The following is a 55,214-nucleotide window of genomic DNA, read 5'->3' on the forward strand; positions in this document are numbered from 1 at the left end:
CCGAACCCGGCGCCCTTCACCGTCTTGGCGGCGCCTATAATGGTCAACAGCTCGGACTTTGCGCCGGCTTTAATGTCGGCCGCTTTCTTTTCCAGCTCACCGCCGCGCTTGTACTCTTTGCACAGCTCATAGACGCGCGAGTTACCGGTCAGGTCGAGCACACTCCCATCGTTTTCCAGATTCAGCTTGGCGATGGTCTTAGCATCCTTGACGTAGTTCGGCTCGGGCGACACGCCCGCCTCGATACGGTCCCAAAAGTGCTGTGTCCGTTGGCGGATCAACTCGCCCACTTCGAGATCGCGCTCACGAATGATCGGCTTGGGCGTGTTGCCGCCCACGAGCGGCGCAATGATGACCCACGGCATATCTACAACTTCAAGCTGCGTTTGCGCCTGAATCTCGATATGTGCGGGCGCCTCGATGGACTCACCATCCTCTAGCCACGTCCGGCGGAACGCGAGCCCATCAACGTTCTTCACTTCCATCAATCCCGGCCCGTGCTTCTCGAACATTTCGCGCGCATCGTTCGACGGCCGGCCCGGCACGAGTCCCACAATCTTGAAGTCGAACGAACAGCCCAAGCGGATATTGGCGATGCGCGCGTAGACCTTGAACGGCTCCACGATCAAACCGAAGTCTTCCGCAATGCCGTAGGCAATAGCGTTTTCCAGACGACGGCCCCATAGCATACGGTCGTTGTCTTCGAACTCTTTCGTTAGCTGGCCCGTTTTGATTTGGTGCAGCTCGAACTCTGTGTTGTAGGGCGATGCGTCGAACAGCGCGGCCGTTTCCGTCGAAGTAATGTCCTGTTCGCGCATGGCTAACCATTGCGCTTCTGTCTCGAACGTCAGAATTTCGCGTACCAGTTCCATGATTCTCTCCGATGACTAGGTTGGTGTACGGTCGAATGCCGTAATGATTACATTACACCGAAATCGGTTCGATTACAACACCATTTTTTGCGTCAAAACCTACAGAACAGTAAGGGTGTGGCCCAATCTAGCTCCACACTGCTGGCGGTATACGGTCCTGACAGGGCATATGTCCCATCCTGATAGCCACGTTTGACGGTTGCGACCACCACGCGGCCGCCGTCCAACTGGCATAGACTGAACCGGCCGATGCACTCAGGCGCTACGTTCTCCCGTGGGATATAGAAGGCTACCCACGCGTCCATCCACGACAGTGGCGTGTCGGCGGTTCTAAACTGGATCGCGGCCGCGTGGTCTGGGAGCGCGCATGGGACTTCTGTGCGTTCGCGCGTGTCTTTGGCGTGCATCGTCACGACACCACCGTTACCCACATACCCGAGAACGCTTACCCGCTTGCCCGTGGATGGTTTCGATTCGATACCGGCGGCAACGACAATGTCGTGGAGTGGTACGCCGAACATCTCGGATAGCGCGGCCGCTTCGTCGAGCTGCATACGCCTTTTGCCACTCAGACTCAAACTTAATTGAGAGTGATTCATTCCCATTTTGGTCGCTAGACCGCGCATCGACAGCTTGCGCGCGGCCATTAGATCAAGGAAATACTGTTTATCCACGCTTGCCATTGTCCAACCCCCTGATGATTGTTTGTTTGAATTCTATTGCATAGGCGCTCGGTAACGGTTGACATTGTGGTTCGATTCCAGCACCATATCAACACCGAAATTAACCGATATGAGGGGTAACGAACATGACTGTAAGGATCGAGGCTGATATCACGCCCGAAGTCGCGCGCCAGCTTCGTCACGATGCCAGCCTTACCCAACGCGAATTTTGGGGCAGCGTGGGCAGCAATCAGGCGTCCGGCCACTGGTTCGAAGTCGGCAAGCGCAAGCGCATCCCCAAGCCCATCCGTATTTTGATCTTTCTTCGCTACATTGCGAAATTCGAGATCGACGCGGGCGACCCGACCACCGCCGACGTGCTGACGCGCATCGGAACCGAAATCTCCGCGAAGCTCACTGCCGAGCGCGCCGAGGTAGCGGCGAAGGAAGCAACGCGAGTTGCACGGGAAGCGCAGAAGCGCGTCCGCACCCTCGCCGCATAACCGCAGTTCAATCAAAGGAGCTTCAATCATGGCTGGTCCGAAACCGTTTAACGATACCTTGGTCACGCTGCGCTTTGGCGAGCTGCACGACGACCTGACCGAAGCTCTCAACGAGCTGGTCAAGAAGGTTGATATCACGCAGAAGTCGGGAAAGATCGTTCTCACCCTGGGCATCAAGGCCGGCAAGGGCGGGCAGATCGAAATTTCCGATGACCTGAAGCTGACGTTGCCGAAGCTGGAAAAGGCCACGTCGATCCTGTTCGCCACGCCGGAAGGCAACTTGCAGCGCCAAGACCCGCGCCAAAAGACGTTCGAGGGTATCCGCAGCGTCGATCAAGAGGCAGAAGCGCAACGCACCGTTGTGCGCACTGGCACCGACGACGCCGCACCGGCACCGTTGGCCGTCCGCGCCGCGACGTAAGAAGCGCACCACCACCGCAGCGCCACGTAGCAACCTGTAACCATGACTTACACCTACACGGAAACGAACATGAGCGATAAGAACGAGATTCAAACCGCAATCGAAGCTGGCACCGCACTGGCGCGCACGCTGGAAATCAACGGTACGCCGATCATCCTCGTGCCGGAAGGCTACAGCGCGGAAGAACACGCGCACTTGCTGGCGGCCCCGACCCGCCACAAGGGCAAAGCCGAATTGCTCGATGCGGCAAGCTTCATTGCCTACGTGAACGCGTTCAAGAGCGGCCCGAACCTGCCGACTCGTCTCTACTACAAGATCGACCCGAAGCCGCAATTTGTCGCAGTGTTCAACGATCACACGGCGGACGGCCCGGCATTCCGCGACTTCACGGCCGAGTACAACGCGCCGCTGTCGAAGGAATGGCAAGAGTGGCTCTCGTTCAACGGCCGCAAGATGAAGCAGGAAGAGTTTGCGCTGTTCATCGAGCGCAACGTGCTGGACGTGACGGCTCCCCCGAGCGCGGACATTCTGGAAATCGTCTCGACGTTGCAATCGACGAAGGGCGTCAACTTCGCAAGCGGCATCCGCCTGGACAACGGCCAAACTCAATTGAAGTACGAGGAAACCGTGACGGCGAAGGCTGGCGAGAAGGGACAGTTCAGCGTGCCGGATCGTATCGAGATCACGATTCCCGTGTTCGACGGCTCGACGGTCGCCGACCGCCTTACCGCGAAGTTCCGTTATCGCATCGACGGCGGTTCGCTCATCATGTGGTACGACCTCGAACGCCCGCATAAGGTGTTGGAAGTCGCAGTTGCCGACCTGCACAAGCAGATCGCGGAAGGCACGAGCTTGCATGCGTTCAAGGGCGAACCCGCCTAAGTAGCTTTATCGACATTCGCACCATGCGATAGCGCATGGTGCAAAACCGGCCACACGATCGGGTGGACGCTGGACCCCGTAACCAGCACCTTTCTAAGAGCGCATCGAGTGCCTTCCTAGAAAGGTTGTGAAGCGAAATCAGTAGCGAGCCCGAGCGTGCGCACGCGGAGAGGAGCGAAACAAAGTAGTTGGCGCAGGCTGCGCAACGGCTTCGATGCACACGGATATCGCAGGGCGTCCGCTCTCTCGAATGACGATGCCGCCGGATCGTACCCGGCACTTTTCTCCCTTACCGCACCACACCATGCGATGCGATGCGGCACTCTAAATTCGACAAAGGAAACATCATGATTTTGACCGGATTCGCACGACTCGGGAAAGACGCCGAGCTTCGCTTTACCCAGGGCGACAACTCCACAGCAGTCGCCAGCCTCGCACTCGCATTCAACTACGGCCGCAAAGGCGAAGACAACAAGCGCCCTACGCAGTGGGTTGACGCGGCCCTTTGGGGACCGCGCGCCGAGTCGCTTATCGATTACCTGCTGAAGGGCCAAGGGCTCGACGTGGTTATCGAGGACGTGCATATCGAGACGTACCAGCGCAACGGCGGCGGCGAAGGCTCGAAGCTGGTTGGCCGGATTCTCGCGCTCGAATTCACGGGCGCACCGACACAGCAGCAAGGCCAGCAACAAGGGCAGCAACAACGCCAGCCGGCGCAAGGCCAGCAGCAACGCCAGCCGCAAAGCCAAGGGCAACAACAGCAGCGCCAGCCGCAGCAGGGAGCCAACGGCCGCAACGCGTACAACGACGCGAAGCAAGGCAGCGGGCAGGCCCGGCGCGCGCCGCAAGGTGGCGGGTTCGAAGAAATGGACGATGACATTCCGTTCGATTTGCCGTATCGCGGCATGCAGTGGATGGCGGCCCTTGGGTTCTGACTGTGAGCGACATCACTCCGACCTTTCATGGCGAGGTACAACTTGCATCGTGGAGCGAATCGCACAACGGGGGCGCGAAAGTCGTGCTCTGGTTGTCCGAGCCGTCCGACCTTGACGCATTCCGCGCGCTCACCTTGCGCAAAGGAAACACGGCCGGCCAGCGCTTCATGGTTGCAATGGTCGAGATCGGAGAGGACGAACAACCGGTTCAGTCCGAGCCCGCACCGGCCGCGCCGAAAGGCGGTGCTCTCTCTCGCCTTGCTGCACAACTGTGCGCGACTCAGCCGTTTCACCTGTTCCTGCGTGCGCATGGACTTCGCTGTGAGAACGAGCGCGACGCGGCCGAGTGCATCCGGCAGACGTGCGGCGTGAGTAGTCGCGCCGAGCTGGATCACGACCAGCAAGGCGCGCATATCTTCCACGAGAAAATCCGCAAGCCTTTCTTGGCATGGCAGGAAGCCGGGGGGCACCGTTGAAGCGTTCCGGTTTCAAGCCGCGCACCGCGCCGATGGCGCGCGGTAACACTCAACTCGCCCGGTCGAGCTTCAAACCGGGCGGGACGGCAAAGCCTCGCAAGACCTCCCCGCCCAAAGTAAAGGCCACACCACGCCCGCGCATCGTCACGTCGGCCGTTGAGGAATACCACCGCGACCGCGTAGCGCAGCTTGGGTGCGTCGTCTGTCGCAATCTGCGTCTCGGCAAAAGCCCGGCCGAGCTGCACCACGCGCGGACCTATGCCGGCGGCGGCCAGAAGTCGAGCGAGTTCCACGTATTGCCTATCTGCCCGAACCATCACCGTCTCGGTGGCGCGGGTGTAGCGCTCCACGCCGGCCGTCAGACGTGGGCGAAGCTCTACGGCACTGAAGAATCTTTGTTGCTTCAAGTCTTGCATGCGCTCGGTTTCGAGATCGAGCCCGACGACCTTTGGCGCCCTGACCTTGGCGCGATCCTCTATCCCACTGGAATACCCCTCAAATGAGCAAACGATACGGCCGGAATCAGAGGCGCGCGCACCGCGAGCAGATCGAACGGCTTGCATCCATGTACATGGAACAACAGAGCATCAACCGCCGCCAGCTCGAAACCATCGCCGACTTCCGCGAGCACCTTCAGTACGTTGCCGCGACGCTTGGGCATATGTCCATTTTGGCCGGCCGCGAGCTGCACCACATGGACGGGCATGAAGGTATGCAGCTCGTGGCAGAAAAGCCTATGACATTGCCGCTCGATGGGCTCACCCAGGACGAACGGCTGTGCGTCGAGATCATGCGCTTACTCGACATCAAGGCAGTGCGCGATATCGCCGGCCGTTCGATTCACGCGATCGTCCACCTTGCCGGTAACGACGCGGCCTATGCAATCAGCGAATACACGATACGCACGCTGAAGCCGGAACAACTGAAACACCTGATCGAGCGTCAGGTAGCCCCAATGCTGTGCGCGCTGATCGCAGAGCAAGCCACTCGCAAGATCGCATGAGGGTCCATAAGAACCACGTTGCGGTAAAGGGCCGGCCGGCGCCGCGCGGCGTGAAGGTGCGCCACGTCGAGCAACCGGAATTCCTTTCTCAGGCCGCGCTGTTCGATTGGGCGCGCATGCCGGCCGTCATCAAGAGCTTGCCGGGCATCGAGCTTTTGGAAGGGAGCATGAACGGCGTGCGCCTGTCGAAAGCGCAGGCAGGCAAAGCGAAGGCGGCCGGGATGCTGAAGGGCTCGCACGATGTCCGCCTGCCCGTGGCGCGCGGCCGCTGGATCGGGCTATCGATCGAGCTGAAGTACGGCGACAACATGCCGAGCGATGAACAGCTCGAAATAGGGACCATGCTCGAACGCGAAGGCTGGCGAGTTCACTACATATGGGAGTGGACGGACGCGGTAAAGGTAATCACTGAATTCCTGTCCCTCCCCCGCCCCGCGATCACGCCTTGCAGCTAACCACCATGTTGCGCTCGACCATCGGGCCGAGCCCGGTCGGCGTGCTCGATTGGTTCTTGTCGATCACTTCGTACTGACCGCCGCACGACTTTGTTGCGAGTTTGTAGCAGGTTCCCCACGAATCCGCCGATCCATTGCATGAGATCGAGAACCCTTTGCCACCGCTCCCGGTCGAGATCGGATCGGCCGAAGCGCACGCGCCAAGGGACAAAACAGCGATGGCAATAAGCAATTTGTTCACGGCGCGACTCCTCGAATTTTGGTGTTTCGCTAGGCTAACCGAATATCTTCAGACTAACAATCCGCTTTCGTCTACCTTCCAACATAATAAATGGGGACGGTTCTGTTTTCGCACCATTATTCGATGAATGGTGCGATACTGCACATGCCAACCGTAGTATGTGAAGTACGCGATGTTTCAAGGATTACTGTCAAGAGCCCTATTCGTGGGGAAGCTACCCGGTACGTCGCGGCCGGGACGGTTGGCGCCGAGCTTCCTCACGAATAGGGTTTTTTTACGTCCATCGAAAGGAGTATCAATTGACCGCACTTCTTGCCATTGCCGAGCGCGAGATCGGCCCCGACCGTATCCCCACGGTCAACGCGCGCGACCTTCACAAGTTTCTCGAAGTCGGGAAAGACTTCTCGACGTGGATTAAAGATCGCATCGACCAGTACGGTTTTTTCCTCGACCTGGACTATACGGTTTGCTCACCCGTTTCGGGGACCAGCGGGCGCGGCGGCCGCAACCGCAAGGATTACCACCTGTCGCTCGACACCGCGAAACAGTTGTCGATGGTCGAGCGCACCGAGAAAGGCCGGCAAGCCCGCCTCTATTTCCTCGAATGCGAGAAGCGCGCGAAGTCATTGCCGATCGCCGCACCTGTCGCGCCGTTGCACGAGCCGAACCCTGTAGCGAAAATCTCCGTCGATATCTGCCTATTTCAAGCGTATGCCAACACGTTCAAGATAGCCGACTCCTCGAAGATTGCATTGCTTCGCCAGATCGGAGAACGGCACGGCGCCGATACGTCCATCCTTCCGGCCTATGCCGTGGACGAGCCGCGCAGCTCGCATACAGGTTCGAGCTTCCGCACGGCCGCGCTGACTGTGTTGCTTGCGAATAGCGGCGCACGCATGAAGGCGCACGAGTTCAATGAATGGCTTGAGCGCGCCGGGTTCCTGCAAAAGAACGAGCGCAAGACGAATCAGGCTCGATACGCGGATCGTGGCGGGGTAAAGCCGTTCTGGACCATCATCGGCGCCGGCTTGGAATTTGGAAAGAACATGACGGACCCTTCGTGTCCGCGTGAAACGCAACCTCACTGGTACGCCGAAACGTTCAACGCACTGCTTGAGCGCGTGCGCGAGGTGTATCGCCAACAACGGGAGTTATTCGCATGAACCACTATGAAGAACAGGAAGCGCGCAAAGCCGCGCTTAAAGACTGGCTGATGTCCCTGAAGGAAGGCGACGAAGTAGCGATACCCGACCGCAGCAGGTACAACCGCGCGCCGCACATAACCACTGTGCTCCGCGTGACGGCAACGCAGATCGTCGTGAAAGAGTACGCGCAGGAGGTTCGCTACAACCGCTACGACGGCACGCGGCGCGGGACGGGCTTTGCGACGCTCAAGCCGGTAACGGACGAGGTTCGTGCGCAGGTAAAGCGCGCCAACGATTGCGACTGGTTGCGCACGCTCACGCTGCGCGACGCCGACATCGAGAAGATTCCGCCCTACGTGCTCGGACGGATGCGCGACGCGTACAACAACAGCATGGCACTGCACAACACCACACAGCACCACGAGGGACCGTAATGAGTGAGAGGAAGTTCAAGGGCGTATGGATACCGGCCGAAATGTGGCTTGATCGGTCGTTGTCGATCACGGAAAAGGTAATGCTGGTCGAGATAGATAGCCTGGACGCAGGGCCGCGCGGATGCTACGCGAGCAACGCTCATTTCGCCGAATTTTTCGGCTTGTCTATCTCGCGTGTGTCGGAAATTATCAATGGGCTTGCAAAGCGCGCGCTGATTGCAATAGAGCAAGTGAGTGATGGCAAACGTGTAATCGAGCGTCGTATAAAGATGGTGAACGTACCCCTTCGGAAAACCGAAGACCCCTTCGGAAAACACGAAGACCCCCTTCGGAAAACCGAAGACCCCCCTTCGGAAAAGGCGAAGGGAAGTAATACATCTTTGAGTAAACCAATGAGTAGTAAAAACCCTTCGGGCTATTCGCCTGAATTTGAAGAGATTTGGGCGGCCTATCCGAATCGTGCAGGCGGAAATTCAAAGGCCGATGCGTTCAAGGCAGTCGAGGCGCGGATCAAGGCGGGCGTGTTGCCGGCAGACATGCTCGAAGGCGCGAAGCGCTATGCGAAGTTCTGCGATGCGACGGACAAGACCGGAACGGAGTACGTGAAGCAAGCCGCAACGTTCTTTGGTCCCGGCCTGCACTTCGATGCGGATTGGACGGCGCCGGCCAAGGTAACGCCGAAAAGCGGCCGCCCCTCCATCAACAGCTTTGAAGACACCACCGACTACACCGACCTGTTCGACGGCACTCACACTCGGAAGAAACCCAATGAACATGAATGAACCGCTTGAGCCGCCCGCGAAGAAACCGATGATGACCGTGTTCGAGCGCGATATGGTTTGCGAGACGCACGGCGCGCGCATCGAGCGCGGCATTTCCCTGTTCGGCGGCGCAGACCGCGTTATCTGGCACGGTTGCGGGCAATGCAACACCGACCATCGGGACCGCGAGGAAGAAGCCGAGCGAGTTACCGAGGAGCAGCGCAAGCAAGAGCGTATCGAGTCGCGCATCAAGGCGTCAGGCATTCCGGCCGCGTTCCGCGATCGTTGCTTCACGAACTACTTGGCAGAGTCGGCCGACCAGCGCCGCGCGGCCGGCGTCGCTCACGAGTTTGCCAAGACGTTCTCGCGCTCCCACTTGCCCGAGGGAAGCATGCTTGTGTTCGGCGGCAATCCTGGCACTGGCAAGTCGCATCTTGCCCTGGCAATCCTGCAACACGTCATGAAGCGGCACACGGGCATGTACCTCGACGCTATGAGCTTGATTCGCCGCGTTCGCGCGACGTGGCGCCGCGACGCGGACGAGACTGAGGAGGAAGTGGTTCGCACGCTTGGCGAAACCATCGACCTCTTGGTTATCGACGAGATTGGTGTACAGCGCGGGACCGAGGACGAGCAAACCATCCTGTTCGACGTACTGAATCGCCGCTACCGCGAGAAGCGCCCCACGATCCTCCTGACCAACCTCGACGGTCCCGGTCTGAAGGAATTCCTTGGCCCTCGCATCATGGATCGCATATTCGAGCGCGCGGACATCGTGCCGTTCAAGTGGGAAAGCTACCGGAGAAAAAAACGCTAGAAAATTCGCTTGTACGTTCGTCCGTAGCGGTTCTATAATCTAACCATCGTAACGATGTAATCACCAAGGAGCTGAAAATGAAGAAATTTGGTTTTGTAGTCACGACCACCGCGCGCATGTCGGTCTTTGCTTTGGCAGGCTTGGTGTTCGTCGGAGCGGTATTCACGTTCGCGGGCGAAGTCATGGGTAAGCCGGCAACCGAGCAAACCACGAAAGAACTGCTGGCAGTGTGCGACGCAACGGCGGACTACGTTGAATACGTGGCAACCGAGCGCGACGCGGGCGTTCCCATCGCGGAACTGATCGATGCGATCGACGGCAGCAGCGGACCCGAGCGCGCAAAGAAGACCATGCGCAAGCTCGCCGCGACTACCTACGCAACCGCGCTCACCCCGAGCAAGGCCCGCCGCTACTACCACGCTGGTTGCATGGGCGAACCAAAGGCATCCGTCTGATGCGCGCTCACAACACCCTTTTGAATGTCGCGCTCGAACGCGACGGATTCCACGCCGGCCGCAAGATTCTGGCACTCGCAGGAGCAGTAACCACCATCGGCGTGCTTGTTGGCATCGCCATTTTCGGAAACTAGAGGAGATTCACCATGCTGTTCGAGATCATCAACCCGTCTGACCCGTACACCGTTGTCGCCGAGGACAAGGAAATCGCGGCCGTTGCTTGTGTCGTGCTCGGCGCCGGCAGCTACGCGTTCCGCCCGATCGACGGCGGCGAATTCGAAGTGCCCTTGTTCCTGTTCGGCCGGCACGCAGAATGGTTCAAGGCGACTTTCGACGCCACGACCACCGAAGTTATCGACCGCGTTATGGATGCGCGTCGCGCCGAGCTGGCGGATTGCCTGGACTCGGTTCTCTACGGCGACGCGGAAATGCGCGCCCGGTTCGAGTCGGACACCGCGAACGACACGCCGAAGCAGCGCTATGCCGCGAAGCTGGCGTTCCAGAAGCAAGCCAGCTCGCTTAACGACATCGGCATGAACGCGTATCGCACCGCCGTGCAGCTTCGGGGTTCGCCGACGGACGTTACCCCGCCGTTGCCGACCTCCGCGCCGGCCCACGTTCCGCCGGCACCGGAAACGCCGATCACCGAGGAAGAACGAGCCGCCATTCTGGCTAACTTGAAACCGCAGCAATCCGATTAAAACGCTTTAGCACTACACCATGCCGCACCACATAGCACCAATCCATACTAAACGGAGAATCACCATGAAAAAGCAAATCGCACTGGCAGCACTGGCACTGGCACTGATCGGCAACGCGAACGCCGGAATCTTCGACGGCCCGCAAGGCCCGAAGGGCGACACGGGCGCACAAGGCCCGAAGGGCGAGAAAGGCGATAAGGGCGCGACTGGCGCAGCGGGCCGCGATGGCATCGACGGCAAGAACGGTATCGACGGCGCCGCCGGCCGCGACGGCATCGACGGCACGCATGGCACCAACGGCACGAACGGTATCGACGGCCGCAACGGCGTGGATGGCACGAACGGCCGCGACGGTATCGACGGCACGCACGGCACCAATGGAACGAACGGTGTTGACGGTGTGGCCGGAAAGGATGGCGCAGCAGGTTCGAACGGTGTTGACGGGGCCAAGGGAACGGACGGAGTGAACGGGACCGCTGGCGAGGCTGGCACGGCCGGCAACGATGGCGCGAACGGCACGGATGGGAACCACGGCAAGGACGGCGCCGTGGGTAAGGACGGCGCGCAGGGCGAAACCGGCGCCGCCGGCCGCGACGCAGTAGTGCCAAAGTTCGACGGCGTATCCCGCGCCGACTTCGACTCGTTCAAGAAAGACACCTACGGCGGCATTGCGAACGTCCTGGCTATCGCCGGCTTGCCGCAGGCCACGGCGCCGGGCAAGAGCTTGGTTGGCGCCGCAGTCTCCACGTACCACGGACAGCAGGGTTTCGCTGTCGGCCTGTCGCACGTCACGAGCGACAACCGTTTCGTGCTGAAGGCAGGCGTTAGCACGAGCACGCGCAGCGACTTCGGCGCAGCGATCGGCGCCGGCTACCAGTTCTGAGCCCGTGCGGACCTTCAGCATCGTCGCCACGCATGAGCAGTTCGGCCGCGTGACGTTCGAAATGGAGGTTCGCATTTCCGTGGAGGCCCGCTCGTTGAGCGACGCCTACAAGGCAATACGAGCCCTACCCCAATTCAAGCACGCGCATTTGCGACCCGCGTAACCCCATTTTTCAGAGAGAGAACCATGACAACGACTGATCCGCTGGCACCTGATGCACCGGCCGAAACTGTAGCCAAGGCTGCGAGCACGCGCATGGCAGGCCCGAAGTCCACCATCGTCGATATGGCGACGGGCGAAGTCGTTGAACCCAAGACGGACATTGCCGCGCTCAAGCCCGAGGAGCGCGCGCTCGTCGTGCTGAAGTCCACGCAAACCGAGATCGACCTGAAGGCGCTGATCGAGCGCACGAAAGCGATCGTCACTGCGCCCAAGGACAAGGCCGGCCGCGAGGAGGTTCACCGCGCCGCGATGGATCACAAGAACGCGCGCCTTGCGATCACGAACGGCGCGAAGGCCGCGACGGAAGACGCGAAGCAGTTCACCAAGGCGGTAAGCGCCGAGGAAAAGCGCTTGATCGCGCTCAACACCGAGGAGGAGGCCCGCCTGTTCAAGCTGCGCGACGACTACGACGAAGCCGAAAAGCTGCGCGTGGCCGAGGAGGAGCGCGTGGAAAAGCTGCGCGTGGACGCGATCAAGGAACGCATCGAGCAAATTGCCGCGCTCCATCTGCAATCAATCGACGACACGGCGGCCGACCTTGCCGCGACCATCGACGACCTGACCGGGTTCGAAGTCACGTTCGAAGACTTCGCCGAGTTTCAAGACGAAGCGAAAGCCGTTATCACCACGGCCATTGCGGCACTGTCGGGACTCCACGCGAGCGCGGCCGCACGCGAGGCAGCAGCGGAAGCGACGAAGCGGGCCGAGGAAGCACTCGCGGCGCAGAAGGAAGCGTTCGAGCGCCAGCAGCGCGAGTTCGAGGAACAGCGGGCCGCGCAACAGCGCGAGCTGGACGCGCAGAAGGCCGAGCTTGCGCGCCAGCTCGACGAACTGGCAGCAGCGAAGCGCCCGCAGCCTGTCGCGGCGCCGGTCGATAGCGAGAACGGCGAAGAGAAGTATCCGCGCAACGCGGCCGCCGAAGCGATGCGCGATAACCCGCCACCGTCCGACGTGTACACCGAGCAAGGCCACACGCAAGACTACTTGCCGGCGCACATTGGCGAGGACGCAAGCGGCGCCCAGGTAGCAATCGAGCTTTCGCCGAACGCATCGGAAGAAACGCGCACGTTCTTCGACGTGGCCGAGCAACCGGACGCAAGCGTTACGTCGATCCGCCGTGGCGGGTTCGTGAGTCACGTTCGCGCAGACCAGCCGCACCAGCAAACGCAGAACGCGCAGGCAGCTCGCACGCTCGACCTGATCGACGCCTACGCACCAGGCGCCCCGGCCGAGGAAATGGTCAAGATCCCGAAAGAGCGCTACGAGGCTTTGCTTGGTGACGAAAAGGTGCTGAAGGCGCTGTTTGCCGCAGGCGTGGATACGTGGGAAGGCTACGCTGACGCGATGGCCGAGGAGGTAGCGTGAGGAACAAGCTCGCAGAACGCGCCGACTCGGGCGTGATCCAGCGTCTCGACATCGAGGCGGACAACTGGCCCGCGCTCGTGGGCGGGTGCATGATCGCGGCCAGCGAGCACAAGAGCGCTGACCATTTCGTTGAAGGCACCGATAAGGACGGCGGCAACTTCCTCGCGCTCCGCTGGACCAAGAGCAGCAGTCACGGCGAAGAAGTGAAGCCGTTGCCGTTCAAGCTGGAAGGCCATGACGAGATCGCAGCGTTCATCGAGCAATGGATGGCGAAGCGAGCTGTGTACCCGAAGGATCGGCCGGACACGGACGGCGACACGGTACGCGGGTTCCGCATCCAGCAACGTGACTTCTACGACGTGCTGACCGTCAAGCCGCTTTGGATCGTGTACGGGAAGTAAATCAGGAAGGCAGAAAGAGAAAAGCCCGGCTAACCACCGGGCTTATTTGCTATGCGCGCCAAGCGCGAATGTACGTGTCGTTTTCGGAGTGCCACACGGCCCCCTTCATTGAGTTATCCACAGGGATATCGTAACCCTCGCGCTCGGCCGCATAGAACAGGAAGTCGCGCACGCGGGCGTTATCCAAGTCCAACGGTTTCGCGTGCGCAGGCATCGAACATGCCCCGTAACACACCCTTGCGTCTTCTAGGCGATCAACGCCGTTTGGCATTTCCCGCACGATCACGCGCAATTGTTCAACGATCACTTCCCGCACACCCATGTTTTTCCCCGGTTTGATTCTGATACCATCGCGTCCTATTAGCACCGCGATATTACATTATCCTTATGAAAGGTGGGCAGAAGACATGAAAAAAATCCCGAAATCCTCGCCGGATAAAAAACTTACCGCCCGGCAGGCTGAATTCGTGAAGCAGTATTTGATCGACTTGAATCAATCCGAGGCCGCGCGACGCGCCGGATATAGCGACGCGCGGGCGAACGTGGCCGGCGCCGAGCTGATGGCAATGCCACACGTACAAAAGGCGATCCAAGAAGGCATGCGCGAGCGCAACGCCCGCGTGCAGATAACGCAGGACCGCGTGCTACAGGAAGTCGCCCGCCTTGCGTTCTTCGATATCCGCAAGCTCATGAATGACGACGGCAGCGCCAAGCCTATCAACGAGTTGGATGACGACACGGCCGCCGCGATTGCCGGGCTCGACCTGCTAGAGGAGTTCGCCGGCTCGGGCGAGGAGCGCGTACAGATCGGCTGGACGAAGAAGTTCAAGATCACCGACAAGAAAGGCTCGCTCGAATTGCTCATGCGCCACATGGGCATGCTGAACGACAAGCTAAAACTCCAGGGTGACGCGGCGAATCCCCTTGTGCTTCTTTTACAACAGCTCTCGGGTAGCGCGGTGCGGCCGGTACAGAACCCGCCCGAAGACGAGGACGGAAAATAGTTTTGAAATTCTCTTGCACTAATGTGTGTGGTTCGATACCATAACCATAAATGCGGAAACACCACCGCACACACTGGAGAGAGAAAATGACGAAACTGCTGAATTCCCTGCTGGCGCAACGCGCAACCGAAGCGAACATCATCGCATCCTTCCCGGCCTACGACATCGTAAAGCCCGAAGTCAACCCGCTCACCGGCTACATCCGCGCTAAGGCAGGCCAACAGTTCGCGCTGAAGACCGACCGCGAACGCACCTGCTGGATGCGCCACTACTCAATCAGCTCGGTAGTCTCCTACTCGCTGGAAAACGGCGATGACCCGATCGCGGCAGTGGAGCGCGCCACCCGCTTGGGCCATGAGCTGCACTGGCTGAACGGGCTCGGCGCCATCCTGACCGCTCACGAGCGCGCCAAAGAGACGTACATCGCTATCGAGCGCGGCAGCATGATCGAGTTCGAGGGCCGCGTGTTCGAAGTGATCGCACAGCCGAATGACAATCTCGGGCTGAAGTTCATCAAGCCGACCCGCGCGTACTAATTTCGCACCATACCGCACGATACGACACCATGCGCCCGGCAATCGCCGGGCGGTACCGAGGAGAGCGCCGTGAGCATGAACGCAATCGCAACCATCATTTTCGTGATCGTAGGAGCCTTGTGGGTTCTCGTGTTCGCGACGAAGGGCGCCACGAGTGACCGCGTGCTGAATATCGCCATCTACGCGGTTCCGGCCGCCGGCGCCCTCCTCGCACTGATCCTCATTGGCGCATGGGCGCTCGGGTTCGATATGTCGCTCGGTTGGGAGCACACGCAGACGAAGCAAGAATACGCCGCGTCGTTCCACTCGGCCTACTACACCAAGGAATGACTATGTTCATCACCAACACCGACGCCGCATGGGAGACGCACGCGGCATGGCAAGACTTCGCGTGGCAGGAAGCATTGCGCGTCACGTTCGACATCGACCACAACCGCGAAGGCGCCTTGCCCAACCTGCGCGACGTGGACCTGATGCTGATGGGAGCCTGACCGTGGTATTCGTCACCCTCTACGAAGCCATGCACACCGCACAGCTCGCCGCGAACGTGTACGGCTTGCCGCAAACCGTGTTCCGCACGGGCGACACGCACGGATGGGCCAACACCAACCCGTTCGCATCCTTCCTGTCGCACCACGCGACCGACATTCACGTAACGATGCTTCCCCAAGGATATTTCGCATGAACACCGCAGACCAAGCCCGCATCCTGTACGCCTTCCTCGCCCGCGTGACCACGCGCGACCTCGACGCCATCGTGATTACCCGGCGCCTCCTGGCTGACGCAGCCATGAACGGGAACAACCGTTCGCAGCTCGACGCGCAAGCGAAGCTCGTGCAGGCATGCGAGCGCGCAGTCACCGGCCTGATCGAGCACGACCGCAACCTTATCGCGGGCGTAATCAGCGCGAACGGCGTGGACCTCCCCGCCGATCCCACGCCGACCGATGAAGGCGTGTTCACGATCTACGGCAACCGCACGGACTGCAAGATTCTCCACTACCACGGGAGCGGCACCTACGACGTGGAGCGCAAGAGCGACGGCAAGTGCTTCCGCGTCAGTGGCATGGCACTCCCGATCAAGAGCCCGCGCGAGCCCGTGCGCGACGGCGCCTGCATCGAGTGCAACGAGCACGAGTCGCACTGCAACTGCCACGGGCAGATCGACAAGAGCATGGGGCTCGCGGACAAGCTCATGGACGCCGAGTGGAAGCTCCCCGAGACATCGCAGCGCAAGCCCGAGACGAAGCTCGCGCCCGATGCAGCGTGGCCCTTCCCCGCAACCACCAGCCGGAAGACCCAGGCATGAAGCTCGAAGAACGATTCAACCTCCGCAGTGCGCAGCTCGTAGAGGTACAGAAGCCGAGCGTTCGCACTGGCGGCGGACTGGCACTCGGCATCAAGGTGACGTTCATCGCGGCCGCCGAACACGACTTCCGATCCATCGGCCTGCACCTGACGCCCACGGAAGCATTGCAGCTCGCAGAGGACTTGATCCACTGCGCCCACCACCAACTCACGAGGTAAGCATGGCATCGACCGTAGAACGCAAATGCCAGTGGTGCAAGGAACCGTTCACCGCACGCACGGCAGACGTGAAACGCGGATGGGCTCGGTTCTGCTCCAAGAGCTGCAAGGCGAGTACGCAAGAGAAGCGCAACGGCCAGCACCGCGCCTTCATGCGCACGCTCAACGCAGAGCAGGACGGCCAGTTCGAGAACGAGTACGCCGGCATGACTTCAGCCGAGCGCATGCACCACGAAGCCATGATGGATTCGACCACCACGCACGGGCAGGACGGGACAGGAGGCTGGTAATGGGACTCTTCAGTCGCATCCTCCCGAGCGGCAAACCGAAGCCTCACCTTCGGCATGGGTTCCGTGGCTACTGGATGGTGGAGAACGTCAACCAGCAGACGTGCTACCCGGAGAAGGGCCAAGCGTATGACTTCGCCCACATCAAGAACACCACCCTGTTCAATGATCGGCTCGGAATCTTGAAGTTATCCACAGGCTAACCGCTTTATAGCACCGCATCGCACCATGCAGCACCGTAGCAAAACGTAATCAACCTCAAAGTTATCCACAGGAGAAGCAACCATGATGAATTCAGGACGCCGCGTAGTTCTCGCAGGACTCGCAAGCATTGGCTCGATGGGCTCGGCAATCGGCCGCTCGTTGCGCGACGCAGGCGCATCGGTAGTTGGCATCACGCCACCGCGCACGAAGAACGAGCACGGCCTGCCGGTTCACGAGCGCATCGCCCGCACGAGCGGCAAGGCTATCAGCGTGGCTCAAGGCAAGCGCAACGCGACGAAGGCACGCAACGTGAAGCGCCACCGTGCAGCAGTTGAGAGGGCCGCGCGATGAGCTACGACGATTGGATCATGGCCGGTGTGAACGAATGGTACGGGGACATCCGCGAGATGACATCCGAGGAGCGCGAGGAGCGCGCCCGCCAGGACGCAGAGGCTAAAGAGGACGCTGAAGCTTGACGCAAGAAGGAGCCCGCCACGCGCGGGCTTTTCATTGTGGGATACCTGTATTACGTGGATGACGCTCACGTTGCACACTGCGTCACAGCAGTTATCACCGGAGTGTATAGGCGGGCTGATCGATCCGTTTCCTGCTGGATTTGACCTACAGTTGTGTGTTCAGGATATCCATCAACAATTCTACAACTAACTCGGGGTACGATTTTTCGACAAATTGTTGGGCGCGGTTGATCGAAGGCCACCACTTATCACCCTTTTCGCCTTGTATGAGCGATATCCATTGCGTGGGGTAATATCTCACCAACATTCCTATAATGTAGGAGACGATATATGTGATGCACAATTGCGAATACCGTGCACCACTTTGGAATGGCGATGTAAGGTATAGCCTAGGGATAGCGCCAAAATTCTTTTGGATGTAGGTGTGGATAAATAACGGCAATTGGGATTCGAAAATTTTCGCGTCACCCGTGACCGCGTACATGCCATTTTCAGACACGCTCGTGTATCCGCAGGCATCGTACACTTCCTTAAATTTAAGAAAATTTTTATCGTTAACCCGAACTGTGAATCCGGCTTCTGGGTTGAATGTGACATCGTGAACCCACGCGTATTTGGCGTCATCGGACGCATGCTCGTAGTCTTTTTCTAGGTCCGGAATGCGTGCGAAGAGATCGCCCAAAGAGATCTCGTCGCCACTTTCCGGGACGTCATAGCTTATGCGCCAATCGACAGCCGATGAACGTACGTGAATGGAAGTTCTGTTTTTCGTGCGGACTAGGAGATCGTAAAATAGGCCGCCGCACGTTTTTACCTTAAGATCAAGCGCATTGCTAAGTCCGTTGGCATCAGTGATAACACTGCTCCAACCGACTGTTTCCAATCCATGCCCCTTGGTTAGCACTTCTTCTCCGTTGTGACTCTGCAGGAGAAGTAAAAGCGAGCGGCTTAAGCTGGCGACCCCATAAAATGTGAGTAGTGGACGAACTGAATAGTCCGCGCTGCTTGCATTTCTGAAATACTCCCGCGCTTGTTTCGCCGCCGCGTTAATTTCCTTCGCGCGGCGTGCGGATAGTTGGCGCCCATGTATTTTTTCGAACCATCTGGATATAACGTCTCTGCTTTCAAACGAGAGCAGTTGCTGCCATATCTCGGCGTCCATTGAATGATCCTAAAAGAATGTAATTTTGGTTAGATTCGGCAGCGGGACGCGCACTATCCGCAGCTCATTGTTGATTGCGCTTCAACCAAGAAAAGAGATATCCAATTTGTCAACATCAATAGTAATATTCACGGTATTTTCGAAGTTTGCTTCAACTTCGTCCGCTCCAAACAACTCGCAACTCAAAGTAACTTGCTGAGAGCATCCCATTAAAACGAGGCAATTTGTGAAGTCGAAAGGGGGAAGGAAGACTCTAAGGTGTCCGACATTCGAATTCTCAATCTGAAAGATGCAGGAAACCTTGTCGCCTTCAGCATTGTATGGGGAGCGCAACGGATAGATCGAGGCGTGGACAGGGTGCGTCCGGAGGAACTCCTGGAAGTTCGGATATGCCTCGTCGGATTCTTGACCGTAAGAGCACTCCCAAAGCTTTATTGAGCTTTCCACGGCCTCATCCTGTTTTAACCGAGAATGAGACTTTGGGTTACTAATGCTGACGTACCGGTTGACTTGTGATGCGTTACCTTTCAATTCTTTCTTCAATAGAAAGTTCATATTAGGGAGTCGTTTAAAATTAGGTGTCGAGACGTTGTTATCGCGCACGGATAGGTCAGTCATACGGCTACTACCCTTCCAGGCATGGAAAAGCTATAGACGAGTAATTCCAAATCCGGCAATTGCACATGCTGCGAGAAAGAAGAGTGTGGACGCGAGTAGCAGCTTCATCATCCTCATTGTCCAGATCATCTCCCCCTTCACAGAGCTATTAATCGAAAAGTTGGCGGCTTGCCATCTGGCGAAAAAGGTCAACGGCACAAGCAGCGCGCCAAAGACAAACACCGCGAGACCTACGAGCCCATATGGCTTATAGCAATGAAATTGCGGTTCCTTGCCGATCATTGCTTGTAAAAAAGCGAGCATTGCCACCGCGCCGCCGCTGTTTAGAATCCCAACGATCCTGAGTGTCTCTGTTAATTGGCCTTGCGCGTGCTCGGCCGATGCAAGTTGAGCGGCATGCACTCGATTCTCTTGGCCATCATCATTGCGAGCCATGATCTTCTCCAGTCGGCTGGTCGCTGTCGTCGCGATTGGAAGAAATCGTAGCACGAAATAACTGGGTAACTTTTGCCGAAAATGCTAGTTCGGTAAAGTATGGCGCTCAGCACCGGTTAGAAAACAGCACCAATATCATGTAAAGTGCGGCACTACACCATACGGTAGCGTCGTTATGCCCGCAGAATCAACCGTCGATCCGAATAGCGCGCCGCTTTCCACAGAGGAGCTATCGCGTTGCTTCGCCGATCCGATATGGCGCCTTTGTTCCGGCGCCCTCTACAAAATCCTTATCAAGGGCGACGACGAGGACGACGGACTCGTTCTGCCCTTCAAGCCAAACCGCGCGCAACGCCGGCTGATTCGGCGCCTTTGGCATCGCAACCTGATTCTGAAGGCGCGGCAGCTCGGTTTCACCACACTCATTTGCATCATGTGGCTAGACCACGCCCTGTTCAATCCGAACAGTCGGTGCGGGATTATCGCGCAGGACCGCGAGGCGGCCGAAGTCATCTTCCGGGACAAGGTGAAGTTCGCCTACGAGAACCTGCCGGCAGTGCTTCAGGAAGCCATGCCGATGATTACCTGCAACAAGTCGGAGATCGTGTTCAAGAACAACAGCTCGGTGCGCGTGGCAACGTCCATGCGCTCGGGCACGATCCACCGCTTGCATATCTCGGAGTTCGGGAAGATTTGCGCCAAGCACCCCGAGAAGGCGGCCGAAGTAGTGACGGGCTCGATACCAGCGGTACCGAAGTCAGGGATTCTCGTGATCGAGTCCACGGCCGAGGGTCAAGGTGGAGAGTTCCACGAAATCTCGAAGCGGGCCGAAGCACTGATGCAGGAAGGCCGCGAGCTTTCCCCGCGTGACTACAGATTCCACTTCTACCCGTGGTGGCAGGCGCCTGAGTACGTGATGAATCCCAAGCTCGTGCGCATATCGCGCAAAGACGAGCGGTACTTCGAGCGCGTGGAAGCTCGGATGAAGACCATCCTCACGCCCGAGCAACGCGCGTGGTACGTGGCGACCCGCGAAGCAGACTTCTCGAACAACGAGGAGCGCATGTGGCAGGAGTATCCGTCCGACCCCGACGAACCATTCAAGGTATCGACGGAAGGCACCTACTACGCGCAGCAGATCGCGGCCGCACGCTTGTCCGGACGAATAAAAGAGCACATTTCCCTACTCAACTCGCCGGCCTACTCCTTTTGGGACATCGGCTCGACGGACGGCACCGCGATATGGGTTATCCAGCACCTTGACGGCGAGTGGCGCGTGGTGCGCTTCAAGGAAGGTTGGGGAGAAGCCTACTCGTACTTCTCGAAGTGGCTGATCGACACGGGCATCCTGTTCGCCGAGCACTTCCTCCCGCACGACGCGGACCACATTCGCCAGGGCGCGACCTCGAATGAAAGCCCCAAGCAGATGCTTGAAAAGCTGATGCCTGGACATCGTTTCACCACTGTGCCGGTCATTCCCGATGTCAATTGGGGCATCCAGCAGACCCGCGATGTCTTCCCTACCCTTTGGTTCGACGAGACGGAATGCAAAGAGGGAATGGTCCATCTGGAGAACTACAAGAAAAAGTGGATGACGCAGACGCAGACGTGGGGCCAGCCGGACAAAACCGGCGGTCACAGTGAAGCGGCCGACGCCCTACGCCAGTTTGCCCAAGCTTATACTGGCGGCCTCATAAACGTTCGTCGCGGAACACCGACGAAGAAACCCAAGCGCCAAGGTAGCTGGCGCACTGTCTAACTGGAGAGAGCCCATGATTGAAGCAGCACGCCCGAACCTTGACCTGACTCGATACCACTTCGCCAAGACGCTCGGCGACGTGGCTTTGTACGGTACATGGTGGTGGAACGACGAAGAGAACGAGGACGAACCCTGTCTTGTGCTCGTTCCGGCCCGGCGCCTATCGCACGGTATCGTGCCATGCGTTATCTTGCTGTCGGCCGCGTTCCTGTACGACGATCCTCGCTACCTCGCCATGCGCGCACTGACGTTCGCCACGACGCTCGGGTTCGATGACACGCCGATGGCGAGCGCGCAGAAGATCGGCGGGATCATTCACGATCACTTGCTCGACCTGATAAAGATGCCCGAGAACCCCACAGAGCTGGTCGTGGGCGCCACGGGCAACGTTGACTTTGGCGACGGGCGCGGCCGCCAATCGGTCGATTTGATGGACCACGTACCTATCGCGCAGGCATAAGGAGCCGCAACCATGTTCGACTTGAACGATGACGACGCAACCCGCGTAGTCCCATACCGCACCGACGAAAGCGACGTATCCGGCGACGCAAGGGACTCGCTTGCAGAGTCCGTCAAGCCGAGCGACCTCGATAGCGAGAAGATGACCGAGCTTCAGAGCCGGCTTATCTCGTTCTACCGCCAAGAGCTTTCCCGACAAGAAAGTAATCGGGCGGAAATGGCAGTAGATGAGGACTACTATGACAATATCCAGTGGACTCAGGAAGACATCGAGGAGTTGAAAGAGCGCGGGCAAGCCGCCACGGTCTACAACGTGATCGCGCAATCGATCAATTGGATCATTGGTAGTGAGAAGCGCGGTCGCTCCGACTACAAGGTGTTGCCGCGTCGCAAGGATGGCGGCAAGGCGGCCGAGCGCAAGACAGCCCTCCTCAAATACCTGTCGGACGTGAATCAGCTTCAGTTCGAGCGTTCGCAGGCGTTCGAGGAGACGGTAAAAGCCGGCCTGTCGTGGCTGGAAACGCAGATTCAGGACGAGAACGACGGCGAGCCGATCTACGCGGGCGCCGAGACGTGGCGGAACATCATCTTCGATAGCACCTATCGCCGGCTGAACCTCGACGATTGCCGCTATATCTTCCGCGTCAAATGGGTAGACCTCGACGTGGCCCTTGCGATCTTCCCGGAACGTGCCGAGCAATTGCGCCGCGCGTCGATGGACAACTACGAGACGTGGGGCGCGACTGACCTCGACGGCGACGACGCAATGGACGCGAACGAGTACGAGCGCGAGATCGCCGGCAACATCGGCGAAGCCTCGACCTACGCCCGGCGCCGCGTTCGCCTGATCGAGGCATGGTTCCGCGTTCCCGAGCGCGTGAAGAAGCTGAAAGGCGCCCGCTCGGAGTTTCGTGGCGAGATTTACGACGAAGACGACGAGCGCCACCAGCTCGAAGTGCAGACCGGCCGCGCCACGCTGGCAGTCTCCCCCATGATGCGCATGTACTGCGCCGTCATGACGACAACCGATATGCTGGTTTTCAACCCGAGCCCGTACCGTCACAACCGCTACCCGTTCACGCCCATTTGGGGCTATCGCCGCGCGCGCGACGGAATGCCCTACGGCACCATCCGGTTCATGCGTGGCATGCAGGATGACGTGAACAAGCGGCTTTCGAAGTCGCTCTACATTCTGTCCACGAACAAAGTCATCATGGACGAAGGCGCGGTAGACGACATCGAGAAGTTCCGCCAGGAAGCGGCGCGGCCGGATGCAGTGATCGAGAAGCGCGCCGGCAAGTCGCTCGAAATGAACGTGGACCGCGACCTTGCGCCCGCTCACCTGGACCTCGCATCGCGTGCTATCCAGATGATGCAGCAGGTAGGCGGCGTCACTGACGAATTGCTCGGCCGCTCGACGAACGCCGTTTCTGGCGTCGCAGTGCAGGCCCGGCAAGAGCAAGGCTCGATTGCCACGAACAAGCTGTTCGACAATCTGCGCCTCGCGTTCCAGCAGCACGGCGAGAAAGAGCTGTCGCTGATCGAGCAGTACATGACGGACGAGAAGCAATTCCGCATCACCAACATGCGCGGCAACCCGGAGTACGTCACGCTCAACGACGGCCTGCCCGAGAACGACATCACGCGCACGAAGGCAGACTTCATCATCGACGAAGCGGAATGGCGCGCGACCATGCGCCAAGCGGCTGTGTCCGAGCTGATGGAGGTTATGAGCAAGATGCCGCCGGAAATCAGCCTCACGATGCTGGACTTGCTTGTGGATAACATGGACATTCCGAACCGGGACGAGCTGGTGAACCGCATTCGCTCAGTCAACGGCCAGAAAGACCCGGATCAAGACCCGGAGAACATGTCGCCGGAAGAAATGCAGCGCGAGCAGGCACAAGCGCAGCAGAACGCCATGAATCAGGCAATGGCCGAGGCACAGCTCGAAGAGGCTCAGGGACGCGCGGCAGAAGCGAAGGCGCGCGCACAGAAGGCAATCGCAGAGGCGGCCGTGGCCGAGGCGAACGTGGACAAGACGAAGGCCCAAGCACTGCAAGCAGCAGCGCAGGCGGACGTTACCCACAAGCAAGGCATCCGCGAAGGCGTTCTCACCATCAAAGACGCAACGGACGCGGCTACGGCCGTGGCATTTATGCCAGAATTGGCGGGCTTGGCAGATGGCATTCTCAAAGAAGCCGGATGGGAGCACACCGCCACGCCGAGCGCCGATGCGCCGCAGGACATTCCGTACCGCCCGAAGACCCTTGTTGAGAACGGCGGCGAAATGGTAGGAGCAGCACCCGCACCAAGCGCCCATATCGCACCATACGATGCGGCACCTAACCAACCCATGTGATAGAAAGAGGACAACACCATGACCACCCCGACCGGCTACACCGAGAACGACATCGACGGCCTGACCCCCGAGGAAATCGAGGCTCTTGCCGAGGATGACGGCGCGGGCGACAAGACCACGCTTGGCGAAAGCATCGGCGATGAAGGCGACGACGACACCGCCGGCACCGCAGCAGCGGACGCGGCCGCAGCAGCAACGGCCGCCGCAGCAGCAGAAGCGGCCAAGGTAGCAGCAGCGAAGACCGGCAAGACGGACGAAACGACGGACACCACGCCCGTGGAAACCGTTGCCAAGGTTGAGCCCGCCAAGCCCCTGCCCTTGTTCGTGGTCGATGCGCCGGCAAACGCTGACGCCGACCTGAAGGCAATCAGCGAGAAGAAAGGCTCGTTGCTCGACCAGTTCGACAACGGCGATATCACCGCGAAGGAATATCAGACGCAGCTCGACGGCCTGAACCGCGAGGAACGCAAGATCGAGAACGCCGTGGAGAAGGCCAACACCGCCACGGAAATGAATCAGCAGCAGGAAAAGAACGCGTGGCTTGGTCAGGTGCAGGCGTTCACCACTACCGACCATCCTGAGTACAGCACGAGCAAGTCTCGCTGGCTGGCTCTCGATTCGTTCGTGAAGGAGATTGCGAACGACCCGGCCAATGCGCAATTGAGCGGCCCGCAAATCCTTGCGAAGGCGCATGAAGCTGTCGTTGCCGACCTGGGCGCAGTGGCCGGCGCGGCAAACACCGCAGTGAAGATCGACCCGAAGACCAATAAGCCCGTGGTCGATGACAAGGCAGGCCGCCCGCTGAAAGGCGCCAAGGTAGTCCCGCCTGTCACGCTGCAAAAGGTTCCGGCCACGGACAACGTAGACCTGAACGACACGAAGTTCGCCGCGCTCGACCGCTTGGGCGAATCGAACCCGCTGGCGCTCGAAGACAAGCTCATGAGTATGTCGGCCGCCGACCGTGACGAATACCTCTCCTCGCGGACGGACTAAGCCATGAAGTTCATCGCCAACCCTGTGCGCGTCGATGCGCACCAAATCGTCGAGGTTCAGATCAACGGCACGGACAAGACCGGCGCAGCCCGGTTCTTGGTCTACCTCGACGACGGCCGCACCGAAGCACTCACGCCCGAGCAGACCGCGCGCCACATTCCCGAGCCCGGCGATTACATCGTCGTGCAGGAAGACGGCTACACGTACATCAACCCGCGCGAGACGTTCGAGCGAAAGTACGCGCCAGAAGGCTCGCAGGTTCGTTTCGGCACGAGTGAAAGCGTGGCCGAGCACGTCTGCAACGCCGCAGCTCATATCCGCGACTCGAACGAGCCCGTTGAATCGGCTGTCGTGGTGTACGGCACCTACGGCGGGAAGTTCTACGTCTGGTCCACGGAATCGGGCGTTACCGCGCTCGGCCTGCTGGACATCGGCAAACGGACCATGCAGGACGCAATCATTCGGCCGCTTATCGACTAATTCACCCACGTACCACCACCCAAGGAGCTTCAATGCCCACTCGCATAGAGAAAGATGCACAGGTAGTAACCATCCTCGACGGCGCCAAGAGCGCCGTTGCGGGCGATTGGTTTCTCGTCCCCCCTCGCACGTCGCGCCGCGCTGTTCAAGGCTCGGTTACGGGAAGCGGGCTGGTAACGGCAACCATCGCCATTGAGGGGAGCAACGACGGGGCCAACGCCTTGTTGCTCGGCACCATCATGCTGAACGGTGCAACGCCTCAGTCGGACGGCCTGCTGATCGATGCGCCGTGGGCATACGTCCGCGCGCGCGTCGTTTCGGTATCAGGCACCAATGCAACGGTTTCTTCGCAATTGGGGTTCTGACCATGACGACAACCGTAACTTCATTGGGAGCATTCCCGAGCAGCAACGGCGGGGGTGGAGACGCACCGCCCTACGTGTTGCCGCCGGCCACGAATTCCAAGTTAGGCGGGGTTATCCCCGGCGCCAATCTGACGATTACGCCGGAAGGCGTGTTGAACGCGCCCGCGCCGAGTAGTGGCGGAAGCACGGGCAAACCGAAGATTCTGCAAAACATCGCCACGCGCTGCCGGCCGAATGGCGGTATCAATGCAACGTTCCCCTTCGCTTGGTCCCGCACCATGCACATCAACCGCGGCGACTCGGTTGAATCCGTGCAGCTCGTGTTTGCACATTGGGGCGCGTCATACCAGGGCGAAACGACCGTAGCAGCCGACCTCTCGATTGCATGCTCGATTGAGTACCCGATGGGCGTCTACTATCAAGGGCTATGGAACGGCACCGCACTCGGAATCATTAACCCCGGCAAGAACGGCACGTCTGATCCTATCTCCGTGGCAATCCCGAAGGGCGCAACGTTTTGGGTTCGGACGTGGCAGAACTGTGCGTCTGGTACGTGGGGCTCTAGCGCGGCCGCGCTGCAACGCAACGCACCCGCGATCGGCTCGCCTTCCATGCAGTGTATCGAGACGGCCCGCTACGGCACGACGGCGGCCGACACCTACGACGCGACCGTGATCGCAGGCTCGGGCGCACTGGCGATAAACGGGTTCGGCCCGGCCGGCACGAACGCTAACGGATTCTTCCCGCTGGCAGTGCTTGGTATGTCTTCCGTCGAGTCGGTTCTCGTTGTGGGCGACAGTCGCAACTCGGGCAAGCAGGATTCGGCAAGCGCGAACATGGGCTATCTCGGCATCGGCGAAATCTGCCGTTCGCTTGACTACACGAACCCGTATTGCAACGCCGGCTTCGATACCGACCAAGCAGCAACGTTCGTGGCAAACAGCACGTACCGCAAAACGATGGGCGCGTTCCACTCGGCGGTCCATTCGGAATACGCGATCAACGACCTGACGTTCGGCCGCACCGTGGCGCAGCTCCAGGCGTCGCAACAAGCGATCTTCGCCATGTTCCCCGGCAAGCTCTATTCGCTGTCCACCTGTACGCCGAAAACCACCTCGACGAACGGATGGATAGATCAAGACGGGCAGACGGTCACGAACGGCGGCAATGAGTCGCAACGGCCCGTTTACAATACGTGGGTTCGCAGCAAGCCCTTGGGCGTGACTGCCATTTTCGACGTGGCGGCCGTGGTGGAAAGCCCGGTGAACGTCGGGAAGTGGAAGACGCCGGACGGTGACACGTACACCAACCGCGCGAACGTCGTCGTGCCGGTCACTGCCCCGCTCACGGGAGACGGCACGCATGAGGCGCCTTACGGCTATGGCGTGATTCAGAAGTCGCCAGCGATCGACGGGCGTTTGCTTGTCGCTGCGTGATTCTGTACTACTAAGGGAATGAGGATCAAATGCTAAAGATGGACTTAAAGCCGGGCGAAAGCGTGAAGATTGGCGACGTGACAATCACGCTCGAAGACAAGAGCGGGAAGGTAGCTCGGCTGTCCATCGAGGCGCCGACCTCTGTTCCCATTGACCGCGTATCCCAAGCGACGCCGGCCAGCATGGCGGCCCGCTCGGGCATCGGCTCATAAAGTTATCCACAGGTATCTTGTAGCACCGCACCATATGGTGCGATAATCCACGCCAGCGATAGCGCAGGAGTGCTCCGCGAATGTTATTCACAACCTCTGGAGCACTCCATGACGACTACCGTAATTCCCTTTGGCGATCCCAAGGCAGTCAAGCGCTGGTCCGCCGACCTCGCCGTTGACGTTCGTAAGAAGTCCTACTTCGAACAGCGCTTTATCGGCACTTCCGAAAACAGCATCATCCAGCGCAAGACCGAGCTGGAATCCGATGCTGGCGATCAAATCACGTTCGACCTCTCCGTGCATCTGCGCGGCAAGCCGACCTACGGCGATGCCCGCGTGGAAGGCAAGGAAGAAAACCTCCGCTTCTACAGCGATCAAGTGAAGATCGACCAAGTACGTCACTCGGTTTCGGCCGGTGGGCGTATGTCGCGTAAGCGCACGATCCACAACATTCGCCGCATCGCGCGCGACCGCCTGGGCGATTACTTCTATCGCTTCACCGATGAACTGCTGTTCATCTACCTGTCGGGCGCACGCGGCGTCAACCTGGACTTCATCGAAGGGCCGGCATTCCAAGGCTACGCGGGCAACCCGCTCGAAGCCCCGGATACGGACCACCAGCTCTACGGCGGAAACGCTACGAGCAAGCTCTCGCTGACGGCGGCCGATGTCATGGACCCGCTGGTTATCGAAAAGGCGGTGGAAAAGGCCGGCATGATGCAAGCCGAAAACCCGAACGTGGCGAACATGGTCCCGGTTTCGATCGACGGCGCCGACCACTACGTTTGCGTGATGTCCGAGTATCAGGCAACGGATATGCGTACCGCTTCCGGCGGACGCTGGATCGACTTCCAGAAGGCGGCCGCTGCCGCTGAAGGCGCGAAGAACCCGATCTTCCGTGGCGGCCTCGGGATGATTAACGATGTCGTGCTGCACAAGCACCGCAACGCGATCCGCTTCAACGACTACGGCGCGGGCGCGAACGTGCTCGCCGCTCGTGCGCTGTTCATGGGCCGCCAAGCAGGCGTTATCGCCTACGGCACGGCCAACGGCTTGCGCTTCGATTGGGAAGAAACCGTGAAGGACTACGGTAACGAGCCCGCAATCGCGGCCGGCTTTATCGCGGGGATGAAGAAGGCGCGGTTCAACAACCTCGACTTCGGCATCATTTCTATCGACACCGCCGCGAAGAAGCACAGCTAATCGGATGGGCGCCTTCGGGCGCCTGTTCTGCTGTGTCGGTTCCCTTTCGATACTTTGGAGATTCACATGCCCGCTATCTATCAATCCCGTTGGGTCACTGGTCAAGAAATGACGGCCGTTGGCTGCAACGCTGGCGAAGTCGTTCAAAACCTGTTCGAGTTCCCGATGCCGGCCGCTGGTCTGCAAATCGGCGACATCATCGAGCTTGGCATCCTGCCGGCGCACAACCGTTTTGTTGACGCTCTGTTCGTCTCGGACAAGCTCGACGGCGGCGGCACCCCGGCCTTGGCGTTCAAGATTGGCGTTATGTCGGGCGTCGTCGGTGTGGTCGATGCGACTCGCACGGTCGGACAAGAGCTTTGGCTCCCGTTCAATCCGGGTGACTACAGCACCATCCTGCGCCCGAGCAACAAGGAGTTCGTTGTGTTGCCGGCTGTGTCGTATGACCGTTCCATTGGCTTGCAGGTAACGGCCGCAGCTCAAGCGGCCGCACCGGCAGGCGCGATGCTGCGCGTGCAAACGCGTATCGCGGCCGCAAGCAACTTCGGTGGCGGCGCCGGCACGTTCTAAGCACGCTGAGTAGTCCTGCCCGTACCTCGCAAGGGGTGCGGGCTTTTGTCCATCAAATCCATGCCAACGGAACAGACCATGAAAATTGAATGCACCATCCAGCGCAAAGACGGCACCATTGTTGAACTGTCGGGCCGCCCTTACCACTTCAAGCCGTCCGCTGACGATCCGCGCCACGTCGCCGAAGTCACGGACGAAGCGCACATCGAACGCCTGCTTTCCATCCGCGAGGCATACCGCATTCTCCGCACGCCGGGCGCGGCCGCTGTCTCGGAAACGCTCGAACCCGCCGACGATGCGCCGCTGCCGCTGATCGACGAGGATTCGCGCGAGCCGATCAAGATTGGCGACGCCTACATCGCGTCCGCCGACTCGTTCCCGCAGTTTTTCGAGATTCACGCCGTGCGTTATGGCCTGCTGGACGTTGCGCACCGTGCGTTCCTCGACTCGGGATTGACGATTGAGGATTGGAACGGCCTGGACGATGAGCACCGCGCGGTGAAGATTGAAATGGTTCTCGATGCACTCGACGCGAAAGAAATCGCGATCGAGCGTTTGAAGCCTGTCGATCCGCCGGCCAATCCCGTGCATGAGGCGCCTCCGGTCAAGCGCGACGTGAAGGAAGACTTGCCGAGTCATACCGAGCTGAACGAGCGCGCGGACCTCGATTCGGCGTATCGCAAGGCGTTCGGCAAGCTGCCGCCGAGCAACATGAAGATTGAAACCCTGCGCATCAAGCTGGCGGACTACGCCAAGGGCCAAAAGAGCGCCGAGGAGTAAGCATGCCGATCCCCGCTTCCGCCCTTCTCTCGCGCGCTGCGTACATCCTTCAGGACGAAGGGCATGCCCGATGGAGCGTGCCTGAGTTGCTGGACTGGATCAACGACGCCGCGCGCGAGACGATCGTGCGGCGGCCGGCGGCTCGCTCGGTCACTCGCGTACTTGTGCTGAAGGCAGGCACGCATCAAGAGCTGGCCGAGCGCGGTATCGAGTTGTTGGACGTGGTGCGCAACATCGGCGCCGATGGCATCAAGCCCGGCCGCGCTATCACGCGCGTGGAGCGGCGCCTCCTCGACAACCAAGACCCGGATTGGCACACGAAGCGGCCCAAGAACGTGGTGAAGCATTTCTCGTTCGATGAGCGCGCGCCTCGCGTCTTCTACGTCTACCCGCCCGTGCTCGCCGACACGCGCGTCGAGGCATTGCATTCTGAGCTGCCTCCTCACCTGACCGCGCAGACGGACACGCTTGATATGGGCGCGGAGTACGTCAACACGCTGGTTTCCTACATGGCCTACGCCGCGCTGTCGAAAGATAGCGAGTTTGCGAACGGCACCGTAGCGGCCGCGCACTATGCCGCGTTCAATGACGCAGTGGGCGCGAACAACCAGACCACCACGGCCAACTCTCCTAACGCGAACCATCCATGAGCACCGTAGACCTCGATGTTTTCCTGACGAAGGTATTGCCCTACGCGCCGGGATGCCCCGAGCCGACCGCGTTCGAGCATATCCGCAACGCGGCATCGGACTTCTGCGAGGAGACGAAGCTCTGGCGCTTCGAACAAACGTTCACCCTGGGCGACACGCCGAATTTCTGCGCTACGCCCGTCGATGCAGTGATCCACGATATCGAGCGCTGCGACTTCAACGGCCAGCGCCTTGACCCCACTGGCGTCGAATGGCTGGACGATCGTTACCCGACGTGGCGCAGCGATTCCAATTTGTGGACCGGGCAACCACGATGGTTCACGCAGACTGAGCCCGACACTATCCGCGTCGTGCCGGCGCCGCTCGAAACTGAGAAGCGCGTGAAGGTGTGGTTGCGTCTGAAGCCGTCCGAGGACGCGGAAACCCTGCCCGCCTTCATCCATAACCAGCACGCCGGCTTGATTGCATGGGGCGCGCTCGGAAGCATTCTTATGCTGCCGGGTCAGACGTTCTCGGACCCCGAGCGGGCTGTGTACTTCCAGGGCAAATTCGATCAAGCTCTCGGGCGGAAGTCGAAGTTAGCAGCAACCGGCCAGCAACGTGCGCCGATTCGCGTCAAAGGCAATTTCTTTTGATCCGCACTGTATCGTGCGATACCGTATCAACCTTTAGGAGTAAATCATGCCGGTAGCTTCCGCTTACACGAAAGACAACATCATCAATTGCTTGCTGCGCGGTGTGCCGTTCCCGGTCCCGGCGGGCTCGTTCCTGTCGCTGCACACGGGCGACCCCGGCGACACGGGCGCCAACGAAGCCACTCTCGTGAACTGGCCGAGTTACGTCCGCAGGGACGCAAACACCGGTCAAGCGATGGGTACGGGCTGGTCCGCTTCGGCGAACGGTCAAGGCTTGTCGCAAAACGCAAACCAAATTCTCTGGCCGTCGATGAATGGCGGCGCACTCGTGCAAATCGGCTGGTTTGGCGTGTGGGATAGCGCGTCCGGCGGAAAGTTCTTGCTCGGCGCACCGCTCTACGCGCCGAAGGGCTTGAACCCCGGCGACGTGTTTGTGTTCGACGTTCAATCCCTGACCGTGCGCGAGCTGTAAAAGATGAACAGCTACCCGCTCGACGAAGTAGCACTCAATGGCTACGCCACATTCAACGGCGTAGGCAGTGGGGCTATGGATGGATCGGCGAGCGGGCGAGCTGCAACGGTGGCGCGCGGCACTGTGTCTGCTGCCAACATGCAGATGGCGGCCAACGCGGAAGCGACGCGTCACCGCTTGGGTAGCTCGAATGCGCTGATGGAAATGTCTGTGTTGGCGGAAGGCATGCTTGCCGCTCTCGGCAAATCGAATGCGCTGATGCAGTTCGTTGTATTAGCGATGGGCCAATCCTTCAGCGTCGTGGGCTCTACTGCCACGATGGTTATGGATAACCCCCTGTCGCGCGGTGGCATGTTGGCGTTCGGCGAAAGCGATACGGACATCGAAATGCTTGCCGAGGCGCACGGGATCGCAGCTCACGGCGTCACCGGCCGAGTGCGGGCAGACCTGACGCTCGATATGTCCGGTCGCGCGTGGACTACGGTTCCGATTCGTGCTGGCGGTGAAGCGCTCGGATGGACCTACGCCACAGCGCGAGCGACCTACATCGCGCATGCGCGCGCACTGGCAGAGCTTGGGCTCGATGCGAAGGCGATCGGCAAGGTAGGCGCGATCGTTAAGGCCGAGGGTAGCGCGGCCCTTGCGCTCGAATTGCTGCGCGCGATACCTGATAGCTACCGCCAGATCAACGGCGAAGCGGACGTTGCGATGGCGCTCGAAGCAATCGCCAGCATGTACCGCGTCGTCGTGTTGCCGGAAGTGTTTTACCCGGCGCCACGTTCCCGCATAATTCAGGTACGCAAGGAACAGCGCATCGTGCGCGTGCAGAAGGGAAGCCGAATCATTAAGGTGCGCGAATAATGGATATCTTTACGAAGTACCCGGCCGAGGTTTGGGACTACGACGTTGACTTTACGCGTTCACTCCCTGATAACGACTTCGTTGTGAGCGCGACGGTAAGCGTCGAGCCCCCGGAGAGCTTGGTCAGTTCTCCGATGAACGTTGTTTCGCCTGAGACGGTGAAGGTGTGGCTTGTGGACGGTGCGAGCGGCAAGACCGCGATCGTTACTGTCATTGCCACGACTGACGAAGGCCGCGTGATCGAGCAACAATTTCAAATTCGAGTGACGTAAGGGAGTCAACATGGCACAGAAATGGGCAAATAACGCAACGACCACGCTGGCAACGGACCTCGCGCCGGGCGCCCTGTCGATGTCGGTTCTGCCGGGCGCGGGCGTGAAGTTCCCGACCCTCGCGGCCGGCGACTTCGTACAGATCACGCTTATCAAAGCGAATGGCTCGCTCGAAATAGTGCGAGCCACGGCCAAGACGAACGATACGTTCACCATCGCGCGCGCGCAGGAAGGCACGCAGGCGCTTCAATTCCTCGCGGGCGAACGAGTTGAGGCTCGCTGGACGGCTATCTCGCCGCAGACGTTGCAGGCGGCAATCGACGCCGCCTCCGCGCTGGCCGGCACCAAGGTTGCCAAGTCGGGCGACACGATGACGGGCGACCTTTACATTCGCGCCACCTCGCCCGCGTCGCCGTGGATTCACTTGTGCGCGGATGGCTATGTCTTCACGCATATCCGCGCGGCCAATGGCGGCATGGAGTGGTACAACAGCGCGATCAACGCCCGCAATATGCTTCTGGATGACGCGGGTACGATTACCAATCGGGGCGGCGTTTATGCCGGCGGCCGCATCCAGGGTGGCGACCTTCTTTCTAACGGCATTGTGTACAGCGGGGGCGGCGCATCACAGCTCACGCCAGATGGCAATGTCTACGGTAGCGCTTGGGGCGGCTACTTGAGCAACTGGCTGAATAACCAACTCGCGGCCAAGCAAAACGATATCAACAACCGCACGCCGATCCGCAACGCTGGTTGGAATAACTATGGCTACGTCGTCACCAACAGCGTCAACAGCATGCAGATTTGGTGGGACGGCCGCGTTCAGGTTCAAGTGGACGGCTCGTATCAGGGCTACATGTGGACCTCTGGCAACTTCAACCCCGGCGCCAAAGCCAACTACGATGCTATGCCGGATACGGTCGGGACTCAAATTGAGATTGGGCCGGCTTCGCGTCCCGGCACCGGGGCTATCGACGCGGGCTCGCCGTGGGTTATGTGCGGCATTCGTGTTGGGAATTGGGTAGGCCCGTCCGCCGACTCGGCCGGCTCCATCTACCCGCGTTTCACCTCCATTCGTCAACGGTAAATAAACATGGCCTATATCTCTCACGAACAGTTAATGCTGGCTATCGAAACCCGCTGGCCTCACCTCGTCCACGGTGAAGACTATGTTGTCGCTCACCAACTTGACCCGCAGACGGGCAAGCATGGCGCAGACGCCTTCATCCTTCGTTGGCAGGCTGAAGGCATTCCCAAGCCGGCACTCGCGCCGCTTCTGGACGAGGCGCGCTCACTGCTGCCCGTGTACATGGCGAATAACGTGCGCCAGCAACGCGACACCCTTCTCTCGGGTTCCGATTGGACGATGGGCCACGACTCGCCCGAGGATAAGCGGCCGGCATGGGCCGAATATCGGCAGGCACTGCGCGACGTGCCCGAGCAACCGGGGTTTCCTGCTGACGTTGATTGGCCTGAAAAGCCGGCCTGAATAGCACCATACGACACGGCACCATGCGGCGAGGATTGAATGACCATTATTAAACTGATCGGGTTCCAGGGCGAAGTCCCGCGAATCGTGTCGCGCCTGCTTCCCGAAGCGGCCGCCGCGAGCGCGGTGAATGCGCGCCTCGAAACGGGCAGTCTGACGCCTTACCGCAAGCCTAAGTTTGTGGCGCGGCAATCGCAGTTCGCGGCCGGCACGGTGAAAACCATCTACCGCGACTTGGCCCGCAACTGGCTGGTGTGGGACAAACAGGTGTACGTGACACCCGGCCCGGTCGCGGCCGATCGGCTTTACTACATGGGCGACGGTGCGCCGAAGATGCGCGTAGCGGGTGTAACGTACCCGCTTGCGCTCCCGTTCCCGGCCACGAAACCGACCGCAACGCCGAGCGGCGCAGGCTCGGGCGATATCTTCACGCGCGTCTACGTCTACACCTATGTGTCGGTATTCGATGAGGAGACGGAACCGAGCGCCGCATCGTCCGCAATCAACTGGCAAGCCGGGCAGACCGTCACGCTGACTAACCTTTCTCTGCCGCCGAACGGTACGCGCATCAACCGCATGCGGATCTACCGCTCTCAGACGAGCTTGAGCGGGACGGACCTGTATTTCATCGCCGAGATCGCGGCGAGCACCACCACCTTTGTGGATAACGTCCCGCTTAACCAGCAGAACGAGCCGATTCCCTCGCTCGATTGGAACGCACCGCCGGACGGCCTGACCGGGCTAATCGCTCTGTCCAACGGCATGATGGCGGCCTTTCGTGGGAAAGAGCTTTGGTTTTGCGAGCCGTGGCGACCGCACGCGTGGCCCGAGTCCTACATGCTGACGATGGCCTACGACATCGTTGGGCTTGGCGCATTCGGGACCACCATTGTTGTGGCGACCAAGGGCCAGCCGTACATGGTGAACGGCACGTCGCCTGATGCGATGGCCGAGGAAAAGATCGAGCTTAATCTCCCGTGCATCAACCCGCGCGGCATCGTTGACCTGGGCTATGCCATTGCTTACCCGTCTACCGATGGCCTCGCCGTCATTTCGTCGGCCGGCGCGCGCGTGGTGACGGACAACCTCATGACGCGCAACCAGTGGCTACGCACGGCGCCCGATCGGTTTGTGGCCTGCCAGTTCTTCGGCCGCTACTTCGCCAGCTATGAGTATGTTGACCCTGACGGCCGCGCGCTCGTCGGCTCGTTCATCATCGACTTGACCGGGCAGGAAGCATTCATGCACCGGGTATCGACGAAGGCGGACGCGACTTGGTACGACCTCGCCACGGGAACCATGTACCTGTGCATGGGGACCGACATTTACGAGTGGGATTCGATCGAAGCGCCTAGCGACATCCTTGTTTGGAAGTCGAAACAGTTTGTCGTGGCCCGCCCTACCAACTTCGGCGCGATCCTGATTGAAGGCTCAACGCTCGTGAGTGCCGAGGAAGATGCGGCAGTATCGGCGGCGATCCAAGCCGCGATCACCTACAACGCATCGATCTACGCCCGGCCGAGTATCGGCGGCGAAATGAACGGTAGCGCATTCAATGACTTCCCGATTGACGGCGACATGATGATGGTTATCCCGACCGCAGACCGCTACGTGTCTGTTGCGATCTACGCGGACGGGAAGCTCGTAGCGACCGTAGACCGGCTCAATCGCATGGCTCGCCTGCCCGGCGGGTTCCTCGCGCGGACGTGGGAGATTGAGGTATCCACGAACGCGGACATCGCGCAAGTGACCCTAGCCGGCACGGGCGCAGAACTGGCAGGAGCGCAGTAATGGGACGCGGCGACTTAAACGTAAGCCAGAACGACCAAGGATCACGCGGCGGCTCGCTGGCCGATCGTCAGATCGAGGCGGCCATTGTCCGCGTCATGAAGTCGAAATTCGGCCTGTCCGAGCGCGCCATTCAGGCGATCGGCGAGCTGTCCGGCTTGCGCGGTATCGAGGACAACGGCACGCGGCCGAAGATGAGCGTAGTTCGTGGAGACTTCGCGCCGTTGCTGCGCGTGAAGGCGCCCACCACCAAGCTCCTCTCGGCGGCCCCAACCGCTGCCGACTACAACGCACTGCGCGCGGACGTGAATGCGCTGTACGAAGCATTCGGCCTGATTGCACAAGCAATCGCTTCCAACATGGCAAACCCGTAAAATGGTGCGAATTTCTAACCACGAGCTGCCATGTACAAACTGATCTACGGCGAGAACGCGCGCTTGCTCCCGTGGGCGGCCCCTCGAATCGGCGTGACTGCCTTTCGCCAGGACGCGCAGACGATCGGCTACGAGCGCGACGGCGAGCTTGTGGCCGTAGTTGTGTTCGATGGGTTCTCGTATGGCGACGGGTACATGCACGTTGCAAGCGACGGTTCGCGCAGATGGCTCACGCGCGAGCTGCTGTCGGCCGCATTCGCCTACCCGTTCATTCAGTGCGGGCTACGTCGAATCACGGCACTTGTGCCGGCCAAGAATAGCGTAGCGCTGAAGTTCGACGAGGAGCTTGGATTCCGGCGCGAAGGCTATCACCCGCATGCCGCTGAAAGTGGCGGCGACATTATCTCTCTCGGCATGCTGCGCGAGCAGTGCCGTTTCTTGCCGCAGGAGGCTCGATGAAGCGCAAATACCAGACTCGCAAGGGCGACGATGTACGGTTGTCCGTGTGGCGTTCGCGCCATGTCTGCTACGGCAAGGGCGGGGGCGGTAGTGCGCCCGCGCCCGATCCGGCGGTAGGTCAGGCCGCGCTCGAAAATATCCAGCTCGGCAAAGACTGGCTTTCGTTCGCGCAAGACCAGTTCGCGCAGGGCAATGTACGGCAAGCGGACCTTGATGCGCTGACCAGCGAAGTGACCAAGCAGCAGATGGCGCAGGCGCAGCAGCAGATGGCTACGCAGACGCAGCAAAACCAATGGGCACAGGAAGACCGCGACCGGTACAAGAACACGTTCCAGCCGTTGCAGGACGACTACATCAAGCAGGCGAAGGAATACGGCTCAGTCGAGAAACAAGAATCTCTCGCGGCCGAAGCCGTTGCCGATGCGCAGCAAGGCGCGCGCGCAGCGAATGATGCGAATAACCGCTCGATGGCAAGCATGGGCATCAATCCCAACAGCGGACGGTTCGAGGGGATTACTCGCGGTCAGGAAGTGCTCAACTCGCTCAACCAAGCCGGCGCAGCGAACAACGCACGAAGCGCGGCGCGAGACAAGGCACTCGCTCTGCAATCCGATGCAATCAACCTGGGTAACGGGCTCCCTTCGAGCGCGGCAAGCTCTATCGGGCTCGGCATGGGCGCGGGGATGAACGGCGTAGGTGCAGGCAGCTCGGCCGTTGGAAATAACCAAGCCGCTAATCAAAACTTCTACGCAAATCAGGGCATCATGGGCCAAGGTTTTGGCGGTGCGATGAACGGAAACAATAGCGGCGCGGGCATCTTCAACAGCCAATACCAAAGCCAAGTTGGCGCTTACAATGCGCAGCAACAAGCAAGCGGCGCCAGCTCGGGCGCTTTGATGGGCGGCATCGGCTCACTGGCCGGCGCCGGAATTATGGCCTTCTAAAGAGAGAGACATGAACAATATAATCGACAATCATGAAAAGATAGGACTCCAATTTAGTGGCGGCAAAGACTCGCTCGCCATGCTGCACCTGATGCGCGAGCATTGGGACAAGCTGACGGTTTATTGGCTGGACACGGGCGACGCGTTTCCCGAGACGGTTGCACTTGTGGACGAGATCGAAAAGCTTGTGCCGCGTCTTGTGCGCATCGCCGGGCGCCAGCGCGAGACGATCGAGCAGTACGGTATCCCGAGCGATATCGTGCCGGCGGCAAACACGCCCATCGGGCTCGCGGCCAAGGGTGGCACGGTCCTGATTCAGGATCGTTACTCGTGTTGCATGCGCTCCCTCATGTGGCCGTTGCACGAGCAGATGATCGGCGACGGCATTACGCTGATCGTGCGCGGCCAGAAGAACAGCGACAAGCTGCGCGCGCCGATCAAGTCGGGCTATGTCGAGGACGGTATCGAATACCTGTTCCCGCTGGAAGATTGGGACGATAGCGACGTGCGCGCCTTCCTGAAGGATGAGGGTGTGGAGCTGCCGCGCTTCTACGAGCGCATGAGTGCATCGCCCGATTGCATGACGTGTTCGGCGTATTGGGAAGACGGGCGCGGCGCGTACCTAAAGGAGCACCACCCGGAAGCGTATGCCGAGTATCAAAGCCGGCTGAACGCAATCAGCGCAGCGAACGCGCAGGCGATCACGTTTTTCAACATGGAGATTGGTGGGTGAAGCCGCTCGATATCACTGCACTCGAAACAGCTACCCGCATGGCTCTGGCCGGCGGACATCGCCTTTTGCAAACGCACAAGCTCTCGGCGAACGACGAGTCGCACGCGTGGTATCTGCTGAAGGCCATGCAACCGCCTGAAGGCGCGATGATCCTCGACGCCGGATGCGGTATCGGCGAGCTGTCCCGCCTGATGTCGGAGAAGCGGCCCGACCTGACGTTCATTCTCGCTAACCTGAGTCTGATGCAGCTCGAACTATGCCCCGTGGCGCCACAGTATCGGCGCTTGCATGCCGATTGCCACGACTTGCCGGTACGCGATGAAATGGTGGACGTGGTTATGTTCGCGTCTGCTATCTCGCAGATGGAAGCGAAATTCGTGCTGCACGAGGCCGCGCGCGTGCTGAAGCCGGGAGGCGTGGTGTTTCTGGCTGAAATGGTGCGCTTGGGCGGTGACGCGGCCGAGTTCGAACGTGTGACCACGGCGCACGTTCATACCTTCGCCGAGCTGGAAGGCTACGCGGCGGCCGCCGGTTTGAAGCTGGATTTTGGTTTCACCGTCGATTCTGACGACTCGCACTTTCGCGGACTGCTGCGCGAGATCGGGCAAGAGGCTTTGCTTGACCCGATCCGCCTTGCAATCATGCGTTTCATCAAGGGGTAATCATGGCTATCAACGGTATCGGCATTGGCGCTTTCATGCAGGGCATCGGGCAAGGTATGCAGCTCGGGCGCGCGTACAAGCAAGCGAAGGATGAGTACGACGACCAGCAGATCACGAAGGATGCGATGGCCGAGGCGCGTGCGCAGCAAGCACAGCTCCAAGACGCTGAAAGCCAACGCCTTCAGGGTTCGCAAGGCTTGCCCGCGCAGACTCAGCCGACGCCGCAACAGCCGTTGTCGCCGACCGATCCGAACGGCGTGCAGACGGCGCCGGTCAGTCTCGACCAGCCGCAGGCAACCGCCCTTCCCGGCGGTGCGCCGGCCACGCCCGCACCCATGCCGCAGCAGAAACAGGCGCCGCAACCGCAACCGGCGGCCGCACTGGCGCCGAACGAGCAGCAGATTGCAGCAGCAGGCGCACCGGCTGCGAACCCGAGCGCGCAAGGCTTGGCGCCGGGCGCGATGGCGCCGACCGTAGCGCCGATGGAGAAGGCGGCCGCCGACAAGCAGGCCGTCCAATCCGTTCCTACCGTCATGAAGATTTTCCGGGAACAGGGCGTGCCGAAGATCGCCGAGGCGTTCCTTGCGAAGGGCGACGCGGCGAAGGCATCCGCCTGGACGAAGTGGGCCGAGGAGGAGCGCAGCCAGGACACCATGAAGACGTGGACCAAAATGTGGCGTGCGTCGCAAACCGGCGACTTCAAGGGCATGGCCGATCACGCGCTCAACCTGTTCAACCAGCTCGACGACGGCACCGAGGCGACGAAGCACGAAGTTGTGAAGAACAACGACGGCGACATCACCGGGTTCAATGTCACGCTGCGCGACAAGAAAACGGGCGAGGACCGTTCCGCGTTCGTCGGCAAGGAGCAATTGCTCGATATGGGCCTGTCCGCGCTCTCGCCTACCGCGCAGTTCGATGCGGTCTACAAGAAACAGCAGACCATCGACGCCAACCGGGCGAAGGCCGTCGAGAAGGCCGGCGAAATGGCGCTGAAGTTCAAGCAGGACGTTGCGCTCGAAGGCGTGAAGCAAGGCGGCCGCGTGCAGATCGAAGGCATCAAGGGCGATCAGGAAATGGACCGCGACGTGGCGCGCAGCACGCTGAAGCGCGGCGAGAACCGCGCCGAAGCCCGCGACAAAATCGATGTCAAGGTGGAGGCACTTCAGAAGGCCGGCCACTCGCAGGAGTTCATCGACCGGATGATGCCCGAGATTGTTGGTGCGGGCGACCTGAAGAAGCGCACCGCGCCGGAAGAAGCCAAGCGCATGATGATGGGCGACCTGATGAAGTCTGACCCGACGTTTGCGTACAAGTCGATCGACGAGAAGCGGAAGATCGTCGATGAGCACTACGGCATGATCTATCCGAACGGTAGCGACGACTCTGGCCCGGCGGCCGATGGGAAATCTGTATCGGGCAAGGTAGACAATATGTTTTCCGGTAATTCCAATCCTGCAAAAAAGGGAATTCCCATGTTGGATACGAAAACAGGGAAAGTCGTGTATCGGTAATGGGCTATTTTGGTTTGATAAGCGCACCGGTTAGGCTAAAATCTAACCGCTGTGCCGCCCCAAGCCAAAGGAAGCCCCATGCCGAAGAATTTATTGCTGCAAACGCCGGACGCTGGCGATGTTGCCGACCTGTTCACCCAAGCCGCGAGCGACATTCCGCGCTTCGAAATGCCCGCCTTCCCCGGCACGGCCGCGCCAAGTGCTGCGCCTGCCCCTGCACCATCTGGCCCGATCCAAACCGCATCGCAACCCGCACCGGCACCGGCCACGCCCGGCGGCCGCGCCGCGCCTACGCACGGCGACCTGATCGCGCGCGCGAAGGCACTCGGCATTGACGAAGGGCTCGCAACGTCCATCTTCGGCGTGGAATCGTCCGGCAACTGGAACAGCAAGGATTCGCCGAAAGGCGCGGTTGGCGGCATGCAGGTTATGCCGGACACGTACAAGCAGATGATGGGGACGTACTCGGGCCAGCGCGATCCGTGGAACAACATGGAAGCGGGCTTGCGCTATCTGCAATACGGCATGAAGACGCTCGGCACGTCGGACCCTTCCCTTTTGGCGGCCGGCTATCAGGCGGGCTACGGCAACAAGGACGTGCGCGCCGGCAAGCTGCCGACGAACGTATCGGACGGCAACCTGACACCGGCACAGTACGCGGCGAAGGTCGCAAAAGGCGGCCTGACGGGCGACATCACGGAAGGCGGCCGCTATAAGCAGCTCACGCCCGAGCAAGCGGCACAGATGGAAGCGGACGCGGGCGAGCCCGGCCGGTTCAAGGCGCTCACGCCTGACGAGCTGGAAAAGCTGCCGGCGAGCGCACTGGTTGACGGCGCGCAGAAGAAAGACGGCGAAGGCTGGTGGAAGCGCAATCTCGGCCACCTTGGGACCGATGCAAAAGTGGGCTGGAACAACCTGCTTTCGTCGATCGACGGTATCAAGCAATCGGAATCGGCCGATATGCTTGACCTGTTCACGAAGCGTTATTCGCAGGACCAGATCAACGCCGATCCGAAGCTGCAAGCCGAGTTTGCCGCGCGCGCGAAGGATTACGCCGATGTCACGAAAAAGATCAAGGACCGTGGCGAGGAAAACTCCAAGCTGAATAAGGAAGGCGGCCGCGCATCCACGAACGAATTCCTTGGCTTGAGCGAAAACGCCAAGTGGGATATGCCGACCCTGAAGGCGATCGGCGCCGCCGTGGTGAAAGACCCCGTTGGCGTTATCGCCGACTTGGGCGTGCAATCCGGCCCGCAGATGATTGCCATGATGGCGGCCGCCGTTCTCGCACGCGGGGCCGGCACGGGCGTAGGCGGCGCAGCTCTGGCGGGCGGCGCCACGTCGGGCTTTCTGCAATTCGGTTCCGACTATTCCGACTTGCGCGAGCAAGGTATGTCGCACGACGAAGCGTTCAAGACGGCGGCCGCGAAAGCATCCGTTGTCGGCGCGCTCGATGGCGTTTCGATGGGCTCGGCCGGCCATGCGCTCGATGTCGTCATGGCAAAGAGCGGTGGCAACAAACTGCTTGGCATCGCAAAGAAGGCCGGCACGATCGCGGCCGAGACTGGCAAGCAAGGCGCGCTCGGGATGACGGGCGAGGCTGGCGGTTCGCTGGCATCCGGCCGCACGCCGAACCCGGTTGACGTTGCAGCGGAAGGGCTCGGCGAAATCGCTGGCGCACCGTTCGAGGCAATCAGCATGAAGTCGGGCAAGCCGAAGGCCGCGCCCGCGCCTGCTGTGCCGCCTGCCGGTACGGTGGCAACTGGCCCGGTTACGCCTGCTGCGCCGCCGGCCGCGCCGGCCGCTCCCACTGGCCCGATTGGCACCGCAGTAGCAGCCGCCGGCCTGAATCCGCAACCGGCACCGGCCGCGCCTGCTGCACCGGCCGCGCCTGCCGGCGGGAAGGCCGTGGTAGTGCCTGGGGATGATGGCTCGCAATACACCGTCACGAGCGGCCCGCAAGGTTTGAGCGTGACCAAGATCGACCCGGAAACCGGCGAGATCATCGCGGACACGCCGACGCCTGCCGCACCGGCCGCGCCTGCTGCCACTGCGCCGGCCGAACCCGCGAAGCCGGCCGTCGAGCAGGCCGCGCCGATCGCGGACGAACCGCTCTATCAGCAAGCCGTGGACATCGTGCGCGCAGGCGACACGGGTTCTATCTCGCTCGTGCAGCGTCAATTGAAGATCGGCTACAACCGCGCCGCGCGCCTCCTCGAACAGATGGAAGCGGATGGCATCGTGTCGGCGCAGACGCCGGACGGTAAGCGCACGGTCCTGAAAGGTGAGAAGAAACAGGAGGCGGCCGCGCCTGCCGAGAAGCCGGCCAAGGTGGACGTAGCGGGAATGTCTGACGCGGACCTGACCGGCCGCAATGAATACCTGTCGGAACAAGCGAAGGCGAACGGCGGATGGAACAAGGTTCTCACGGGGGAACGTCGCCGTGTGCTTGCCGAGATCGACCGCCGGGCAAAAGCCGCAACCAAGGAGGCAACGAATGTACAGGCCGCCACTGTCGGCGCAGGTAGCGTCAATCCTAATGCACAAGCTGACGTTCAATCTGAAGCATCTAAACCCGGTAGCACGGTCGCTGCGAATCCGGTTCCTGCTAACCCTGTCGCCACTGGTAAGCCAGCGGAAACACTGAGCACCGAGCTTGCGGGCGCCAAGCCGCGCTATGCGTTCGGCTCCAAGCAATTCGACCTGTCGTTTGATAGCGATATCGACCGCGCCGCGTACATCACTGCGCAGAAGAACCCGAGCAAGCGCGATGCGGACTTCGTGAAGTTCGTTACCGATGCCACGGGCATGACTGAGGAGCAAGTTCGCGCCCACGGCGCCGCAGTGCGCGAGAACATCAAGGGCATGGCCCGCGACGCGGAACCCGGCATGCTGAAGGTTCCCGCTGTCGAGCGCGGCGCCGCGCCGGCCGCACCGGAAAGTGCCAAATCTGGCACCGACCTGACCGATATCGCCGACCGTTGGTCCCGTGCCACGACGGCCGAGCGCGCCGCGATCCTCGGCGATGCGAAGCTCTCGGACTCGCTGGCATCGCGCGGTTTCGACAAGATCGAGGGACCGGGCCAGCAACGCATTGCGAAGGCCATGCGCTCGCGCGAAACCACGGCGCCGGCCGTCGAAGCTACGCCCGACATTGCCGCCGGCAAGTGGTTCGGCTCGCAAGAGAAGGCTGACGCGTTCGTGGCGAAGAAGAAGCTCGGCGAATCGCATAGTGTGGTGCAGACCGGTAAGGTGCGTTTCGAGATCAAGCCGAAGGCGGCCGTCGAGATCGACGCGGCCGCGCACGAAGCGCAGACCAGCCAGAACAACGACTTGCCGGCGCCGACTCAGGCGCAGATCGAGGCAGGCAATTACAAGAAGGGCCACGTCAATGTGCAAGGGCTCGATATCACTGTCGAGAACCCGCAGGGCTCTACCCGCTCTGGCGTGGCCGAAGATGGCACCGCATGGTCTAGCACTATGTCTGACCACTACGGCTACGTGCGCGGCACGGAGGGTGCGGACGGCGATCAAGTGGACGTGTACGTGGGCGCGAACCCTGACGCCGAGCGCGTGTACGTCATTGACCAGATCGACCAGAAGACCGGCAAGTTCGACGAGCACAAGGCCATGATCGGCTTTGACTCGAAGGAAGCCGCAACGGCCGCGTATAGCAAGAATTTTGATGCAGGTTGGAAGGTTGGCGAAGTGGCCGATATGTCGATGGCCGACTTCAAGACGTGGCTGAAGGAAGGCGACACCAAGGCGCCGGCCGTCGATCCTGACGCGCCGACGTTCACCGACGCCTACCGCCTCGCGGTGAAAGACCCTGAAGGCAAGACGCTGAAGGGCTGGCAAGAGATCGGCGAGAACGCGGACGGCGACAAGGTATATGACACGGTTGGCATTCGTGCCGTGAAGACTGGTGACTACGTTGTGAAGGAAGTCGCGCACATGCCGAAGGGCCAGCGCGTCGCCGAGTTCAACACCGTTTCCAGCACCCTGGACCACAACCTGTCCCCCGAGCACGGCGGCATCACGCGCCGCGAGTCGATCGATCAAGACATCGCGGACGGCAAGACCACGCTGAAAGAATTCAAGTCTAAGGAAGGCGTGAAGTGGTGGGAGCTGTCGGAAAAGGGTAGCAAGGCGCCCGCCTCCCTCCTCAACAATCAGGAGCAAGCGGACTATGCCCGCGAGCAAATCGCCAAGCTCGGCGTGGCCCAAGCCAAAGCGGCCGCACCGAAGAAGCCGGTAACGGTGAAGAAGGTTTCGGAAGGCATCACGGCTATCGTGATCGACCCGAGCGCAGCGAACGACGGTGCGAAGCCGAACGGAACGGACCCGTTTGCAGGTAATACCCTGTTCACGTCGGACAAGGTAGCGGCCGCACGCGACCGCCTGAAGAGGAAGCTCGGCACGCTGAACAGCGGGTTTGATCCCGAGCTGGTAATGGACGGCATGACCATCGCAGGCGCATACATCGAATCGGGCGTGCGCTCGTTCTCGGACTATGCGGCCGCCATGACCGCCGACATCGGCGAGTCGGTAAAGCCCTACCTCCTGTCGTTTTGGGAAGGCGCGCGCAACTTCCCCGGCCTGAACACCGATGGTATGACCAGCGTAGCGGAATCCAAGAAAGCGCATGACGCTCTCATTGCAAAGCAACCTGTATCGCCTACAATCGAATCGGCAACCACGCCTGAAGGAATCCAAAATGAACGACTCGCAACTCAGGAGTCTCCTGCTGGAAGCGATGCAGGAGTACGCGCCGCAAGCACTCGCGCAGATGAAAGCGCGGGGCCATCTGAATCCGTATCTGGACGAGCTGATGGGTCAGACGTTGCAGGCGATCAACGATCCCATGCAGGAAGCAACGATCGGGCTCGTGACGCAGGGAAGCGAGACGTTCGAGCCGAACCCGCTGAAGCGCGTGCAGAAGATCAACATGGCGACCAACAGCGCAACGGAGATAGCGCTCGCGCAGGCAATGGAAACGATCAAGGCGCTAAGTCCCGAGTCGGCAGTGACTACCGCATCGGACCCGGAAGCCTGAAGCGTGAAGGTTCTTGGCGTGCTACGGCTACGCGGAACGTCGATGCTGTAGAGCTGGCGATCAAGCTGACCGCAGAGAACCGCGCGCCGACGCCGGACGAACAGGCGCAGCTCTCGAAGTTCACTGGTTGGGGTGCATCCGAGATCGCTAACGGCATCTTCCCGGATAAGTACGGCCGCTATAAGGACTCGACTTGGCAAGCGCTCGGCGAACGCCTGAAGGCCGCGCTCACGCCGGAACAGTACGACACGGCCAAGCGGACCACGCAGTATGCGCACTACACGTCGGAAGGCATCATCACGGGTATCTACGGCGCCATGCGGCGCATGGGTTTCGGTGGCGGTAAGCTGCTTGAGCCCGGCATGGGCGTGGGCTCGTTCAAGGGCTTGATGCCTGCCTCGATGGCGGCCAGCTCGCACTACACCGGCATCGAAATGGACCCGATAACGGGCATGATTGCGAAGCTCCTCTACCCTCAATCGAACATCATCAATGGCGACTTCACGAAGACCGCGCTCCCGCGCGATTACTTCGACGCCGCGATCGGCAACCCGCCGTTCGGCCAGATCACCATTAGCAACGATCCCGAGTATCGGAAGAACAGCTTCCTGCTGCACGACTATTTCTTTGCGAAGACGCTGGACCGCGTGAAGCCGGGCGGCATGCTGGTGTTTGTCACGTCCAAGGGCACGATGGACAAGGGTTCCGACCGTGCGCGGACCTACCTCGCCGAGCGCGCGAATCTGGTTGGCGCCGTGCGCCTGCCGCAGACCGCATTCAAGGACAACGCCGGCACTGAAGTTGTGACCGATGTTCTGTTCCTGCAAAAGCGCGGCAACGGTGTAGAGGACAACGGCGTGAAGTGGCTGGACACGGCCGAAGTGACCACGCCGCAAGGCCCGACCAAGATCAATGAATACTTCGCGGCGCACCCCGAGCAAGTGCTTGGCGCTCACGCGCTCTCGGGCTCGATGTACCGCATGAACGAGTACACCGTGGTTCCCGAGCCGGGCGTCAATCTCGATGAGGCATTCGCCAACGCCGTGGCCCGCCTGCCGGAAAACATCTACAAGGCCGGCGCGAAGAACCCGCAGGCCGCCAAGGCACAGGCGCTGCAACGCGACTTCAACCCGCTCAACAAGAAGGAAGGCGGTGTTTATGTCGGCCAGGATGGCGCCCTTATGCAGACGGACAACGGTTCGGGCGTAGCACTCGAATCCCGGCGCGGCGCCGATGGTAAAGAGATCGCGCTCAAGCCGAAGGAAAAGGAATTCCTGAAGTCGTGGGCGGGCTTGCGTGACTCGCTGAAGCTAGCGCAGCTCGACCAGCTCACCAACGGCGATTGGGAGAAGTCCCTTGCCGCGCTGAACGCGACCTACGATGCGTTCGTGAAGAAGCACGGCAACATCCTCGACTTCTCGACCATCACGCGCACCGACGACGAAGGAAACGTCACGGAAACCAAGCGTTTTAAGAACGATCCGCTCTTGCGCCTGGACGTCGATGGCCCCCTCGCCTACTCGCTCGAACACATCACGCCTACCGGCGAGATCGTGAAGGCGCCGGTATTGTCCGAGCGCGTGCTCGAACAACCGCGCGAGGCCGAGATCAAGACGACGAACGACGCGCTGTTCGTTTCCATGAACAACCTTGGCAAGCTCGACCTCGACGACGTTGCGAAACTCGGCAGCATGACGCGCGCCGAAGTTATCGAAGCGCTCGGGACCGCGATCTACGAAGACCCGGCAAAGGGCTGGCAGACGAACGATGAATACCTGTCGGGCAACGTCGTGCGCAAGCTGAAAGAAGTCGAAGCGGCCGCCAAGACCGACAAGCGTTTCAAGCGCAACGTCGATGCGCTCCTCGCGGTGCAACCGAAGCCGCTTGGCCCGACCGATATCACGGTGAAGCTCGGGCAGAATTGGGTTCCGCCGAAAGACATCGTTAAGTTCGCAACCGAATCGCTCGGCGAGCAGATCGACGTTTCGTATAGCGAGCGCACCGGCCAGTGGTCCACCGAACAGTCGGGCTCGAACATGAGCGCGTTCAACGGCCCGCGCATGAACGCCGGCATGATCCTCGAAAACGTGCTGAATAATAAGCAACTGAAGATCACCTTCCGCGATCAGGACGGCAAGACGCACGTTGACGCCGAATCCACGGAGAAGGTGAACGACATCGCCAACAAGATGCGTGCGGCCTTCAGCTCGTGGATTTGGACGGACACGGCCCGCGCTGACCGGCTCGTTAGCTACTACAACGAACACTTCAACAACATCGCGCCGCGCCAGTTCGACGGCTCGCACCTGACGTTGCCGGGCGTGTCGATGCGCTTCGACCTTCGCGCGAACCAGAAGCGGGCTATCTGGCGCGCGATCCAGCAGGGAGACACGTACCTTGCTCACGCCGTGGGCGCCGGCAAGACGTTTGAAATGATCGCCATTGGCATGGAGGAGCGCCGGCTCGGGCTCTCGAACAAGCCCATGTACGCGGTCCCGAATCACATGCTGGCGCAATTCGCCCGCGAGTTCTTGGAGCTTTACCCGGCCGCCAACATCATGGTTGCGGACGAGCAGAATTTCCACACGCACAACCGCCGGAAGTTTGTCGCGCAAGCCGCGCTGAACAACCCTGACGCGATTGTTATCACGCACTCGGCGTTCGGCCGCATCGGTATGTCGGACGAGTTTGCATCGAAGTTCATTTCTGACCAGATCGCCGAGTGGCAAGCCGCGCTCGACGAAACGGACAAGGGCGACCGCATCACGCGTAAGCAGATCGAGAAGCGCATCGAGCAATTGGAGCGCCGCCTCGAATCGCGCCAGTCGGCCGAGAAGAAAGACCGCGTAATGTCGTTCGAGGAGCTTGGCGTGGACCGCCTGCTGGTGGACGAAATCCACGAGTTCCGTAAGCTCGACTTCGCCACGAACCAAGGCAACATCAAGGGCATTGACCCGAACGGGTCACAGCGCTCCCTCGACCTGTACATGAAGAAGACGTACCTCGACCAGAAGAACCCCGGCCGCGCGCTCGTGGGTGCATCCGGCACGCCGGTAACGAACACGATGGGCGAGCTGTTCACGGTGCAACGCCTGTTCCAAGCCAAGCAGCTTGAGGAAGACGGCCTTCACAACTTCGATGCGTGGTCGAACCAGTACGGCGACATCGTTGCAGGGTTCGAGCAGAACGCGGCCGGCGGGTACGAGATCGTCTCGCGCTTCGCCAAGTTCCAGAACGTTCCCGAGCTGATGCGCCGAGTTCGCTCGTTCATGGACATTCTCACGTCGCAACAGCTCTCGCAGTACGTCGAGCGTCCGAACGTCAAGACCGGCGGCCGCGAAGTGAAGGTTACGCCCTCGCCTTTCGGCTACAAGGAATATCAGAAATCGCTCGAGTCGCGTATCAATGCGATCCGTGCGCGCAAGGGACCGCCGAAAAAGGGTGACGACATCATCCTGAAGGTTATTTCCGACGGCCGGTTCTCCGCTATCGACATGCGCTTCGTCGATCCGACCGCGCCGAGCGACCCGAACAGCAAGCTGAATCAAATGCTGGCATCGGTCGCGGCCGACTACCACGCATCCGCCGACTTCGAGTATTCGACGAACGGCAAGATCGACGCCAACAAGGGCGCCTCGCACATCATTTTCACGGACATAGGGCTCGGCGAGCAGTCCGCCGAAACGCGCGGGTTTGATATGAAGGCGTGGATCGAGCACGCCCTTGTCGAGGCCGGCGTGAAGCGCGAGCACATTGCGTTCGTGCGCGACTACAACACGCACGCGAAGAAAGAACGCCTGTTTGCCGCAATGCGCGCGGGCGACAAGCGCATCATGATCGGCGGCAAGGATATGGAAACGGGCGTCAACGTCCAAAAGCGCCTGTACACCGAGGAGCACTTGGACGCGCCGTGGTTCCCGGCATCGGTCGAGCAGCGCGAAGGCCGCATCATCCGCCAGGGCAACCAAAACAAGGAAGTCGGCATTCGCGCCTGGGCGACCAAGGGCAGCTACGACGCAACCATGTGGGGCATGAACGCCCGCAAGGCGCGGTTCATCGAGCAAGCGCTGACCGGCGACGATAGCGTGCGCTCCCTCGAAGACGTGTCCGAAGCCTCCGCGTTCGATATGGCGGCCGCTCTGGCGTCGGGCGACGAGCGTTACATGAAGCTCGCCGGCCTGAAGGCGGACGTTGAACGTCTGGACCGCCTTGCGCACGCCCACCACGACGAGCAGAACAAGCTGCGCCGCGATAAGAATTACGCCGAGTCCCAAATCGAGCACGATCAAAAGATCACGGACGAGCTGACGGAAGCACTGACGAAGGCCAAGCCGATCCGCGCGGGCGAGTTCTCGGGCAAGGTGGGTAATGTCACGATCGAGGACCGTGCCGAGTTTGGGGGCGCCGTGTTCAATCGCTTCAAGGAGCTGGCAGAGAAGGAAGCGGACACGTCCGAGCAGATCGGCGAGATCGGCGGTTTCCCGATCATGTACCACGGCATAACGCTGAAGGGCTCGGGCGAATACAACGCCGCTGTCACCATCGACATTCCCGGCGACCCGAACCCGATCATTTCCCTGCCGCTCGACCCGGATTTGCCGATCGGCGGCATTGCGACGCGCGCAGCGAATCAGGTGAACAACCTCGAAGGCCAGCGCGCGCAGCTCGCCGAGCGTATCAAGATCAACGGCAACCGCCTGAAGGGCATCAACGGCCGGCTTGGCGCCGTGTTCCCCGAGCAAGCGATGTTGCTCGAAAAGGTTGCCGAGCTGCACAACCTGCAAGACGAGCTGACGAAGGAAAAGACGGCCGAGAACGCGCCGGCACCGTCCGCTGACGCGGCGGCCGCAACGGTCGATATCGAAGGCAAGGAGAAATTCAGCACGGCACCGGTCGAGCAGGAAAAGACCGGCACGGCCGCCGAGCAATTGGACGCGAGCTTGCGCGAAGGCCAGTACGGAGACTTCGCCGGCAAGCTGATCGATGCCGGTAGTGTGGTGCTGCACGATACCGCACTAACCCTCCCGACCGAGAACGGCGCCGGGCGCCAGGGTATGACGACGGAAGACGGCAAGATTCACCTTGTTGCCGATCAGCTCACGCCGCAAAGCGCGGCCGCCGTTCTGCTGCACGAGGCTTTCCACTCTGGCGGCAAGAGCCTGATGAATGAAGCGGCATGGACGGGCTTGCTCGGGCGCCTCGAAGCGCTGATGAACCAAGGGCGCCAGTCCGGCGGCCGCGCGCGCGAGTTCTACGACAAGGCCCGCGCCAGCGTGGAAGCAGCAAACACGCCGGCCGACCAGCGCGCCGAGGAGTTCGGCGCCTACGTGATCGAGCACTTCGAGCAGGCTCCGCGCGTGTTCCTCCGTTGGGCGGATGACGCGGCCGGCGAGATCAAGGCATGGGTTCTGCGCAAGTTCGGCAAGCAGCTCGGCGCCGTCACGCCGGCACAGCTCCGCGCTCTGGCCGTTGCCGCGCTGCGCGATGGTCGCGTAGGCACAAACGGCCCGCAGGGTGGCACGCGCTTCTCGACGCCGACCACCGGCACCCCGCCGGCAAACAGCCTGACGCCGGCCGCGCCTACCTTTTTCGAGCGCCAGCAGGCCCGCGCGCAGAACAACATGAACCGCGTGAAGAAGGTTCAAGAGCGCATCGCGGAACTGACGGGCGCACCGATCGAGGAACGCGCCGATTACTACCAAGCCGAAACGAACCGGCCGGGCCGCATCGCTGCGCGCAAGGATGACGCCGAGGCTCATATGTTCAAGCCGCTGATGAAGGCGCTGAAGAAAACCGGGTTCAAGCCGGATGACCTCGCCGACTTGCTTCACGCTGAACACGCGGTAGAGCGCAACGACGCAATCGCGCGCATCAACCCGGATATGCCGGACGGTGGCTCGGGCATGACGAATGCCGAGGCTCACGCCATTCTCGTGAAGTACGCGAACGCAACCGAGCTGAAGGCTATCGCGCAGAAGGCACGCGACATCGCCAAGGCTACCCTTCAGCTCAAGCTGAACTACGGCCTGATCGATCAACAGACGTTCGATACGATCGACAAGGCATACGCGAACTACGTGCCGCTGAAGGGCGACGGCGAGTATGGTCCCAAGGTAAAGCGGGCGATGGGCCACAGCTCGCGCGACGAATACATTCTGGAAAACATCGCGCGCGACTACGATCAAGTCATATCGAGCGGCGAGAAGAACCTCGCACGTCAATTCCTCCTCGCGCTCGTGGCCGAAAACCCGGATGACGACCTCTGGACCATCGGCGTGCCGCCGAAGGGCCGCTACATCGCCGGCCGCGTGTACAACGTGGTCGATACCGGCCCGCTCGGCGGCAAGACCGGCAAGACGGTAGGCTCGTTCACGTCGCAATCTCAGGTGAATGCTTTCCTCGAAGGGCTTGGAGCGCACGCCCGCGCCAACTACACCGTGCTCGACTCGAACGGCGATCGTGTGGCCGAGTTCGTCAAGCCGTTGCAGGAAAACGAGGTAATGGTCTACGTGGACGGCCAGCCGGTTCGCATCCAGATCCACGATTTGCCGCTTGCCGCGCAGCTTCGCCCGCTCGACAACGCGCAGATGCACCCGATCCTCGAAGCCATGCGGACCATGAACCGCTACTTCTCGAAGATTTACACGGGCGCGAACCCGGCATTCATTCTGCGCAACGCGATCCGCGACTTCGGCACGGGCTCGGTGAACATGGCCGGCCAGTACGGCGCCGCGACGATGGCAAGCGCCTGGAAGCACTACCCGATGGCGTTCAAGTCTCTCGGCCAGTGGGCGGCCACGGGCAAGGCGCCGGCCGGCAAGATGGGGACGTACCTGACGGAATACCGCATGCAGGGCGGCAAGACCGGCGCATCGTGGATGAGCGACCTCGACGCGCATGGCAAGAACCTGACGGCCATGTTCGAGGACGCATACGGCGCGCGCGGTTTCCTGAAAGACGGCATGAAGGGTAAGGCCGCCGTCGTGGCCGGCCGCAAGATCGTGAGCGGCCTCGCGCACGTCTTCGAGATCGGCAACCAAGCGGCCGAAAACGCGATGCGTCTCGGGCTCTATGCCACGCTGCGCGACAAGGGCGAAACGCCGGGCAAGGCAGCAGCGGCCGCGAAGAACGTCACCGTTGACTTTGACCGCAAGGGTTCGACCACGAGCGCGCTCGGCGCAATCTGGCTGTTCTTCAACCCGGCCATTCAAGGTACGTCGAACGCGTTCAAGACCATCCTGAAGGGCGACCACAAGGTGCAGGGCATGGCAGCACTCGGCATGCTCGGCGCGCTCGGGTTCATGACGGCCGCTGGCGGCATGGATGATGATAAAGACGAATGGCTCGGGACCGCTTGGAGCATGCGCACCAAGAATTTCCGCATGCGCATCGGCAGCAAGACCTTGCAGGTTCCTGTGTCTCAGGAATTCGCGCCGATCTACGCTATGGGTGTTGGCCTCGCCGAATTGACGCGTGGCATTAGCCCGATGAAAACGACGGCGCGGATGGTATCGAGCTTTATCGATGCCTACTTCCCGCTGAATGGCATCTACGACGCGGATAGCGACAACCACAAAGCAGACATCGCGGCCGCCGTCACGCCGACGATTGCCAAGCCCTTCGCCGAGCTGGCAAACAACCGCAATTCGTTCGGCAACAAGATTGTTCCCGAGAACGAGCACGCACCGAACACGCCCGCGAACCTGAAGAAATACCGTTCGAGCGAAGGCTCTGTCTACGATGACATCGCGCAGGCGACGGCGAAGGCTGGCGAGTTCATCGGCATGAAGCCCTACCAAGACGACATCACGAAGGTGAGCCCCGAGACGTTGAAACACCTTTGGCGCTCGTATGCCGGCGGCTTGGGTCAGTTCGTGGCGGATATGGTTGGCATCGGCAAGCTGGCAGTCACCGAGCCGAGCGCGATCGAAGCCAAGGATATGCCGTTCGTGCAGGACTTCGTTAAGGATCAAACGATGGGCGCTCTGCGCTCGCGCTACTACGACGTTACGGCCGAGTCGAAGGCGGCACGCGAGGAGCTGATGCTTGCGAAGAAGGCGAAAGACCCGGAAGCGATCACCGAGGTTGCGACGCGCGAGGGTAACGGTATCTTGATCGGTACGGCCAAGGTGGCAGACAAGACCACGAAGACGCTCTCAACGATCCGGGAAATGGAGGTTGCTATCCAGAAGGATAAAACCCTGTCCGTGGGCGAGCGTCGCGCCAAGCTGAAGGAAAACGAGGCATTGCAGCAGCAGATCATTCGCAACGCCTTGGACGTCATCCAGCGCTAACGAAGGGACGCGACTCGGGGATACAACTCAAAGCATGAGGCGGCCCCGATCCGCGTTTGCGCGCGGACGGCGCACTCTTCGGCGCTCGAATACCCCAGGGTGAAGCGCCCTATCACCATCCCGAACACGAGCGCGATAACTACGGCAACGTAGTTCATCGCGTTTTCCTTGCGCGATCCTCCGCGTCGATCACTTCAACGGCGCGCTGCACACGGCGCAAGCGCTCTATCTCGCGGATGGCGGCCGCCTCTACACAGTCGCGGATAAACGACGATTTGCTATGAATGGCGCGGTGCTCGACGAGGTAATCGAGCTGGATCATAAGAGGTTCGGGAAACGGAACGTTGATAGAGATTTTCACGCCGGGATTGCCGGCGGACCACGGCGTTTCCGCCTGTTCTGCCTTTGTCAGTCTGCGTGCGGGCACGTGCTCTGTGTTTCTGCGCGGCGTGGTGTTTCCCATTTTTTCGGCCTCTATAGCACGGTTCCGCACAATGCGAAACCATAGGA

General features: G+C 60.6%; 64 protein-coding genes (1 of these 64 only partly in view). 55 read left to right on the forward strand and 9 right to left on the reverse strand.

The genetic code is table 11. The annotated features are described in order from the left end of the window. Both M0D69_RS13790 and M0D69_RS13795 read right to left on the reverse strand, forming a co-directional pair. Nucleotides 1–872: the 5' portion of a YqaJ viral recombinase family protein gene (locus tag M0D69_RS13790; RefSeq protein ID WP_301782539.1), read on the reverse strand. Its footprint begins 157 nt before the window's first position; 872 of the gene's 1,029 nt are visible here — the first part of the coding sequence; its start codon is at nucleotides 870–872; the stop codon falls past the left edge of the window. 92 nt (nucleotides 873–964) lie between these two features. Beyond that, on the reverse strand, nucleotides 965–1,555 hold the full coding sequence (locus M0D69_RS13795) for a helix-turn-helix transcriptional regulator (RefSeq protein ID WP_301782540.1): 591 nt from the start codon (nucleotides 1,553–1,555) through the stop codon (nucleotides 965–967). 125 nt (nucleotides 1,556–1,680) lie between these two features. Here M0D69_RS13795 and M0D69_RS13800 point away from each other — a divergent pair, with 125 nt between their 5' ends. The 8 genes from M0D69_RS13800 to M0D69_RS13835 all read left to right on the forward strand — a co-directional run bounded on the left by M0D69_RS13800 (nucleotide 1,681) and on the right by M0D69_RS13835 (nucleotide 6,209). Continuing rightward, nucleotides 1,681–2,037, forward strand: a complete 357-nt coding sequence (locus tag M0D69_RS13800) for a hypothetical protein (RefSeq protein ID WP_301782541.1) — start codon at nucleotides 1,681–1,683, stop codon at nucleotides 2,035–2,037. Between the two features lie 58 nt (nucleotides 2,038–2,095). Then, a complete protein-coding gene (locus M0D69_RS13805; protein ID WP_301782542.1) occupies nucleotides 2,096–2,458 on the forward strand; it encodes a hypothetical protein in 363 nt (120 codons plus the stop codon). A 69-nt stretch (nucleotides 2,459–2,527) separates the two neighbouring features. After that, nucleotides 2,528–3,340: a DUF2303 family protein gene (locus tag M0D69_RS13810; protein ID WP_301782543.1), complete on the forward strand. Its 813-nt coding sequence runs from the start codon at nucleotides 2,528–2,530 to the stop codon at nucleotides 3,338–3,340. A 347-nt stretch (nucleotides 3,341–3,687) separates the two neighbouring features. Then, nucleotides 3,688–4,275, forward strand: a complete 588-nt coding sequence (locus M0D69_RS13815; protein ID WP_301782544.1) for a single-stranded DNA-binding protein — start codon at nucleotides 3,688–3,690, stop codon at nucleotides 4,273–4,275. 2 nt (nucleotides 4,276–4,277) lie between these two features. After that, nucleotides 4,278–4,751, forward strand: a complete 474-nt coding sequence (locus M0D69_RS13820) for a hypothetical protein (RefSeq protein ID WP_301782545.1) — start codon at nucleotides 4,278–4,280, stop codon at nucleotides 4,749–4,751. Further along, nucleotides 4,748–5,254, forward strand: coding sequence for a Ref family recombination enhancement nuclease (locus M0D69_RS13825; RefSeq protein WP_301782546.1), 507 nt, complete (start codon nucleotides 4,748–4,750; stop codon nucleotides 5,252–5,254). Before M0D69_RS13820 ends, M0D69_RS13825 begins: the two co-directional genes overlap by 4 nt. Further along, complete coding sequence (locus tag M0D69_RS13830) at nucleotides 5,251–5,754, forward strand: hypothetical protein (RefSeq protein ID WP_301782547.1); 504 nt, start codon at nucleotides 5,251–5,253, stop codon at nucleotides 5,752–5,754. The genes M0D69_RS13825 and M0D69_RS13830 overlap by 4 nt, the downstream gene beginning before the upstream one ends. 50 nt (nucleotides 5,755–5,804) lie before the next feature. Further along, on the forward strand, nucleotides 5,805–6,209 hold the full coding sequence (locus M0D69_RS13835) for a hypothetical protein (RefSeq protein ID WP_301782548.1): 405 nt from the start codon (nucleotides 5,805–5,807) through the stop codon (nucleotides 6,207–6,209). Here M0D69_RS13835 and M0D69_RS13840 read toward each other — a convergent pair. After that, complete coding sequence (locus M0D69_RS13840; RefSeq protein WP_301782549.1) at nucleotides 6,193–6,450, reverse strand: hypothetical protein; 258 nt, start codon at nucleotides 6,448–6,450, stop codon at nucleotides 6,193–6,195. The two genes, M0D69_RS13835 and M0D69_RS13840, sit on opposite strands and share 17 nt — an antisense overlap. Nucleotides 6,451–6,749: 299 nt before the next feature. Here M0D69_RS13840 and M0D69_RS13845 point away from each other — a divergent pair, with 299 nt between their 5' ends. From M0D69_RS13845 to M0D69_RS13890, 10 genes are all read left to right on the forward strand, one after another. Next, nucleotides 6,750–7,613, forward strand: a complete 864-nt coding sequence (locus M0D69_RS13845; protein ID WP_301782550.1) for an antA/AntB antirepressor family protein — start codon at nucleotides 6,750–6,752, stop codon at nucleotides 7,611–7,613. Next, on the forward strand, nucleotides 7,610–8,029 hold the full coding sequence (locus M0D69_RS13850; protein WP_301782551.1) for a hypothetical protein: 420 nt from the start codon (nucleotides 7,610–7,612) through the stop codon (nucleotides 8,027–8,029). Before M0D69_RS13845 ends, M0D69_RS13850 begins: the two co-directional genes overlap by 4 nt. Continuing rightward, entirely contained in the window at nucleotides 8,029–8,811 is a 783-nt protein-coding gene (locus M0D69_RS13855) for a hypothetical protein (RefSeq protein ID WP_301782552.1), read from the forward strand. The genes M0D69_RS13850 and M0D69_RS13855 overlap by 1 nt, the downstream gene beginning before the upstream one ends. After that, nucleotides 8,798–9,607: an ATP-binding protein gene (locus M0D69_RS13860; RefSeq protein WP_301782553.1), complete on the forward strand. Its 810-nt coding sequence runs from the start codon at nucleotides 8,798–8,800 to the stop codon at nucleotides 9,605–9,607. Before M0D69_RS13855 ends, M0D69_RS13860 begins: the two co-directional genes overlap by 14 nt. Before the next feature lie 77 nt (nucleotides 9,608–9,684). Then, complete coding sequence (locus M0D69_RS13865) at nucleotides 9,685–10,062, forward strand: hypothetical protein (RefSeq protein WP_301782554.1); 378 nt, start codon at nucleotides 9,685–9,687, stop codon at nucleotides 10,060–10,062. Beyond that, nucleotides 10,062–10,196, forward strand: coding sequence for a hypothetical protein (locus tag M0D69_RS13870; protein ID WP_301782555.1), 135 nt, complete (start codon nucleotides 10,062–10,064; stop codon nucleotides 10,194–10,196). The genes M0D69_RS13865 and M0D69_RS13870 overlap by 1 nt, the downstream gene beginning before the upstream one ends. 12 nt (nucleotides 10,197–10,208) lie before the next feature. Continuing rightward, nucleotides 10,209–10,763, forward strand: coding sequence for a hypothetical protein (locus tag M0D69_RS13875; RefSeq protein ID WP_301782556.1), 555 nt, complete (start codon nucleotides 10,209–10,211; stop codon nucleotides 10,761–10,763). Nucleotides 10,764–10,827: 64 nt separating this feature from the next. Continuing rightward, nucleotides 10,828–11,646 carry a YadA-like family protein gene (locus M0D69_RS13880; RefSeq protein ID WP_301782557.1) on the forward strand — a complete coding sequence of 273 codons (819 nt, stop codon included), beginning with the start codon at nucleotides 10,828–10,830 and terminating at the stop codon, nucleotides 11,644–11,646. A 186-nt stretch (nucleotides 11,647–11,832) separates the two neighbouring features. After that, the gene (locus tag M0D69_RS13885) at nucleotides 11,833–13,233 is read left to right on the forward strand and encodes a hypothetical protein (protein WP_301782558.1); all 1,401 of its coding nucleotides are present in this window, start codon (nucleotides 11,833–11,835) and stop codon (nucleotides 13,231–13,233) included. Beyond that, a complete protein-coding gene (locus tag M0D69_RS13890) occupies nucleotides 13,230–13,634 on the forward strand; it encodes a hypothetical protein (protein ID WP_301782559.1) in 405 nt (134 codons plus the stop codon). Before M0D69_RS13885 ends, M0D69_RS13890 begins: the two co-directional genes overlap by 4 nt. Nucleotides 13,635–13,683: 49 nt before the next feature. On the opposite strand, the gene M0D69_RS13895 is transcribed toward M0D69_RS13890, so the two are convergent. After that, complete coding sequence (locus M0D69_RS13895; RefSeq protein WP_301782560.1) at nucleotides 13,684–13,956, reverse strand: hypothetical protein; 273 nt, start codon at nucleotides 13,954–13,956, stop codon at nucleotides 13,684–13,686. 85 nt (nucleotides 13,957–14,041) lie between these two features. Between M0D69_RS13895 and M0D69_RS13900 the strand changes: the two genes are divergently transcribed. The 11 genes from M0D69_RS13900 to M0D69_RS13950 all read left to right on the forward strand — a co-directional run bounded on the left by M0D69_RS13900 (nucleotide 14,042) and on the right by M0D69_RS13950 (nucleotide 17,667). Continuing rightward, nucleotides 14,042–14,638 (forward strand): terminase small subunit, encoded by a 597-nt coding sequence (locus M0D69_RS13900; protein ID WP_301782561.1) that lies wholly within the window; start codon nucleotides 14,042–14,044, stop codon nucleotides 14,636–14,638. Nucleotides 14,639–14,724: 86 nt separating this feature from the next. After that, nucleotides 14,725–15,174, forward strand: a complete 450-nt coding sequence (locus tag M0D69_RS13905) for a hypothetical protein (RefSeq protein ID WP_301782562.1) — start codon at nucleotides 14,725–14,727, stop codon at nucleotides 15,172–15,174. A gap of 75 nt (nucleotides 15,175–15,249) precedes the next feature. Next, nucleotides 15,250–15,504, forward strand: coding sequence for a hypothetical protein (locus M0D69_RS13910; RefSeq protein WP_301782563.1), 255 nt, complete (start codon nucleotides 15,250–15,252; stop codon nucleotides 15,502–15,504). A 2-nt stretch (nucleotides 15,505–15,506) separates the two neighbouring features. Continuing rightward, nucleotides 15,507–15,665, forward strand: a complete 159-nt coding sequence (locus tag M0D69_RS13915) for a hypothetical protein (protein WP_301782564.1) — start codon at nucleotides 15,507–15,509, stop codon at nucleotides 15,663–15,665. A gap of 2 nt (nucleotides 15,666–15,667) precedes the next feature. Beyond that, nucleotides 15,668–15,859 (forward strand): hypothetical protein, encoded by a 192-nt coding sequence (locus M0D69_RS13920; RefSeq protein ID WP_301782565.1) that lies wholly within the window; start codon nucleotides 15,668–15,670, stop codon nucleotides 15,857–15,859. Next, on the forward strand, nucleotides 15,856–16,482 hold the full coding sequence (locus M0D69_RS13925) for a hypothetical protein (RefSeq protein WP_301782566.1): 627 nt from the start codon (nucleotides 15,856–15,858) through the stop codon (nucleotides 16,480–16,482). The genes M0D69_RS13920 and M0D69_RS13925 overlap by 4 nt, the downstream gene beginning before the upstream one ends. Further along, nucleotides 16,479–16,700, forward strand: coding sequence for a hypothetical protein (locus M0D69_RS13930; protein ID WP_301782567.1), 222 nt, complete (start codon nucleotides 16,479–16,481; stop codon nucleotides 16,698–16,700). Before M0D69_RS13925 ends, M0D69_RS13930 begins: the two co-directional genes overlap by 4 nt. A 2-nt stretch (nucleotides 16,701–16,702) precedes the next feature. After that, on the forward strand, nucleotides 16,703–16,990 hold the full coding sequence (locus M0D69_RS13935; RefSeq protein WP_301782568.1) for a hypothetical protein: 288 nt from the start codon (nucleotides 16,703–16,705) through the stop codon (nucleotides 16,988–16,990). After that, nucleotides 16,990–17,190, forward strand: coding sequence for a hypothetical protein (locus M0D69_RS13940; protein ID WP_301782569.1), 201 nt, complete (start codon nucleotides 16,990–16,992; stop codon nucleotides 17,188–17,190). Before M0D69_RS13935 ends, M0D69_RS13940 begins: the two co-directional genes overlap by 1 nt. An 82-nt stretch (nucleotides 17,191–17,272) precedes the next feature. Continuing rightward, complete coding sequence (locus M0D69_RS13945) at nucleotides 17,273–17,542, forward strand: hypothetical protein (protein ID WP_301782570.1); 270 nt, start codon at nucleotides 17,273–17,275, stop codon at nucleotides 17,540–17,542. Further along, a complete protein-coding gene (locus M0D69_RS13950) occupies nucleotides 17,539–17,667 on the forward strand; it encodes a hypothetical protein (protein WP_301782571.1) in 129 nt (42 codons plus the stop codon). The genes M0D69_RS13945 and M0D69_RS13950 overlap by 4 nt, the downstream gene beginning before the upstream one ends. Nucleotides 17,668–17,812: 145 nt before the next feature. Here M0D69_RS13950 and M0D69_RS13955 read toward each other — a convergent pair whose 3' ends face one another. The 3 genes from M0D69_RS13955 to M0D69_RS13965 all read right to left on the reverse strand — a co-directional run bounded on the left by M0D69_RS13955 (nucleotide 17,813) and on the right by M0D69_RS13965 (nucleotide 19,882). Continuing rightward, the gene (locus tag M0D69_RS13955) at nucleotides 17,813–18,829 is read right to left on the reverse strand and encodes a YaaC family protein (RefSeq protein ID WP_301782572.1); all 1,017 of its coding nucleotides are present in this window, start codon (nucleotides 18,827–18,829) and stop codon (nucleotides 17,813–17,815) included. Nucleotides 18,830–18,910: 81 nt separating this feature from the next. Continuing rightward, the gene (locus M0D69_RS13960; RefSeq protein ID WP_301782573.1) at nucleotides 18,911–19,447 is read right to left on the reverse strand and encodes a hypothetical protein; all 537 of its coding nucleotides are present in this window, start codon (nucleotides 19,445–19,447) and stop codon (nucleotides 18,911–18,913) included. A gap of 30 nt (nucleotides 19,448–19,477) precedes the next feature. Next, nucleotides 19,478–19,882 (reverse strand): hypothetical protein, encoded by a 405-nt coding sequence (locus M0D69_RS13965; protein WP_301782574.1) that lies wholly within the window; start codon nucleotides 19,880–19,882, stop codon nucleotides 19,478–19,480. A gap of 175 nt (nucleotides 19,883–20,057) precedes the next feature. On the opposite strand from M0D69_RS13965, the gene M0D69_RS13970 reads away from it, so the two are divergent. The 26 genes from M0D69_RS13970 to M0D69_RS14095 all read left to right on the forward strand — a co-directional run bounded on the left by M0D69_RS13970 (nucleotide 20,058) and on the right by M0D69_RS14095 (nucleotide 54,704). Continuing rightward, complete coding sequence (locus M0D69_RS13970; RefSeq protein ID WP_301782575.1) at nucleotides 20,058–21,641, forward strand: terminase; 1,584 nt, start codon at nucleotides 20,058–20,060, stop codon at nucleotides 21,639–21,641. A gap of 13 nt (nucleotides 21,642–21,654) precedes the next feature. Then, nucleotides 21,655–22,101 carry a hypothetical protein gene (locus M0D69_RS13975; RefSeq protein WP_301782576.1) on the forward strand — a complete coding sequence of 149 codons (447 nt, stop codon included), beginning with the start codon at nucleotides 21,655–21,657 and terminating at the stop codon, nucleotides 22,099–22,101. Nucleotides 22,102–22,242: 141 nt separating this feature from the next. Then, nucleotides 22,243–24,462, forward strand: coding sequence for a portal protein (locus M0D69_RS13980; RefSeq protein ID WP_301782577.1), 2,220 nt, complete (start codon nucleotides 22,243–22,245; stop codon nucleotides 24,460–24,462). Nucleotides 24,463–24,480: 18 nt separating this feature from the next. Continuing rightward, nucleotides 24,481–25,455, forward strand: coding sequence for a hypothetical protein (locus tag M0D69_RS13985; protein WP_301782578.1), 975 nt, complete (start codon nucleotides 24,481–24,483; stop codon nucleotides 25,453–25,455). 3 nt (nucleotides 25,456–25,458) lie between these two features. After that, complete coding sequence (locus M0D69_RS13990; RefSeq protein ID WP_301782579.1) at nucleotides 25,459–25,935, forward strand: hypothetical protein; 477 nt, start codon at nucleotides 25,459–25,461, stop codon at nucleotides 25,933–25,935. Between the two features lie 32 nt (nucleotides 25,936–25,967). Further along, entirely contained in the window at nucleotides 25,968–26,300 is a 333-nt protein-coding gene (locus M0D69_RS13995; RefSeq protein WP_301782580.1) for a hypothetical protein, read from the forward strand. Between the two features lie 2 nt (nucleotides 26,301–26,302). Continuing rightward, a complete protein-coding gene (locus tag M0D69_RS14000) occupies nucleotides 26,303–27,736 on the forward strand; it encodes a hypothetical protein (RefSeq protein WP_301782581.1) in 1,434 nt (477 codons plus the stop codon). 29 nt (nucleotides 27,737–27,765) lie between these two features. Then, on the forward strand, nucleotides 27,766–27,948 hold the full coding sequence (locus M0D69_RS14005; RefSeq protein WP_301782582.1) for a carbon storage regulator: 183 nt from the start codon (nucleotides 27,766–27,768) through the stop codon (nucleotides 27,946–27,948). 108 nt (nucleotides 27,949–28,056) lie between these two features. Beyond that, a complete protein-coding gene (locus M0D69_RS14010) occupies nucleotides 28,057–29,151 on the forward strand; it encodes a N4-gp56 family major capsid protein (RefSeq protein WP_301782583.1) in 1,095 nt (364 codons plus the stop codon). Between the two features lie 66 nt (nucleotides 29,152–29,217). After that, nucleotides 29,218–29,721, forward strand: coding sequence for a hypothetical protein (locus M0D69_RS14015; RefSeq protein ID WP_301782584.1), 504 nt, complete (start codon nucleotides 29,218–29,220; stop codon nucleotides 29,719–29,721). Nucleotides 29,722–29,799: 78 nt separating this feature from the next. Beyond that, nucleotides 29,800–30,501, forward strand: a complete 702-nt coding sequence (locus M0D69_RS14020; RefSeq protein ID WP_301782585.1) for a hypothetical protein — start codon at nucleotides 29,800–29,802, stop codon at nucleotides 30,499–30,501. A gap of 2 nt (nucleotides 30,502–30,503) precedes the next feature. After that, nucleotides 30,504–31,151, forward strand: a complete 648-nt coding sequence (locus tag M0D69_RS14025; RefSeq protein ID WP_301782586.1) for a DUF6682 family protein — start codon at nucleotides 30,504–30,506, stop codon at nucleotides 31,149–31,151. Then, nucleotides 31,148–31,786: a hypothetical protein gene (locus M0D69_RS14030; protein WP_301782587.1), complete on the forward strand. Its 639-nt coding sequence runs from the start codon at nucleotides 31,148–31,150 to the stop codon at nucleotides 31,784–31,786. Before M0D69_RS14025 ends, M0D69_RS14030 begins: the two co-directional genes overlap by 4 nt. Before the next feature lie 46 nt (nucleotides 31,787–31,832). Beyond that, nucleotides 31,833–32,258: a hypothetical protein gene (locus tag M0D69_RS14035; RefSeq protein WP_301782588.1), complete on the forward strand. Its 426-nt coding sequence runs from the start codon at nucleotides 31,833–31,835 to the stop codon at nucleotides 32,256–32,258. A 3-nt stretch (nucleotides 32,259–32,261) separates the two neighbouring features. After that, the gene (locus M0D69_RS14040) at nucleotides 32,262–33,119 is read left to right on the forward strand and encodes a hypothetical protein (RefSeq protein WP_301782589.1); all 858 of its coding nucleotides are present in this window, start codon (nucleotides 32,262–32,264) and stop codon (nucleotides 33,117–33,119) included. Further along, nucleotides 33,119–33,391 (forward strand): hypothetical protein, encoded by a 273-nt coding sequence (locus M0D69_RS14045; RefSeq protein WP_301782590.1) that lies wholly within the window; start codon nucleotides 33,119–33,121, stop codon nucleotides 33,389–33,391. The genes M0D69_RS14040 and M0D69_RS14045 overlap by 1 nt, the downstream gene beginning before the upstream one ends. A 10-nt stretch (nucleotides 33,392–33,401) precedes the next feature. Beyond that, nucleotides 33,402–34,478 (forward strand): hypothetical protein, encoded by a 1,077-nt coding sequence (locus tag M0D69_RS14050; RefSeq protein ID WP_301782591.1) that lies wholly within the window; start codon nucleotides 33,402–33,404, stop codon nucleotides 34,476–34,478. A gap of 33 nt (nucleotides 34,479–34,511) precedes the next feature. Then, nucleotides 34,512–34,880 (forward strand): tail fiber assembly protein, encoded by a 369-nt coding sequence (locus M0D69_RS14055; protein WP_301782592.1) that lies wholly within the window; start codon nucleotides 34,512–34,514, stop codon nucleotides 34,878–34,880. A gap of 39 nt (nucleotides 34,881–34,919) precedes the next feature. Further along, complete coding sequence (locus M0D69_RS14060; protein ID WP_301782593.1) at nucleotides 34,920–36,671, forward strand: hypothetical protein; 1,752 nt, start codon at nucleotides 34,920–34,922, stop codon at nucleotides 36,669–36,671. Then, the gene (locus M0D69_RS14065; protein WP_301782594.1) at nucleotides 36,671–37,042 is read left to right on the forward strand and encodes a hypothetical protein; all 372 of its coding nucleotides are present in this window, start codon (nucleotides 36,671–36,673) and stop codon (nucleotides 37,040–37,042) included. Before M0D69_RS14060 ends, M0D69_RS14065 begins: the two co-directional genes overlap by 1 nt. A 30-nt stretch (nucleotides 37,043–37,072) precedes the next feature. Then, nucleotides 37,073–37,501: an N-acetyltransferase gene (locus tag M0D69_RS14070; RefSeq protein WP_301782595.1), complete on the forward strand. Its 429-nt coding sequence runs from the start codon at nucleotides 37,073–37,075 to the stop codon at nucleotides 37,499–37,501. Beyond that, complete coding sequence (locus tag M0D69_RS14075; RefSeq protein WP_301782596.1) at nucleotides 37,498–38,445, forward strand: hypothetical protein; 948 nt, start codon at nucleotides 37,498–37,500, stop codon at nucleotides 38,443–38,445. The genes M0D69_RS14070 and M0D69_RS14075 overlap by 4 nt, the downstream gene beginning before the upstream one ends. Before the next feature lie 10 nt (nucleotides 38,446–38,455). Beyond that, nucleotides 38,456–39,178 carry a phosphoadenosine phosphosulfate reductase family protein gene (locus M0D69_RS14080; protein ID WP_301782597.1) on the forward strand — a complete coding sequence of 241 codons (723 nt, stop codon included), beginning with the start codon at nucleotides 38,456–38,458 and terminating at the stop codon, nucleotides 39,176–39,178. Continuing rightward, complete coding sequence (locus M0D69_RS14085) at nucleotides 39,175–39,840, forward strand: class I SAM-dependent methyltransferase (protein ID WP_301782598.1); 666 nt, start codon at nucleotides 39,175–39,177, stop codon at nucleotides 39,838–39,840. The genes M0D69_RS14080 and M0D69_RS14085 overlap by 4 nt, the downstream gene beginning before the upstream one ends. 2 nt (nucleotides 39,841–39,842) lie before the next feature. Further along, entirely contained in the window at nucleotides 39,843–41,354 is a 1,512-nt protein-coding gene (locus M0D69_RS14090; protein ID WP_301782599.1) for a hypothetical protein, read from the forward strand. Nucleotides 41,355–41,432: 78 nt separating this feature from the next. Beyond that, the gene (locus tag M0D69_RS14095; RefSeq protein WP_301782600.1) at nucleotides 41,433–54,704 is read left to right on the forward strand and encodes an LPD38 domain-containing protein; all 13,272 of its coding nucleotides are present in this window, start codon (nucleotides 41,433–41,435) and stop codon (nucleotides 54,702–54,704) included. Here the strand turns inward: M0D69_RS14095 and M0D69_RS14100 are convergent. Then, nucleotides 54,701–54,862: a hypothetical protein gene (locus M0D69_RS14100; protein ID WP_301782601.1), complete on the reverse strand. Its 162-nt coding sequence runs from the start codon at nucleotides 54,860–54,862 to the stop codon at nucleotides 54,701–54,703. The two genes, M0D69_RS14095 and M0D69_RS14100, sit on opposite strands and share 4 nt — an antisense overlap. Beyond that, nucleotides 54,859–55,131: a hypothetical protein gene (locus M0D69_RS14105; protein ID WP_301782602.1), complete on the reverse strand. Its 273-nt coding sequence runs from the start codon at nucleotides 55,129–55,131 to the stop codon at nucleotides 54,859–54,861. The genes M0D69_RS14100 and M0D69_RS14105 overlap by 4 nt, the downstream gene beginning before the upstream one ends. Nucleotides 55,132–55,214 lie beyond the last annotated feature (83 nt).

The organism is Caballeronia sp. SEWSISQ10-4 2, assembly GCF_030464885.1.
Taxonomy (GTDB): Bacteria; Pseudomonadota; Gammaproteobacteria; order Burkholderiales; family Burkholderiaceae; genus Caballeronia.

Coding starts and splice junctions, on each gene's coding strand:
- M0D69_RS13795 (WP_301782540.1), bottom strand. CDS start 1,555: ATGGCAAGCGTGGATAAACAGTATTTCCTTGATCTAATGGCCGCGCGC.
- M0D69_RS13800 (WP_301782541.1), top strand. CDS start 1,681: ATGACTGTAAGGATCGAGGCTGATATCACGCCCGAAGTCGCGCGCCAG.
- M0D69_RS13810 (WP_301782543.1), top strand. CDS start 2,528: ATGAGCGATAAGAACGAGATTCAAACCGCAATCGAAGCTGGCACCGCA.
- M0D69_RS13815 (WP_301782544.1), top strand. CDS start 3,688: ATGATTTTGACCGGATTCGCACGACTCGGGAAAGACGCCGAGCTTCGC.
- M0D69_RS13830 (WP_301782547.1), top strand. CDS start 5,251: ATGAGCAAACGATACGGCCGGAATCAGAGGCGCGCGCACCGCGAGCAG.
- M0D69_RS13850 (WP_301782551.1), top strand. CDS start 7,610: ATGAACCACTATGAAGAACAGGAAGCGCGCAAAGCCGCGCTTAAAGAC.
- M0D69_RS13855 (WP_301782552.1), top strand. CDS start 8,029: ATGAGTGAGAGGAAGTTCAAGGGCGTATGGATACCGGCCGAAATGTGG.
- M0D69_RS13860 (WP_301782553.1), top strand. CDS start 8,798: ATGAACATGAATGAACCGCTTGAGCCGCCCGCGAAGAAACCGATGATG.
- M0D69_RS13865 (WP_301782554.1), top strand. CDS start 9,685: ATGAAGAAATTTGGTTTTGTAGTCACGACCACCGCGCGCATGTCGGTC.
- M0D69_RS13870 (WP_301782555.1), top strand. CDS start 10,062: ATGCGCGCTCACAACACCCTTTTGAATGTCGCGCTCGAACGCGACGGA.
- M0D69_RS13875 (WP_301782556.1), top strand. CDS start 10,209: ATGCTGTTCGAGATCATCAACCCGTCTGACCCGTACACCGTTGTCGCC.
- M0D69_RS13880 (WP_301782557.1), top strand. CDS start 10,828: ATGAAAAAGCAAATCGCACTGGCAGCACTGGCACTGGCACTGATCGGC.
- M0D69_RS13885 (WP_301782558.1), top strand. CDS start 11,833: ATGACAACGACTGATCCGCTGGCACCTGATGCACCGGCCGAAACTGTA.
- M0D69_RS13895 (WP_301782560.1), bottom strand. CDS start 13,956: ATGGGTGTGCGGGAAGTGATCGTTGAACAATTGCGCGTGATCGTGCGG.
- M0D69_RS13900 (WP_301782561.1), top strand. CDS start 14,042: ATGAAAAAAATCCCGAAATCCTCGCCGGATAAAAAACTTACCGCCCGG.
- M0D69_RS13905 (WP_301782562.1), top strand. CDS start 14,725: ATGACGAAACTGCTGAATTCCCTGCTGGCGCAACGCGCAACCGAAGCG.
- M0D69_RS13910 (WP_301782563.1), top strand. CDS start 15,250: ATGAACGCAATCGCAACCATCATTTTCGTGATCGTAGGAGCCTTGTGG.
- M0D69_RS13915 (WP_301782564.1), top strand. CDS start 15,507: ATGTTCATCACCAACACCGACGCCGCATGGGAGACGCACGCGGCATGG.
- M0D69_RS13925 (WP_301782566.1), top strand. CDS start 15,856: ATGAACACCGCAGACCAAGCCCGCATCCTGTACGCCTTCCTCGCCCGC.
- M0D69_RS13930 (WP_301782567.1), top strand. CDS start 16,479: ATGAAGCTCGAAGAACGATTCAACCTCCGCAGTGCGCAGCTCGTAGAG.
- M0D69_RS13935 (WP_301782568.1), top strand. CDS start 16,703: ATGGCATCGACCGTAGAACGCAAATGCCAGTGGTGCAAGGAACCGTTC.
- M0D69_RS13940 (WP_301782569.1), top strand. CDS start 16,990: ATGGGACTCTTCAGTCGCATCCTCCCGAGCGGCAAACCGAAGCCTCAC.
- M0D69_RS13945 (WP_301782570.1), top strand. CDS start 17,273: ATGATGAATTCAGGACGCCGCGTAGTTCTCGCAGGACTCGCAAGCATT.
- M0D69_RS13950 (WP_301782571.1), top strand. CDS start 17,539: ATGAGCTACGACGATTGGATCATGGCCGGTGTGAACGAATGGTACGGG.
- M0D69_RS13955 (WP_301782572.1), bottom strand. CDS start 18,829: ATGGACGCCGAGATATGGCAGCAACTGCTCTCGTTTGAAAGCAGAGAC.
- M0D69_RS13960 (WP_301782573.1), bottom strand. CDS start 19,447: ATGACTGACCTATCCGTGCGCGATAACAACGTCTCGACACCTAATTTT.
- M0D69_RS13965 (WP_301782574.1), bottom strand. CDS start 19,882: ATGGCTCGCAATGATGATGGCCAAGAGAATCGAGTGCATGCCGCTCAA.
- M0D69_RS13970 (WP_301782575.1), top strand. CDS start 20,058: ATGCCCGCAGAATCAACCGTCGATCCGAATAGCGCGCCGCTTTCCACA.
- M0D69_RS13975 (WP_301782576.1), top strand. CDS start 21,655: ATGATTGAAGCAGCACGCCCGAACCTTGACCTGACTCGATACCACTTC.
- M0D69_RS13980 (WP_301782577.1), top strand. CDS start 22,243: ATGACCGAGCTTCAGAGCCGGCTTATCTCGTTCTACCGCCAAGAGCTT.
- M0D69_RS13985 (WP_301782578.1), top strand. CDS start 24,481: ATGACCACCCCGACCGGCTACACCGAGAACGACATCGACGGCCTGACC.
- M0D69_RS13990 (WP_301782579.1), top strand. CDS start 25,459: ATGAAGTTCATCGCCAACCCTGTGCGCGTCGATGCGCACCAAATCGTC.
- M0D69_RS13995 (WP_301782580.1), top strand. CDS start 25,968: ATGCCCACTCGCATAGAGAAAGATGCACAGGTAGTAACCATCCTCGAC.
- M0D69_RS14000 (WP_301782581.1), top strand. CDS start 26,303: ATGACGACAACCGTAACTTCATTGGGAGCATTCCCGAGCAGCAACGGC.
- M0D69_RS14005 (WP_301782582.1), top strand. CDS start 27,766: ATGCTAAAGATGGACTTAAAGCCGGGCGAAAGCGTGAAGATTGGCGAC.
- M0D69_RS14010 (WP_301782583.1), top strand. CDS start 28,057: ATGACGACTACCGTAATTCCCTTTGGCGATCCCAAGGCAGTCAAGCGC.
- M0D69_RS14015 (WP_301782584.1), top strand. CDS start 29,218: ATGCCCGCTATCTATCAATCCCGTTGGGTCACTGGTCAAGAAATGACG.
- M0D69_RS14020 (WP_301782585.1), top strand. CDS start 29,800: ATGAAAATTGAATGCACCATCCAGCGCAAAGACGGCACCATTGTTGAA.
- M0D69_RS14025 (WP_301782586.1), top strand. CDS start 30,504: ATGCCGATCCCCGCTTCCGCCCTTCTCTCGCGCGCTGCGTACATCCTT.
- M0D69_RS14030 (WP_301782587.1), top strand. CDS start 31,148: ATGAGCACCGTAGACCTCGATGTTTTCCTGACGAAGGTATTGCCCTAC.
- M0D69_RS14035 (WP_301782588.1), top strand. CDS start 31,833: ATGCCGGTAGCTTCCGCTTACACGAAAGACAACATCATCAATTGCTTG.
- M0D69_RS14040 (WP_301782589.1), top strand. CDS start 32,262: ATGAACAGCTACCCGCTCGACGAAGTAGCACTCAATGGCTACGCCACA.
- M0D69_RS14045 (WP_301782590.1), top strand. CDS start 33,119: ATGGATATCTTTACGAAGTACCCGGCCGAGGTTTGGGACTACGACGTT.
- M0D69_RS14050 (WP_301782591.1), top strand. CDS start 33,402: ATGGCACAGAAATGGGCAAATAACGCAACGACCACGCTGGCAACGGAC.
- M0D69_RS14055 (WP_301782592.1), top strand. CDS start 34,512: ATGCTGGCTATCGAAACCCGCTGGCCTCACCTCGTCCACGGTGAAGAC.
- M0D69_RS14060 (WP_301782593.1), top strand. CDS start 34,920: ATGACCATTATTAAACTGATCGGGTTCCAGGGCGAAGTCCCGCGAATC.
- M0D69_RS14065 (WP_301782594.1), top strand. CDS start 36,671: ATGGGACGCGGCGACTTAAACGTAAGCCAGAACGACCAAGGATCACGC.
- M0D69_RS14070 (WP_301782595.1), top strand. CDS start 37,073: ATGTACAAACTGATCTACGGCGAGAACGCGCGCTTGCTCCCGTGGGCG.
- M0D69_RS14075 (WP_301782596.1), top strand. CDS start 37,498: ATGAAGCGCAAATACCAGACTCGCAAGGGCGACGATGTACGGTTGTCC.
- M0D69_RS14080 (WP_301782597.1), top strand. CDS start 38,456: ATGAACAATATAATCGACAATCATGAAAAGATAGGACTCCAATTTAGT.
- M0D69_RS14090 (WP_301782599.1), top strand. CDS start 39,843: ATGGCTATCAACGGTATCGGCATTGGCGCTTTCATGCAGGGCATCGGG.
- M0D69_RS14095 (WP_301782600.1), top strand. CDS start 41,433: ATGCCGAAGAATTTATTGCTGCAAACGCCGGACGCTGGCGATGTTGCC.
- M0D69_RS14100 (WP_301782601.1), bottom strand. CDS start 54,862: ATGAACTACGTTGCCGTAGTTATCGCGCTCGTGTTCGGGATGGTGATA.